Source organism: Methylobacterium tarhaniae (assembly GCF_001043955.1).
GTDB lineage: Bacteria > Pseudomonadota > Alphaproteobacteria > Rhizobiales > Beijerinckiaceae > Methylobacterium > Methylobacterium tarhaniae.
On sequence record NZ_LABZ01000008.1, the window covers coordinates 1 to 43,606 of the forward strand.

Sequence of the window (43,606 nt, forward strand, 5' to 3'; positions counted from 1 at the left end):
CCCACCGCCGCACCGGCGCCGACGTGCCGGTCTGCCTCGATCCGCGGGCCCGGATGATGCGCGGCGCCGGCGAGGCGGTGGGTCCTGCCCTCGCCCTGCCGGCCATGCCGGCGGTGCTGATCAATCCCGGCGTGCCGGTCGAGACGGCGCCGGTTTTCCGCGCCCTCGGGCTCAAGGTCGGCGAGGCGCATCCCCGCGCCGCGGAGGTCCATCCCGAGATGGCCGGCGGCGAGGATCTCGGTGCCCTGATCGCCCGCATCGCCCCGGCCCGCAACGACCTGGAGGCCCCTGCCCTGACGGTCGCGCCGGTGATCGGCGACACCCTGGCGGCCCTGCGCGACCAGCCGGATTGCCGCCTCGCCCGGATGTCGGGCTCCGGCGCCACGGTGTTCGGGCTGTTCGGCCACCGCTCGGCGGCCGTCGCCGCGGCGCGGGCGATCGCGGCGGCGCAGCCGGGCTGGTGGGTGCGGGCGACGCTGCTGCGGTAGGCAGTGCCGCGCGTCCTCGCCCGTGCCGGCTCGATGGGTCAGGACGGGCGGAGACCTGCGAGCCCGGCAGGTTCCACACGCGCCGAACTTTCCGCGACCCCGTCCCGAGGTTGCAGGTGGGAGCCCGACTTGAAGGGCTCGACGCGACTGGGCGGAGCGGTCCCCGCTCCTACCGCGCCCGCGCGATGCAGAAATCCACCGCTTCCAGCAGCGCCTGCTTCATCGGCGAGGCCGGGAACAGCGCCAGCGCGTCCTTGGCCATGGCGCCATAATGGCGGGCGCGCTCGATCGTGTCCTCGAGGGCGCGATGGCGGCGCATGATCGCGATGGCCGCGTCGAGGTCGCGGGGATCCTCGATCTCCTGGCGCTCCAGGGTGCGGCGCCAGAACGCACGCTCCTCCTCGCTGCCGCGGCGGAACGACAGCACCACCGGCAGGGTGATCTTGCCCTCGCGGAAGTCGTCGCCGACATTCTTGCCGAGATCGGCGCTGGTGCCGCCGTAATCGAGGGCGTCGTCGACGAGCTGGAAGGCGATGCCGAGATTCATGCCGTAGCTGCGGCAGGCGGCGATCTCGGCCTTCGGGCGCTCGGCGATGACCGGGCCGACCTCACAGGCGGCGGCGAACAACTCGGCCGTCTTCGCCCGGATCACCGCCAGATACTCGTCCTCTGTGGTCTCGGTGCTGCGGGCGGCGGTGAGCTGCATCACCTCGCCCTCGGCGATCACCGAGGCGGCCGACGAGAGAATGTCGAGGGCGCGCAGCGAGCCGACCTCGACCATCATCTTGAAGGCCTGGCCGAGCAGGAAGTCGCCGACGAGGACGCTGGCCTCGTTGCCCCACTTGATCCGCGCCGCCACTTTGCCGCGGCGCATGTCGCTCTCGTCGACCACGTCGTCGTGCAGGAGTGTCGCGGTGTGCATGAACTCGACGCTGGCGGCGAGCTTCACGTCGCCGTCGGCGTGTTCGCCCTTCGCCGAGCCGTAGCCCGACAGGGTGGCGGTCGCGAGGGTCAGGATCGGGCGCAGGCGCTTGCCGCCCGAGGAGATCAGGTGGTTGGCGACCTCCGGGATCATCGTCACGTCGGAGCCGGTCCGCGACAGGATCATCGCGTTGACGCGCTCCATCCCGCCCGCCACGAGCCCCACCAGGGCATCGAGGCTGGCCTCCGGATCGGAAGGTCTATCTTGGAGGGGAAGTACGACGCCCACGCCCGCGCGATCTCCTCAGAGCCGCCCCGAACCGCGGGGCTCCTCGATCTACTCCCGCCCCCTTTGGCATGCGAGCGCCCCCGGCGGCAACACGCAAGCTGCCGCAAGGCCCGGAAGCCGGCGCCCCGGCCCGGCCGTGCGGCGCAACCGGCACGCTTGTGTGGTATGGCAGCCGCGATCCGAGCAGGGACCCGCGTGCCGCACCATGATCGAGCTGATCCGCACCAACGACCTCGTCCTGATCGGCTTCGCGGAATCGCTTCTCACCGGCGCCGAGATCCCGGTTCTGGTGGCCGACAACCACATCAGCATGATGGAGGGGATGATCGGCGCCTTCCCGCGCCGGCTGCTGGTGCCGGAGGACCATGCCCGCCAAGCCCGGCGCATCCTCACCGATGCGGGCCTCGCCCACGAGCTGCGTCACCCATGAGCGGAGCGGGAGAGTCGGCCAAGAGCGAAGCGGGAGAGGCGGCCATGAGCGAAGCGGGAGAGGCGGTCAACAGCGAAGCGGGCGAGGCGCGCCCGGTGGCCGAATCCTGGCTCGGCGGGCGCCTCACCTTGCGCCAGCCGCCCCGGGGCGCCCACCGGGCCGGGACCGACGCGGTGCTGCTCGCGGCCGCGGCCGGCGCGCGGGCCGGCGAGACGATTTGCGACCTCGGCGCCGGCACCGGGGCGGTCGGGCTCGCCGTCGCCCGCGCCTGCCCGGAGGTTCGGGTGATGCTGGTCGAGCGCGACCCGGAGGCCGCGGCGCTCGCCCGCCTCAACGCGGAGGAGAACGGGCTCGCCGACCGCGTCCGTGTGATCGAGGCCGACGTGACGGGGCCGGGCCGCGCGCGCCGCGCCGCCGGGCTCCTGCCCGATTCGGTCGACCTGCTCCTGACCAACCCGCCCTTCTTCGAGGCCGGCCGCCACCGCGCCTCGCCGGTGGCGGTGCGCGCCGCGGCGCACGGGTTCCCGGAACCCGGCGGGTTGGAGGCCTGGCTGCGCACCTGCGCCGACCTCCTGCGCCCCGGCGGCCGGCTGGTGCTGATCCACCGGGCCGATGCGCTGCCCGCCTGCCTCGACGCCCTGGCCGGCCGGTTCGGCGGGCTCACGGTCACGGCGGTCCAGGCGCGGGCGGAGACCGCGGCGATCCGGGTGCTGGTGGCGGGCGTGCGCGGCAGCCGCGCGCCGTTCACCCTGGCGCCGGCCCTGGTGCTGCACGGGCCGGACGGGCGGTTCACGCAGCGCGTGGAGGCGATGCATCGGGGTGGGACGGTCTAACCGGGTCAGCGCAGCGACACCGCCCCGCCCGGATGCCGCCAGATCTTCCCGTCGAGTTCCAGCTCCATCAACAGGCCCTGGACCACCCGGGCCGACATCCCGGCCTGCCGCGCCAGGGCGTCGACCGGCACCGGCGACGGACCGAGGAGTTCGAGCAGGACGGCCTGGTCGTCCCGCAGCGCCGGCCGCGCCGGGGCCTCGGAGGCGGGGTCGTGGTCGAGGGGGCTCTGCGCCGGCTCGGCGGCCATGGCGGTGATCGGCTCGGCGGAGAAGTCGATCTCGTCCCAGTAGAGGGTGGGCTCGGGCCGGTCCGCCGCGTCCTCGGCTCCCGTCTCCGGCGCAGGACCGCCGATCAGCGGGGTCAGCACCGCCATCACGTGCTCGGGGGCGGCGCAGAGCGTGGCGCCGTCGCGGATCAGGTCGTTGGTGCCCTCCGCCCGCGGATCGAGGGGCGAGCCGGGCACGGCGAAGACCTCGCGGCCCTGCTCCAGGGCGAAGCGGGCGGTGATGAGCGAGCCGGAGCGGCGGGCCGCCTCGACCACGATCGTGCCGAGGGACAACCCCGAGATGATGCGGTTGCGGCGCGGGAAGTCGCGGCCGCGCGGCTCCCAGCCCATCGGCATCTCGGCGACGACCGCGCCGCCCGAATCGAGGATCCGCGTGACCAGCTCCTCGTGCTCGGACGGGTAGATCCGGTCGTGCCCGCCGGCCAGGACCGCGACGGTGCCGCTCGACAAGGCCGCCTTGTGGGCGCGGGCATCGACGCCGCGGGCCAGCCCCGAGACGACCACCAGCCCCTCATGGCCGAGCGCGTGCGACAGGCGCTCGGTGAAGGTGAGGCCGGCCGCGGACGCGTTGCGCGAGCCGACGATGGCGACGGCGGGCCGCTTCAGGCAGGCGGCGTCGCCGCGGATCGCCAGGAGCGGCGGCGCATCGGCGGTGGCCTGGAGCGGCAGGGGGTAGTCGGGCTCGCCCATCGCCACGAACCGGATTCCGAGGCGGGCGGCGGCCGCGATCTCGCGCTCGGCCTCGGCCTTGGTGGTGACCCGGATCGGCTTGGCCCGGGCCTTGGCCAGGCCCGGCAGGGCTTTCAGCGCCGCGCCGGCCCCGCCGAAGCGGTTCACCAATCCCCGGAAGGTGCGCGGCCCGATACCCTCCGAGCGGATCAGCCGGAGCCAGTCGAGGCGTTGCGCGTCGCTTAACTGCAAGACCCTCTCTCCCTCAAAGGTCCGTCGAACCTTGGGTGAGGGTCGTTGTTAGACCTTCAGCCCTTCTGCCCGATGCGCCCCTCCGTCCCCGCGGCGAGGCGGCGAATGTTGGGCGCGTGCTTCCACCATAGCAGCAGGGCGAGCACGCAGAACAGCACGGCGAGGCGCCCCTGCCCGAACGCCCACAGGGCGGCCGGAGTGGCGGCGGAGGCCGCCAATGCCGAGGCCGAGGAGTAGCGGAGCAAGGCGGCGAGGCCGAGCCAGACCACGGCGAAGACCAGCACCCCGAGGGGAAACAGCCCGAGCAGCACGCCGATGAAGGTGGCGACGCCCTTGCCGCCCTTGAAGCCGAGCCAGACCGGGAAGAGATGGCCGAGGAAGGCGCCGAGGCCGGCGGCGAGCGCCGCCTCCGGGCCACCGAAGCGGGAGGCGATCAGCACCGCGGCGGTGCCCTTGAGCGCGTCGCCGAGCAGCGTCGCCGCCGCGAGGCCCTTCCGGCCGGTGCGCAGCACGTTGGTGGCGCCGATATTCCCCGAGCCGATCGCCCGCACGTCGCCGAGGCCGGCCAAGCGCGTGAGGATCAGCCCGAAGGGGATCGCGCCGAAGAGATAGCCGATGCCGAGCCAGAGGGCGATCTGCGTCCAGTCCGGCGCCATCAGCGCGTCTCCTCGTGGCGGTGGACGATGCGGCCGGCGACCATGGTGAGGGAGGCCTGCCCCTGCAGCCGCGCCTCGTCGAAGGGCGAGTTCTTCGAGCGCGACTTGAGCTGCCGCTTGTCGAGCACGTAGGGCGCGTCCGGGTCGATCAGGACGAGGTCGGCGGGCGCGCCGGGGGCGAGACGCCCGGTCTCGCGGCCGAGCACCCGCGAGGGGGCGGCCGACAGGGCGGCGAGCAGCCGCGGCAGCGCGATGTCGCCGGCGTGCACAAGGCGGAGCGCGGCGGCGAGCAGCGTTTCGATGCCCAGCGCCCCGTCGGCGGCCTCGGCGAAGGGCAGGCGCTTGGTCTCGACGTCCTGCGGGTTGTGGTCGGACACGATCACGTCGATCACGCCCTCGTTGAGCGCGGCCACCACCGCCTGCCGGTCGGCTTCGGTCCGCAAGGGCGGCGAGAGCTTGCAGAAGGTGCGGTAGTGGCCGATGTCGTTCTCGTTCAGCACCAGGTTGTTGACCGAGACGCCGCAGGTGACCGGCAGGCCCGCCTCCTTCGCCCGCCGCACGATCTCGACCGAGTCGGCGCAGGAGATCATCGCCGCGTGGTAGCGCCCGCCGGTCAGGCGCACGAGGCGGATGTCGCGCTCGAGCAGGATCGTCTCGGCCTCGCGCGGAATGCCGTGCAGGCCGAGCCGCGAGGCCATCTCGCCCTCGTTCATCACCCCGTCGCCGACCAGCGTCGGCTCCTCGACGTGCTGCATCAGGAGCACGCCGAAATCGCGGGCATAGGTCAGCGCCCGACGCATCACCTGGGCGTTGGTGACCGCCTTGAGCCCGTCGGTGAAGGCGACGGCGCCGGCTTCCGTGAGCAGGCCGAACTCGGTCATCACCTGGCCGGCGAGGCCCTTGGTGATGGCGGCGGCCGGCAGCACGTGGGTGCTGGCGGTGTCGCGGGCGCGGCGCAGCACGAAGTCGACGATCGCCGGCTCGTCGATCGGCGGGTTGGTGTCGGGCATGCAGACCAGGGTGGTCACGCCGCCGGCGGCGGCGGCGGCGCTGGCGCTCGCCAGGGTCTCGCGGTGCTCGGCGCCCGGCTCGCCCACGAAGGCGCGGAGATCCACGAGGCCGGCGGTGAGCACCTGCCCGCCGCACTCGATCACCTCGGCGCCTTCGGGCACGGATGCGGGGGTGCCCCAGTGGATGTCGGCGATCGATCCGTCGCGGACGAGGACCGCGCCCGGGCCTTCGCGGCCGCTGGCGGGGTCGATCAGGTGGGCGTTGGTGAGGAGGAGTGTGGTCATGGATTAGGCCGCTTGGGGTTCGGCGGAAGCATGGCGGAGCGTTGCTCGACTGCGACGAGCACGGCGTCGAGCGCGCGCTGAGGGTTGCCGAGGAAGGCTTCGTTCGTGAACCGCATGATCTCAAAGGCTTGGGCGCGAAGCCAGGCATCCCGGGCCGCGTCGCGCTTGCGGCGCTCGGTTGTCTCGTGCGGCTCGCCGTCGAGTTCGACGATCAACCTGGCCGCAGGGCAGAGAAAATCGACGATGAAGGGAGTGATGGGAACCTGCCGCTTGAACTTGTGACCGGAGAGACGGCCGGCGCGGACCTGGCTCCAGAATAAAGCTTCCGCGCGTGTGGAGAGGGAGCGCTGGTCCTTTGCAAAGTCTCTGAGTCGTTCGGAGACCGGATTTCGCTTCTCTTGCTCCATCCACCCCTCCTCAAGCTCGCCGTCCCTGAACCCTCCCCCCTCTGCGGGGGAGGGTGCCCCGCGCATGCGGGGCGGGAGAGGGGAACCACGTTTCCGGATGACGCGGAACCGTTCTGAAGGGCGCCAGGTCTTGAAGCGTCGCGCTGCCCCTCTCCCGGCTCACTCCGTTCGCCACCCTCCCCCGCAGAGGGGGGAGGGTTGGACCGTGGCGCCCTTCTCGAAAGTTACCCCCTTGATGCGTCACGCGTTCGGCAGGTGCGTCGCCAGCGCCTCCAGCACCGCCATCCGCACCGCGACCCCCATCTCGACCTGTTCCCGGATCAGCGACTGCGCGCCATCCGCGACCTCGGACGAGATCTCGACGCCGCGGTTCATCGGGCCCGGATGCATCACCAGCGCATCGGGCTTGGCGTGGCGCAGCTTGTCGCCGTCGAGGCCGAAATACCGAAAGTACTCCTTCACCGAGGGCACGAAGGAGCCGTTCATCCGCTCGCGCTGGAGCCGCAGCATCATCACGATGTCGGCGTCCTTGAGCCCCGCCCGCATGTCGGTGAAGACCTCGACGCCGAAGCGCGCGAGCCCCGGCGGCAGCAGCGTCGAGGGGCCGATCACCCGCACCCGGGCGCCGAGCGCCATGAGCAGGATGATGTTCGAGCGCGCCACCCGCGAATGCAGGACGTCGCCGCAGATCGCGACCTGGAGCCCCTCGATCCGGCCCTTGTTGCGCCGGATGGTCAGGGCATCGAGGAGCGCCTGGGTCGGGTGCTCGTGGGCGCCGTCGCCGGCATTGACCACCGAGCAATCGACCTTGCGGGCCAAAAGATGCACCGCGCCGGCCTGGTGGTGGCGCACCACGATGATGTCGGGGCGCATCGCGTTCAACGTCGCGGCGGTGTCGATGAGGGTCTCGCCCTTCTTCACCGACGAGGAGGCGACCGACATGTTCATCACGTCGGCGCCGAGGCGCTTGCCGGCCAGCTCGAACGAGGACTGGGTCCGCGTCGAGGGCTCGAAGAACAGGTTGATCTGGGTGCGTCCGCGCAACGTCGTGCGCTTCTTCTCGACCTGGCGGCTGATCTCGACGGCCTCGTCGGCACGGTCGAGGAGCGCCACGATGTCGAGGGGCGAGAGGCCCTCGATGCCGAGGAGGTGGCGGTGCGGGAAGCCGGGGGGTGCCTGGGTGCTCATCCTGAGCACAGGGCTATAGGATCCGCGGAAGCGGGCCGCAAGGACGGCTTGAGGAACGCGCGGGGATCATCGGCGGTATTTGACAACCGCCGCGTCATCACCCACTTGTCCGCTTCGCCGCACGAAAATCCGCGCCGGCCGCCCCGCACAAGTTGAAGCCCGATCTGCCGCGGTGTGCTCTTCGAAGAGGCAGCCCGTCCATGAAAGTCGTCGTCGTCGAGTCGCCCGCCAAAGCCAAGACGATCAATAAATACCTCGGCAGCGACTACGAGGTGCTGGCCTCGTTCGGGCATATCCGGGATCTTCCGGCGAAAGACGGCTCGGTCGATCCCGAGCAGGACTTCCATATGCTGTGGGAGCTGGAGGATCGTGGGGCGAAGCGCGTCGCCGAGATCGCGAAAGCCGTGAAGGGCGCCGATACCCTGATCCTGGCGACCGACCCGGACCGCGAGGGCGAGGCGATTTCCTGGCACGTGCTGGAGGCGCTGCAAGCGAAGAAGGTGCTCAAGGACGTCGCGGTCGAGCGCGTCACCTTCAACGCCATCACCAAGGATGCGGTCGAGACCGCGATGGCCCAGCCGCGGGCGATCGACCAGGCCCTCGTCGATGCCTACCTGGCGCGCCGCGCGCTCGATTATCTCGTCGGCTTCAACCTCTCGCCGGTCCTGTGGCGCAAGCTGCCGGGCGCCCGTTCGGCAGGCCGGGTGCAGTCGGTGGCGCTCCGCCTCGTCTGCGACCGCGAGCGCGAGATCGAGACCTTCAAGCCGCGGGAATACTGGTCGATCGTCGCCACGCTCAAGACCGAGAGCGGGGCGGTGTTCGAAGCCCGGCTCGTCGGCGCCGACGGCAAGCGGATCCAGCGCCTCGACGTCGGCAATGCCGAGGAGGCCGAGGCCTTCCGGCGCGACCTGGAACTCGCCACCTTCACGGTCGCCTCGGTCGAGGCCAAGCCCGCCAAGCGCCACCCGCAGCCGCCCTTCACCACCTCGACGCTCCAGCAGGAAGCCTCGCGCAAGCTCGGCCTCGCGCCGGCCCAGACCATGCGGGTGGCGCAACGCCTCTACGAGGGCGTCGAGATCGGCGGCGAGACCGTCGGCCTCATCACCTACATGCGGACCGACGGTGTCGACATGGCGCCGGAGGCGGTGGCACAGGCGCGCGAGGTGATCGGCGCCGAGTACGGCGACGCCTACGTGCCGGGGGCGCCGCGCAAGTACAGTGTCAAGGCCAAGAACGCGCAGGAGGCCCACGAGGCGGTGCGCCCGACCGATCTCGGCCGGCTGCCGAAGGAGGTCGCCCGCACCCTCGATCCCGAGCAGGCCAAGCTCTACGAACTGATCTGGATCCGCACGGTGGCGAGCCAGATGGAATCGGCGGAGCTGGAGCGCACCACCGTCGAGATCGCCGCCCAGGTCGGCCCTCGCCGCATCGATTTGCGCGCCACCGGCCAGGTGGTGAAGTTCGACGGCTTCCTCACCCTCTACCAGGAGGGCAAGGACGACGAGGAGGACGAGGAATCTCGCCGCCTGCCGCCGATGCGCAAGGACGACGCGCTGACCCGCGAGCGCATCGCCGCGACCCAGCACTTCACCGAGCCGCCGCCGCGCTACTCCGAGGCGAGCCTGGTCAAGCGGATGGAGGAGCTGGGGATCGGCCGGCCCTCGACCTACGCCGCCGTGCTCCAGGTCCTGCGCGACCGCGAATACGTCAAGATCGACAAGAAGCGCCTGGTGCCGGAGGACAAGGGCCGGATCGTCACCGGCTTCCTCGAGAGCTTCTTCCGCCGCTACGTCGAGTACGACTTCACCGCCGATCTCGAGACGCAGCTCGACCGGGTCTCGAACGCCGAGATCGACTGGCGGGCGGTTTTGCGCGATTTCTGGCGCGACTTCTCGGCGGCGATCGCCGGGACCAAGGAGCTGCGCACCGCGGAGGTGCTGGAGGCGCTGAACGGCTTACTCGCCGAGCACATCTTCCCGGCCAAGGCCGACGGCTCGAACCCGCGCGCCTGCCCGAACTGCGCCAGCGGCCAGCTCTCGCTCAAGCTCGGCAAGTTCGGCGCCTTCGTCGGCTGCTCGAACTATCCGGAGTGCAAGTATACCCGCCAGCTCAACGCGACCGGCCTCGATGGCGACGGCGAGGGAGCCGGCGAGGGCGGCCAGCCCGGCGTGCGGGTCCTCGGCGACGATCCCGAGACCGGCCTGCCCGTGACCCTGCGCGACGGCCGCTTCGGCCCCTTCGTGCAGCTCGGCGAGGCCTCGGCCGAGAAGGGGGCGGAGAAGCCCAAGCGCTCCTCGCTGCCCAAGGGCTTGTCGCCGTCGGCGGTCGATCTGGAGAAGGCGCTCAAGCTCCTCTCGCTGCCGCGCGAGGTGGCGCGCCATCCCGAGACCGGCGAGCCGATCCTGGCCAATATCGGCCGCTACGGGCCTTACGTGCAGCACGGCAAGACCTACGCCAATCTCGGCAAGGACGACGACGTGCTGGAGGTCGGCGCCAACCGCGCCATCGACCTGATCGTCCAGAAGGAGCAGGGCGGCGGGCGTCCGGCGCAGGATCCGGGCCGCGTGATCGGCACCGCGCCGGATACCGGCAAGCCGGTCACCGTCAAGGCCGGCCGCTACGGACCCTACGTCACCGACGGCGAGATCAACGCCACCCTGCCGAAGGGGGCCGACGCCGAGGCGGTGACCCTCGACGAGGCGTTGCGCCTGATCGCGGCCCGCCGCGAGGCCGGGGGCGGCACGAAGAAGAAGGCGGGCGCGCGGAAAGCCGCGGGCAAGACCACGAAGGCCACGAAGACCGCGGCGAAGGACAAGGCTGAGGTCACGGCATCCGGCGAGGATGGCGCGGACGCGAAGCCGAAGCCGGCCGCGCGCAAGACGGCGGCGAAGAGTGCGGCGGTGAAACCGGCCGCCAAGAAGGCACCGGCGAAGAAGCCGGCGGCCAAGGCGGCCAAGAGCGCGGCCGGCGAATAGGGCGCACCGGCCCAACCCTCCCCCCTCTGCGGGGGAGGGTGCCCCACGGAGTGGGGCGGGAGAGGGGAACCACGCTTCCGGATCAAGCGGACCCGTTCTGACGGGCGCCCTCTGGATCAGCGTCGCGCTGCCCCTCTCCCGGCCCCTGCTGACGCAGGGGCCACCCTCCCCCGTCCCAAGTCGGGCTTGCCCGACTTGGGCACAGGGATGCGGAACTCGGGCAAGCCCGAGTTCCGTGGGGGGAGGGTTCGGGTGCGCCGCCCCTATCCTTCCGGGAAATCCTCCCCGTCCTCGCGCAGCCCGTCGAGCACGTCGAGGCAGCCTTGCAGGATGTAGGCCGCCGCGAGCTTGTCGACGAGTTCGCCGCGCCGCGCCCGGGAGGCATCGGCCTCCAGCAGGGTTCGCGTGACGGCGGCCGTCGACAGGCGCTCGTCCCAGAACAGCACCGGCAGGGGCAGGATCGGCTTGAGGTTACGGACGAAGGCCCGGGTCGATTGCACCCGCGGGCCCTCGCTGCCGTCCATGTTGAGGGGAAGCCCGACCACCAGCCCGCCGACCCCGTGCTTCGTCGCGATGGCCGCCAGGGCCGCGGCGTCGGCCGTGAACTTGACCCGCTTGATCGTCTCCAGCGGCGAGGCGATCCGGCGCTGCACGTCCGAGAGGGCGAGCCCGATGGTCTTGGTGCCGAGGTCGAGCCCGAGCAGGCGGGCGCCGCCGCGCGATTCGGCCGCGAAGGCCGCGATCGTCTCCCGGTTCACGGCCGGCCTCCGCGCGTTAGGTAGGCGTTGCCGGCCCCGCCCCGCCGCAGCGTCCGGGCGGCCGGCCGCCGCGTCCCGTTCCTAAAAATCCTTCGCCCGGAGATTGTCCGATGCGCATCACCTGGTTCGGCCATTCCGCCTTCCGCCTCGATTTCGGCTCTTCCCACGTGTTGATCGATCCGTTCTTCAGCGGCAACCCAGCCTTCGCGGGCGACCGCAAGGCGGCGACCGAGGGCGCGACCCACATCCTGGTCACCCATGGCCATGGCGACCATGTCGGCGACACGGTCGAGATCGCCGCCGAGACCGGCGCCAAGGTCGTCACCAACTACGACCTGTGCATGTGGCTGTCCTCGAAGGGCGTGACGCAATTCGAGCCGATGAATACCGGCGGCACGGTCGACGCCGGCGGTTTCAGGGTCAGCCTGGTGCGGGCCGACCATTCCGCCGGCATGAGCGAGGCCGGGGTGACGGTGCCGCTCGGGCAGCCGAACGGCGTCATCGTGCGGGCCGAGGGCGAGCCCACGATCTACCACATGGGCGATACCGACATCTTCGGCGACATGGCGCTGATCCAGGAGATCTACCGCCCCGACGTGCTCATGGTGCCGATCGGCGACCGCTTCACCATGGGCGCCGAGACCGCTTCGCTCGCCGTGAAGCGCTTCTTCCAGCCCAAGGCCGTGATCCCCTGCCACTACGGCTCCTTCCCGATCGTCGACCAGAGCGCCGACCGCTTCGTCGCCGCCCTCGACGGCAGCGGCGTGCAGGTGATCGTGCCGCACAAGGGCACCGCCGTCACGGTGCAGTAGAGCCGCGCCGCGTCCGCCCTCCCCGGGGGCGGGCGCGAGGAGCCGGGGCCGGGCGGCAACATTAAGGTTAACAAGAGGTTGACATGGCGGGGCCGGGCCGGCGGGATTAACGAGACGTTAACCTGCCGTCTTCCCGCTGCGAGGTCGCCGTGGCCGCCGTCATCCTTCCCTTCGCGCTCGCCACCGGACGGCAGCAACGCGCGCCCCTCCTGGGGCCGGCCCCGCGGCTGCAGGGCTGGATGACCCTCGACCTCGACGGGGCCTTGAGCCCGCTGCGGGGCCCGCTGCCCGCCGCCATCGGGAGCTTCGCGCCGGGCGGAACCGCCGGGCCTCGCCGCCGCGTGCCGGCGGAGGCGATCCTCGCGATCGGCCGCCGGGCCCGCCGGACCGCGAACCGTCCGGCCGCGCGGGACACGTTCCCTGTCCGAGCCCTCCCCCCGACGCCCGCACGCGCAACGATGCCGCGCAAGCACAGGCTGATGCTGCTGACCGCCGTCGCGGTGCTCTATTCCGGCGGGATGGAGGCGCGGCGGAACTGGAAGCCGCGGGCGGTGCTGATCGAGGCGCCACAGAGCCGGGCCCACGCCATCGCGGCGTTGCCGCTGCGGATCCCGGCGGCCTGAGCGCCCCGCCCGTTGCGGCAGCGCGAAAGCCGGTGCTATAGCGCCCGGCGGCCGTGAACCGGTCGCCGGGCGCTATGGCCCGGTCCCTCGCTTGTCCGAACGGAGTGCCCATGTCGGTCGACGCCAAGACGGTCCGGCGCATCGCGCACCTGGCGCGGATCGCAGTCACCGACGACGAGGTGGCGCCGCTCCAGGACGAGCTCAACGCCATCCTGTCCTTCGTCGAGCAGCTCGACGCGGTCGACGTGTCGGGCGTCGAGCCGATGACCTCGGTGACCCCGATGGCGATGAAGAGCCGCGAGGACGTGATCACCGATGGCGGCCATGCCCGCGAGATCGTGTTCAACGCGCCGCTGACCGAGGACAACTATTTCCTGGTGCCGAAGGTCGTCGAGTAACCTCGACCCACTTCGAGAGCGCACCCATGGCGGCCGACAGGCCGCGACAGGACGGACGATCGTGAGCACCAAGCCGGCAGACCTGACCGACCTCACCCTGGCGCAGGCCCGCGACGGCCTGCGGGCCAAGGACTTCTCCGCCCGGGAACTGACGCAGGCCCACATCGCGGCGATCGAGAAGGCCCGCGTGCTCAACGCCTACCTGCTCGAGACGCCCGACCGGGCGCTGGCCATGGCCGACGTCGCCGACCAGAAGCTCGCCGCCGGCGAGGCCCGGCCGCTCGAGGGCCTGCCGCTCGGCATCAAGGACCTGTTCTGCACCCACGGGGTGACCACCACGGCGGGCTCGAAGATCCTCGAAGGCTTCCAGCCGCATTACGAATCCACCGTCACCCACAATCTGTGGCGCGACGGCGCGGTGATGCTCGGCAAGCTCAACCTCGACGAGTTCGCCATGGGCTCGTCGAACGAGACCAGCGCCTTCGGCCCGGTGATCTCGCCCTGGCGTCGCAAGGATTCCGACACCAAGCTGGTGCCCGGCGGCTCGTCGGGCGGCTCGGCCGCCGCGGTCGCGGCCCGCCTGTGCCTGGGCGCCACCGCCACCGATACCGGCGGCTCGATCCGCCAGCCGGCGGCCTTCACCGGCACGGTCGGCATCAAGCCGACTTACGGCCGCTGCTCGCGCTGGGGCACCGTCGCCTTCGCGTCGTCCCTCGACCAGGCCGGCCCGATCGCCCGCACGGTGCGCGACACCGCGATCCTGCTGACCTCGATGTCCGGCCACGACGACAAGGACACGACCTCGGTCAATCTGCCTGTCCCCGATTTCGAGGCCGCGGTGAATCGCGGCGTCAAGGGCCTGACCATCGGCATCCCGAAGGAGTACCGGGTCGACGGCATGCCGACCGAGATCGAGCGCCTGTGGCAGCAGGGCGCCGACTGGCTGCGCGACGCCGGCGCCAAGGTGGTCGAGGTGTCGCTGCCGCACACCCAATACGCGCTGCCGGCCTACTACATCGTGGCCCCGGCCGAGGCCTCCTCGAACCTCGCCCGCTACGACGGCGTCCGCTACGGCCTGCGCGTGCCGGGGCGTGACATCGTCGGGATGTACGAGGGGACCCGCGCCGCCGGCTTCGGCCGTGAGGTCAAGCGCCGGATCATGATCGGCACCTACGTGCTCTCGGCCGGCTATTACGACGCCTATTACGTCCGGGCGCAGAAGATCCGCACCCTGATCAAGCGCGACTTCGAGCAGGTCTACGCCTCGGGCGTCGACGCGATCCTGACCCCCACCACCCCGTCCGCCGCCTTCGGCTTCGGCGAGAAGGCGAAGGCCGATCCGGTCGAGATGTACCTCCTCGACGTGTTCACCGTGACGGTGAACATGGCGGGTCTCCCGGGCCTCGCGGTGCCGGCGGGTCTCGACGCGCAAGGTCTGCCGCTCGGCCTCCAGCTCATCGGCCGCCCCTTCGACGAGGAGACGCTGTTCGCCGCGGGCCAGGTGATCGAGGAGGCGGCGGGCCGCATCGCCCTGCCGCAGGCGTGGTGGGCGTGAACCACCCGACCGTCCCCTATTACCCGCCCGAAGTCTGGATCATGGCGGCATTCGACCCCGTCCTGATCGGGCTCGCGCTCTATCTCGGCTGGAAGGCGGATCAGTTCGGCAAGGTGGTGCTCGTCGCGATGATCGCGCTGGTCGCCTCGGTGCTGGTGTCGTGGGTGCTGACCGGGATCGGCGTGCCGTGGCCGGCGCCGATCGGGCGCGAACTCCCGACCTTCTTCCCCGTGCGCACGGCGGCGGCGGTGATCTACGCGATCATCGGCTACACCGCCCGGCGGACGATCGCGCCGCGCGCTTGACGGCTTCGCGCCGCCCTTCCTACTAGGCATGAAACCGTCCCCTCTCCCGCGGGAGAGGGGAGCTCGTGCGAGAGACAGAAGACCCTCATGAACGCTCCCGTGAACCCCAAGAAGCTGATCAAGGGCGCGCTGGGCGACTGGGAGGTGGTGATCGGCATGGAGATCCATGCCCAGGTCACCAGCCGCTCGAAGCTGTTTTCCGGCGCGCCGACGGCCTTCGGGGCCGAGCCGAACGACAACGTCTCGCTGGTCGACGCCGCGATGCCCGGCATGCTGCCGGTGATCAACCGCGAATGCGTCGCCCAGGCGGTGCGCACGGGCCTCGGGCTCAAGGCGCAGATCAACCACCGCTCGGTGTTCGACCGGAAGAACTACTTCTACCCGGACCTGCCCCAGGGCTACCAGATCAGCCAGTACAAGAGCCCGATCGTCGGCGAGGGCGAGGTGCTGGTCGACCTGCCCGACGGCGAGAGCATCCGGGTCGGAATCGAGCGCCTGCATCTGGAGCAGGATGCCGGCAAGTCCCTGCACGACCAGCACCCGACGATGAGCTTCGTCGACCTCAACCGGTCGGGCGTGGCGCTGATGGAGATCGTCTCGAAGCCGGACCTGCGCTCGTCGGAGGAGGCCAAGGCCTACGTGACGAAGCTGCGCACCATCCTGCGCTATCTCGGCACCTGCGACGGCGACATGGAGAAGGGCAATCTCCGCGCCGACGTGAACGTGTCCGTCCGCAAGCCCGGCGACCCCTTCGGCACCCGCTGCGAGATCAAGAACGTCAACTCGATCCGCTTCATCGGCCAGGCGATCGAGGTCGAGGCGCGGCGCCAGATCGCCATCATCGAGGATGGCGGCACGATCGACCAGGAAACCCGCCTGTTCGACCCGAACAAGGGCGAGACCCGCTCGATGCGCTCGAAGGAAGAGGCGCACGATTACCGCTACTTCCCCGACCCGGACCTGCTGCCGCTCGAATTCGACCAGGCCTTCGTCGATGGTCTGGCCGCCGGCCTGCCCGAGCTGCCCGATGCCAAGAAGGCCCGCTTCATCGAGTCCTACGGCCTGTCGCCCTATGACGCGACGGTGCTGGTGGCCGAGCGCGCCTCCGCCGACTATTTCGAGGCGGTCGCCAAGGGCCGCGACGGCAAGATCGCCGCGAACTGGGTCATCAACGAGCTGTTCGGCCGCCTGAACAAGGAAGGTAAGTCGATCGAGGACAGCCCGGTCTCGGCCGGCCAGCTCGGCGCGATCGTCGATCTCATCGGCGACGGCACCATCTCGGGCAAGATCGCCAAGGACGTGTTCGAGATCGTCTGGAGCGAGGGCGGCGAGCCGCGCCAGATCGTCGAGAGCCGGGGCCTGCGCCAGGTGACCGATACCGGCGCCATCGAGGCGGCGATCGACCAGATCATCGCCGCCAACCCGGACAAGGTCGAGCAGGCCAAGGCCAAGCCGACCCTGCTCGGCTGGTTCGTCGGCCAGACCATGAAGGCCACCGGCGGCAAGGCCAACCCGGCGGCGGTGAACGCCCTGCTCAAGGCGAAGCTCGGCATCGAGTAGCGAAGCCCCGACGGCGCCCGCGTGAGCCCTCCCCCCTCTGCGGGGGAGGGTTCAGCTGCGTCGTGCCTCTTCCCGCGGCGGATCGCCGTCGGCGCTCCCGCTCCCTTGCCGGCCCATGCCCCGGCTCCATACCCTCGCGAGCGGCCTCCCGGCGGGACGGCCCGCCCCTCCCGCGAGGCCGCATGCCCGACCTGTTCAGCCCCTTCACCCTGAAGGACGTCACGCTCCGCAACCGGATCGCGATGTCGCCGATGACCATGCATCGCTCGGTCGACGGGGCGATGGGCGACTACCACGTCATGCTCTACGGCTCGCGGGCGGCGGGCGGGTTCGGGCTGGTCTTCCCCGAGCAGATCGCCATCACCCCGGAGGGGCGCACCACAAGCGCCTGCGCGGGCATCTGGGACGATCGCCACGTCGAGGGCCTCGCCCGGGTCACCCGCATCATCCGGGAGATGGGCGGCGTGCCGGCGATCCAGCTCGGCCATACCGGGCGGAAGGGCAGCGAGCAGAAACCCTGGGAGGGCAAGCGGCAATTGCCGCCGGACCACCCCGACGGCTGGCAGCTCAAGGCCCCCTCCCCGATCTCCTATGGTGGCCGCTACACCTACCCGGTCGAGGAACTGACGGTCGAGGAGATCGCCGGCATCCACCGCGCCTACGCCCAGGCCGCGCGCCGGGCGCTCGACGCCGGGTTCGAGTGGCTGGAGATGCACTTCGCCCACGGCTATCTCGGCGCCAGCTTCTTCTCGCCGCTCGCCAACCAGCGCACCGACCGCTACGGCGGCAGCCTCGACAACCGGCTGCGCTTCCACCTCGAGGCGCTGGACGCCGTGCGGGCGGTGTGGCCCGAGCGCCTGCCGCTGACCATGCGGCTCGGCTCCGACGACCTCCACCCGGACGGGGTGCAGTTCGACGAGGCGGTGGTGGCCGTCGGCCGGATGAAGGCTCACGGCCTCGACCTCGCCGATCTCTCGATCGGGTTCAACACCGACGAGATGACCGATCCGCCCTTCGCCCGGATGTCGTTCATGGTCGAGCGCGGCGCGCGGGTGCGGCGCGAGGTCGGGATCCCGGTCGGGGTGAGCTGGAATCTCGGCCTGCCGGCGATCGCCGACCAGGTGATCCGCGACGAACTGATCGACCTCGTCTTCCTCGGCCGGCCGGCCCTGTCGAACCCGCATTGGCCGGTCTGGGCGGCCCGGGAGCTGTCGCATCCCGACCCGTTCGCGCTGGTGCCGGAGGATTGGGGTTGGTGGCTGCGCAACTTTCGCGCCCACGAGGCCTGCATCGGCTGGCCCGCCCCGGCGGAGCGTCCCGGTGCCGCCTGAGCGAACCCGGATCGGGACCGCACCGAGAGATGCGGGTCTTGCCCGCTCCCTCGGGCCAGGCTCGGATTCGTGAGCGCCGGCAGCGCCTTGATCGATCGATTTGTGCCCGTTCCAGCCGAGGTTTCGAGAATTTTTCCAGTCTTTCCGGGGGTCATCGCAAATATTTTTGCGACAGGCTTGCGTTCTCGCATTGCTTCATTTAATGATGGTGGATCGATTGTTGGCCTGATTACCGAGCCTCTCCGCCGCGCTTCCGTCGGCGCATGCTCTGCCACTCGCTCCAAATCCGTCGATTGATTCGAGCCTTGGCGCTGCCGACAGCGCGCCGAGCTCCACCCTACGCTTGCAGATCATGGATACGACAATGACTATCGGCACCGTGAAGTGGTTCAACGTCCAGAAGGGTTTCGGCTTCATCCAACCGGATGACGGCGGCAAGGACGTGTTCGTGCACATCTCCGCCGTCGAGCGGTCGGGCATGCAGACTCTCTCGGAAGGACAGAAGATCTCCTACGAGATGGAGACCGACCGGCGCAGCGGCAAGCAATCCGCCGGCAACCTGCGCGCCGCGTAACGGCCCAGCGATCGGCATGCGGATGGTTTCATCCGCATGCCCTGCCCTGCGCCACGGCGCAGGCCCGACCTCCAACGGATCATCCTGAGTGAATTTCACCTTCAGTTCGCATCCCGCTGCCCCTGGCGCGGCGATCGAGCCCGCCACGTTTCAGGTGCAGCAGATCTGGCAGCAAGTCGACGATGAGAGCCGCGAGGTCAGCCACCTGATCGACCGGACCTACCGCTACCACTCGGTCCGGGAGCTGCACTGGCATCTCGCCGACCGGTTCTCCCGCCCGATCCGCTCCCTCGCCCTGAGCCGGGTCTGAGCCATGGGCAAGTTCAAGGAAGCGCCGCTCGGCGATCGGCTGGGCTCCGCCCGTGCCGCGCGGCAAGCCACGCTTGCGCGGTTCCAGGCGCGGACCACCGAGGACGATCCGGCCCTCGTCGCCCGGCGCGCCGCGCGGCAGGCGATCGCCGCGGCGCGGACCACCCGTCTCGCCGAGCGCGAGGCCGAGCGGGCCGAACAGGACGCCGCGCGGCTCGCGCGGGAGGCCGAAGCGAGGGCCGAGGAAGGCCGCCTGCGCGAGATCGCGGCAGCCGAGGAGACGGAGCGCGTCGCCGAGGCCGCGCGGGCCGCCGAGATGCGGCAGGCCGAGCAGAAAGCCGCGCGCGATGCCCGCTATGCCGCCCGCAAGGCGCGCCAGCGGGGCTGATCGGCCCGCCCACTCACCATCGAAGGATTGGCGCGATGACCTACAAGTTCAAGCTGAATCAGCGCGTGCGGATGGTCCGGTCCGGATCGTCCGACCATCATGTCAGCGACATGGATGCCTTCGAGGTCGTGCGCCTGATGCCGGAAGATCGCAGCGGGGAGGCCGCGTATCGCATCCGGTCGCGGACGGGCGAGCGCGCGGTCCGGGAGAGCGAGATCGTCGCCCTCCCGTAGGCCCGGGCCGTAAGTCCCGGGCAACCTGCGGCAGCGGACAGGGAGCCCGCCGCCGCTGGATCAGGTGATGGGCCGGCTCAGTTGCAGCCTTCCTTATGGACGGTCTTGGAATTACCCATGCCGTCCTCCTTGTGGACGGTCTTCGAGCCGCAATCGACGCTCCCGGTGGTGATGTCGCGATGCTCGACGACTCCCTCGCGATGCTCGACCGCGATGCCGGGCGCCCGGTCGCGATGGATCACGGTGGTCTCCTCGGCCATCGCCGAGGCCGAGAAGCCGGCCAGGATGATCGCAGCGGCGGTGGCGGTGAATACTGTCCGCATGGATGCTCTCCTTAGTTCATCTAGCGCTAACAACTCCCGTGTGGCAGGCGGGTTCCGGCTTTTTCGGGTCGGGCGGCCCGCCGAATAGCCTGCAAGAAAAGCCGTCGACACGCGAGGATATGAGCAGGCGGCGCCCCATTCATGCGCGGCGCGGGGATAGACTGCCAACGCTGCAGACGGTCATGTCTTGCATCTGTGTCTTGCCAGCAACAGACTGGAAACATTGCCGGCTCACCGGCATCAAGGCCCCTCGCCCACGCGTTCGAGGGGAAGGAAACTCACGTCCGGACCCCGCGCGGGCGCACCCGATGGAGCAGGCATGATCGTGGCCGGACGTCTGCTCCCTCTCCTGCCGGCCCTGTGGCTCGCATCCTCGATCCTGCCGGCGGCGGCCCAGGCCGACCATGACGGGCAGCTCTGGATCAACGCCACGGCCTTCGGGAGCGTCGGCTCCTTCGCCTATTTCGCCGAGGTGCAGCCGCGCTTCGGCGACGGCATCTCGCGGCTCGACCAGCTCATCGTGCGGCCGGCGATCGGCTGGAAGATCTCCGACTCCGTCACCGTCTACCAGGGCTATGCCCGGGTCGAGAACACGCCGCTCGGGCAACGCGCCTTCTCGGAGGATCGCAGCTTCCAGCAGGTCGGGTGGGAGATCGGCACCTTCGAGCGCGTGAAGCTCTCCTCCCGCACCCGGTTCGAGCAGCGCTTCCAGACCAACGGCCGCGACACGGGCTTTCGCCTGCGCCAGATGCTGCGCGCCGCAATGCCGCTGACCGAGGAGAAACGTGGCGTCGCGGCCGTGGCCTGGACCGAGGCCTTCGTGGCGCTCAACGACACCGATTGGGGGGCGCGGGCCGGCTTCGACCGGATCCGCACCTTCGTCGGGCTCGAATTGCCGCTGCAGGGCCCGTCGACCCTGGAGGTCGGCTACATGAACCAGACGGTCCATGCGCCGGCCTCCCGGGTGACGATGGATCACATCATCTCGGTGAACGTTTCCCTGCGTCAGTGATCAGAGATAGCTCAGTATCGGGTGCTTGGCCCGCCGCTTCAGCCCGACCATCCAGCGGCAGGCCAGGTAGAGCGGAGGGCCGAGCACCAGCGCGACCAGCCAGAGCTGCGCCGGCGAGCCGAGCTCGACCTTGCCGGAGGGGCCGGTCAGGCCGGCCGCGAAGGCCAGATCGTAGAGCCCGCGCAGCAGCCAGAGATGGACGAGGTAGAAGAACAGCGGCGCGCCGCCGAAGACCCGCAGCCAGGCGAGGCGGGCGGCCGGCAGCGCCTCGAACAGGGCGAGGAGCCAGAGCCCGAGGCCCAGCGTCAGCAGCAGGAAATCGGCCGAGGGCGGGTACTTGGTGACGTTCAGGAACGACAGGATCGTCGTCCCGAGGGTCGAACCGGCCTGCCAGGGCACCGGGTCGCCGTAGCCGTTGAGGCCCCGCAGCACCGTGAAGCCCGCCAGGGCCGCCGCCGCGAGGGCGAGGAGCCGGCGGCGTCTCGCCTCGGGAGCGATCGCGAACCAGGGCCCGAGGACGTAGCCCGCCGCCGCGACGCCGATCCAGGGCAGCACCGGGTAGGAGGTGCGGGCCACGCCCCAGGGCAGGGCGAGGAGGCCGCGCTGGTGCAGGATCGACCACAGGGTGTAGCCGGCCTGGTCGGGCGCGAGCACGATCCCGTCGAGGAGGTTGTGCCCCAGCATGACCAGAGCCGCGACCGCCGCCAGGGCGGGACGCGGCAGCCACAGAAGCCCGGCCAGCGCCATCATGCCGAGCCCGATCGCCCAGATCACCTGAAGGTAGAGGACAGGCGGCAGGATGTGTCCGGTCCAGGCAAGGTTCACCAGGGTGAGCTCGAGCCCGATCAGGAACAGGCCGCGGGTGAGGAGGAAGCGCGACGCCGCGCCCGTGCCGTGCTTGCCCGCATAGAGGCTGGCCGACAGCCCGGTGAGCAGGATGAAGACCGGCGCGCAGAGATGCGAGGTCAGCCGCGTCATCGCCAGGCCGGTCTCGGTGACGCCGAGGTCCATCGGGTCGCGGAGATGGGCGTGGAGGTAGAAGACGTCCCGCACGTGATCGACCAGCATCAGCAGCATGACGAAGCCGCGCAAGGCGTCGATCGCGCCGATGCGGCCGGCCGGCGCGGAGGTGGGGTCGAGCGTCACGAGGTGGTCTCGCAAGGTACCGTCTCGGTGGCGAGGCGGGAGAGGAGACGGCGCACGTCCGGCGGCGTCCAGACCCGGCCGCCGCGGGGCTTTTGCACTCCGCGCCGGGTCAGGGAGGCGGCGATGCCCTCAGGAGTCCCGCCGGCCTCGGCGGTGATGGCAGCCAGCATCGGCGTGAGGTCGCGGCGGTAGCGCCGGGCCCGGGCGGTGGCGGCGTCCCGCCCGGCATCGCCCCTGCGGTGAGCGGCCTGCATCAGAAACGCACCGACAGGGTGCCGGTGAACCGGCGCGGCGCTCCCGGATAGACCCGCAGCGCGCTCAGCGAGCTCTCGTAAGTGGTGGCGTCGAACACGTTCTCGACGTTCAGGCCGAACCTGAAATTCTCCCAGCGATAATAGGCGAGCGCATCGACGGCGATGTAGCCCGGCAGCCGGAAGCCGGTGCCGGCGGCGTCGCCCGCCCGCTCGCCGACGGCACGCACGCCGCCGCCGATGCCGAAGCCATTCCAGAACCCCTCCTGCGCCTCGTGCACGGCGAGCAGGCTGCCCGAGTGGCGCGGCACGTTGATCAGCGGGGCGCCGACCGGCAACACGTTGTCCTTGGTGACGACCGCATCGGCGAAGACGTAGCCGGCCAGGATCTTGACCTCCGGCGAGAGCTGGCCGGCGGCGGTGAACTCGAAGCCCTGGCTGCGCACCGCCCCGGCGGCGAGCGAGAAGCCGGTATTGACGGGATCGGGAGTCAGCACGTTCTGCCGCTCGACCCGGAAGGCGGCGCCGGTGAGGGCCAGGGCACCGCCGAAGAGATCGAGCTTGGTGCCGACCTCGTAGCCGAGGCCGGTCTCCGGCGCGAAGGGGCCGCTCGCCGCCACCGCGAAGGCGTCGGGCCCGGTATTGGGCCGGAAGCTCCTGCCGACATTGGCGTAGAGCGAGAGTTCCGGCAGCGGCTGGTAGACCAGCCCGGCCCGGGGCGAGGCCGCGAAATAGGTCTGGTCGGTCTGGATGCCGGTGGTGCGCTCCCGGAACGCCTGCTCGAAGAAGTCGAACCGCACGCCGACCAGCGCCTTCCATTCCGGGCTCAGCGCGATCTGGTCCTGGGCGTAGAGCGCAGTGTTGGTGAGCTGCTCGAAGCCGTTGGTCTGGAAGGCGTAAGGCGGCAGCGGCCGGCCATAGACCGGGGCGTAGATGTCGAGGGAATAGGGGGTCTGGCGGAAGCGCGAGCGGACCTGCTGGTAGCGGGCATCGGTGCTCTCGCGCTCGAAGCCGAGGAGCAGGGTGTGGCCGATTCCGGCGGTGTCGAAGCGCCCGACCAGCTCGGCCTGGCCGATCGCCACGTCCCAGCGGTAGTTGCGGAAGTTGCGGTCGCGCAGGGCCGTGCGGTTGTCGGCAGCGAGACCGCGCACCTCGACCGCCTCGCCGACGAATGCGCCGGTGTTGAAATAGGTGGCGAGCCGCATCTGCCAGTCGGCGTTGAAGCGGTGATCGACCCGCACCTGCATCGTGTCGCTGGATTGCTCGATGCTCTGGCCCGGCTCGCCGAGGAAGCGCGAGATCGGTAGGAAGCCGAGCTGCTTGTTGATGGCGATGACGCCGCGGTCGAACACGGCGCGGTTGCGGAGGAACTCGGTCTCGACCGTGACCTTGGTGTCGGGGGTGACCTGCCAGCTCACCACCGGGGCGACGAGGAGCCGGTCGCCGTCGACGAAGTCCCGAAAACTGTTCTGGCGCCCGGCGGCGAGGTTGAAGCGGTAGAGGAGCGTGCCGTCCTCGTTGAGCGCGCCGCCGGAATCGATCGTGCCGCGGACCTGCTCGAACGAGCCCCATTGCCCGCCCATCTCGACGAAGCGCTCACGCGTCGGCTGCTTGGTGATGATGTTGACGAGGCCGCCCGGGTCGCTGCGCCCGAACAGGCCGCCGCCAGGGCCTTTCAGCACCTCGATCCGCTCGACGTTCTGGGTATCCTGCTGGGGCGGGAACCCGCGGGCGAGGGGAAAGCCGTTCTTGTAGATCTCCGCCGTCGCCACCCCGCGCACGGCGTAGCCGAGGGGCGAGAGGCCGCCGAAATTGTTCTGCTGCACGATGCCCGGCGTATAGGCCAGGACCCGCTCGACTCGCGTCGCGGCGAGATCGGTGACGACCTCGCGCGGGGCGACGGTGACGATCTGCGGCACGTCGCGCTGGGGCGTATCCGTCTTCGTGCTGCTCACCGCCCGGTCGCCGCGAAAGCCCGGGGTCGGGCCGATCAGGCCGATCGTGCCGGCGGCCCCGGAGAGCGCCGGGAGCACCGGCGCCGCGGGCCGGGGCCCCTCCACCACCACCTCGTCGAGGGCGATGGTCTCCTGCCCCCGCGCCGCATTGCTGGCAAGGCCGACCGCGACGGCGGTCGCCAGGGCGGCGCAGCGGCGGGAGCCGACCGGGGCGGGCACGGGACGGTGGAGCGGCGAACGGCGTTTCACGAAGCATACTCGATTGTTGCTGCGCAGTGCCGCCTCGGGCGAGCGGCAGGCCGCGCCCGCGCTTCGATTGCACCGCAGACGGCCCAGGCGCTCCCCAGGGCCGCACCGCCCACGGGACGTGACCGCACCTCGCGGCGCGGGCCAAGGCAGGTCTCCTGGCTCGCGGATCATCGCTCCCGCCTGGCCTTCCCGGTGCGAGGGCACCAGTGGCCTAAGGCGGCGGGAACTCTCCGCTCACAGTTGCGGGGGCAGCCTCGGCCTCGCCCCGGATGTCTCCGCACCCGACGGGCTCACCGAATTCCCTCTTCGCCCGCGGGCTCGCGCCCGGGGAACCTTGACGGCTTCATCCATGGCAGGCCGTCCGCCGGGGAGCAACACTCGGAAACGCAATGTAATAATGTTGCCGACCCTGTGTCCACAGGAACACAGGTCCGGTCCGGCTCTACTGGCCGCCCAGGAAGGCCGCCGTTGCCGGATGGAGCCAGCCCGCCGGGACCGCGTCCTTCAGATCGCGCGGGTCGCTCGGCCGCTCGTGCGGCAGGCGGCGGGCGAGGGCCGGTTTCGCCCGGTCGATCGCCGCGACGAGGCGGGCGACGGAGGTCGGGTCGAGGCCCGGCCGGCCGAGGATGAAGCTCCACGATCCCACCGTCTCGATCGCCGCGTCCTGGTGCGGGAAGGTGCCGGGCGGCACGGTCATGCGCCGCAGGGACGGGCTCGCCGCCAGGATCGCGACGATCGCCGCCGGCGACGGACCCATGAACCGGGCTCCGCCCGGCGCCTCGGCCATGGTCCGGAAGCCCGGCCAGCCTGTGCCGCCGCCGAACAGGGCCGCGGCCCGGCCGTCACGCAGCATGGCGGGGCCGTCGCCGGCCTGGTCGAGGAGGACCGGCCGGATGTCGTGCTCGGGATCGATCCCCGATCCGCGCAGCACGGTCCGGCCCATGGCGGTGAGGCCGGAACTCCGCGTGCCGAGGGCCACCGGCCGCCCGCGCAGATCGTCGATGCGGCGGACCGGGCTGTCCGCCGGGACCACGAACAGGCCGGGCGCGGCGTAGACCGGCGCGACCACGGTCACGGCCGGCTTCGCCCCTTCCCCGGTGAGCGCCTCGTAGGCGTACTCGCCCTGGACGAGGCCGAGATCGACCCGGCCGTCGCGCAGGAGCACCAGGTTCTCGGTCGAGCCCTTGCTGGCGCGCAGCTCCAGGATAAGGTCGGGGTCGACCTCCCGGACCGCCGCCGCCAGCGCCTCGCCATAGGCCGGGAACCCGCCGCCGGGCGTCGCGGTGGCGAGAACGAGGCGCAGGGGTTCGGCGGCGTGGGAGGCGGAGGCCGGGGCGAGGAGGCCGAGGCAGGCGGCAGCGAGCAGCCAGAACGTCATGCCACGTCTCGCCCTTCGGTTGTTTACCGGCATCCCGGTCGCGGGCGGGAGGATGGAGGAGCGGCGCCTAATTCGCCGGCACCGGCGACGCCTTCGACACCGGCGCCACGTCCGGCTGGAGCAGCGAGACGGTGATCGCCCGGGTGACGTGCTCGGCCATGCAGCGATAGCCGAGATCGGCCAGGCGGAAGCCGGCGCCGGACTGGGCCGTGTCGCCGCCCTTGAGGGCGCTGATCGCCCGGCCCGCGAGGTAGCGCATCGCCTCGTAGCGCTGGACCAGCGGCACCTGCTCGTGCTCGGCGACTTTCTGGATCGCCTGCACGAACTGGCGGTAGTAATCGTCCTTGGCGAGGCTCGCGGTGTATTGCGGATCGACCAGCACCACGTCGATGCCGTGCGACTTGATCCAGGCCACGGTCTCGGCCAGCGACTGCGAGAAGTCCTCGATGTCGACGCGGGCGAGGGCGTCGTTGCCGCCGACCTGCCAGACCACGAGGTCGGGCTCGATCTCCGCCACCTGGTTGCGCAGGCGCTCCGCCGCCCCGAAGGCGATCTCGCCGGAGACGCCGCGGCTTTCCACCGTGACCTCGATGTCGGGGAGCGAGCGGGTGAGGGCGTCCTCGAGGCGCACCGGGTAGGTCGCGGCGGTGCCCAGGCCTCCGGAATTGGAGCCGATCGTCAGGACCTGGACGGCCCGGTGCTCGCGCAGGGCCTTCTTCACCGCCTTGAGCTTAGCGAGGGTGTAGAGCTTGGAGCCCGGCACCCGGCATTCGGGGGAGAGGCTGGGATCGGGCGCGTCCGGGCCCGGCGCGGTGGCCTGGAGCGCCGGAATCTCGGCAAGGGCCGGTTGGGATGGGGCCGGTTGGGATGGGGCCGGTTGGGATGGGGCCGGCTGGGAGGGCGCCGTCTGGGATTGCGCAGGCTGGACCTGCGCAGGTTGGGATTGCGCGGGCGGGGGTGTCGTCGATTGGGCCTGCACGGACAGGGCGAGGCCGGAGACCAAGGCGAGGCTCACGCCGCCGAGGAGGGACGGGGAGAGCGAGAGCGCCATTCGACGAACCATGCCGTGAAGGAGAGAGAGGCTAAGCCGCATCCTACGACAAAGACGTCGGTCGCGAAACCTCCCCCCGTCCAGAAACGAATCAGTTGTGCACCGAGGCTGGCGACCGAGCCGACCGAGAACACTGCGAGCGAGTTGCGCCCGAGCCCGGCGAGCTGGCGGGTGAGCCAGCGCGCCCGGGGCTGGATCAGGCCGAAAACCGCCTGGAAGGCGAGCATGACGCCGAGGAAGTGAACCAGCCGGGCGGGCGAGAGGTAGGACTTGTCGAAGATGAACAGCAGGCGCGGCTCGGGCACCGCCAGGGGGTCGGGCCGCAGGTTGAACCAGGATAGGACCGCGCCGACGATCACGATGACGATGCCGAGCGGCATCAGCCGGCGGCGCCAGGCCAGGAACCGCTCGGAGCTGCGCCGCCATTCATGCGCGGCGAAGCCGAGCACCAGCAGCAGCTGCCAGCAGAGCGGGTTGAAGAACCAGTGCCCCTCCACCGGCCAGCTCGGGATGTTGATCTCGAAGACCAGGCTGACCGCGTAGAGCAGGGCCGAGAGCCCGACCGCCAGGCCGAGATGCACCCGCGACAGGAGCACGAAGGCGGGGGCGAGGCCGAGCAGCACCACGTAGAGCGGCAGGATGTTGAAGAAGCCGAGCTGGTGCAGCAGCGTCACCCAGCCGACGGTGGCCTGGATCGGGTCGCTGAAGATCGGCCCGGCATTGTGCCATTCCACCAGGAGCGGGTTGTCGAGGTAGAGGGCGGCGCCCGCCAGCATCGCCAGCGCCATGGCGGTGATGACGAGTTGCGCCCGGTAGACCTCGACCATGCGCGAGAGCAGCCGCAGGACCGTGCGGCCGGCCGGCTCCGGTACCCCGTCGCGCCCGCGTGTGGCGATGCCGATCGACCACCCGGCCAGGAACACGAACAGCTCGGCCGCGTCCGAGATCCCGTACTGGGAATAGGTATAGTTCTGGAAGACGTTGCCCGGGATATGGTTGATGAAGATCGTGATCAGGGCGATGCCGCGCCAGAAATCGACCGCATTCGGTTCACGCATGATGGTCGTGGTCCCTTTTGCAGGTCTGCGGGGGCCCCCGGACCGATGGGGGCACGCGTCGCGCCGATGAAGTTAGCGCATGGCCCGGCCGCCGCGCACCTGCGCGCGCCGGCCGTCCCGGATCGTGAGGGCGTCCTGCCCTACTTCACGACCCGATCGAGGCGGTTGTTGACGAAGAAGTATAGCTCCTTCGCGCCGGGCTCGGTGTAGAGCACTTGCACCTCGCGCTGGCCCCGCCCGCTCTCGCCGACGAGCACGTCGGTCGGCGGCTTGCCCTTGAGCCGCACCAGCTCGCACTCGCCGATGCCAGGGGCGATCTCGGTCGCGGTCGCCGGGACCGCGCCGGTGCACGTGCCGTCCTGGGCCAGGACCGGCCCCCAGGTCGGGGTGGGCGGCGGGGCCGGCTTCGGCGGGCTTGCGAGGTTCACCGGCGGGGCGGCGCGGTCGGTGCTGCTGCACCCGGCCAGCGCCAAGCCCATCAGACCGATCCCCGTCGTGGCGATCCCGATCACCGTCCGCCGCATCGTGCCCCGCCCGTCATCGTCCTTCGCCGCCGCTCTGCCGCGCGGCCAGGGCCGTCTCGTAGAGGCGGAGCACGTCGGCGCGCAAGGCCGCCCGCGAACCTTTGCGGAAATAGAACATGTGGCCGCCGGGATAGACCGACAGGGAGAGGCGCCTGTCGGGCCCGTAGCCCGGCATCTGGTCGAGGATCAGCTTCGAGGCGAAGTAGGGCGTGACGAGGTCGGTGTAGCCATGGGCGACGAGCACCCGCAGGTTGCCGTCGAGGGCGAGCGCCTGGCGCAGTTCGCCCACCACCTCCGGCGGGGAGCGGCCGCCGCCCCAGTTCCAGCTGCCGTTGACCGCGTTGCTGAGAAGCTCGTAGCGCAGGTTCGGCACCCGCCAGTTCAGGGTGCGGGCGGTGAGGTCGACGATGGCGCTGGTGAGCGGCGCCTGCATGGCGGAGAGGATCGGGTCGTCGAAGCGGCCTTGCGCCGCGCTCGGGTCGGGGTCCCAGCCGGTGACGCCGGTGTCGTAGGCGCTCGCCACCCGCCCCGAGTCGCGGTCGGCCTCGCGCTGGTAGCTGGAGCCGGAGACCCGGCCGGCCTGGCGGCGCACCAGGGCGGGATCGAGGCCGGTCAGGGACGCGACGCGCTCGGTCAGCCGGTCGGTGGCGGCCTTGTCGGCGGGGCCGCGCAGGAGGTCCGTGAGGTAGGGGCCGGTGGCGTAGGCCTCGGCCTCCTGCATGCGGGCGGGATCGGGGGTCTCCCCGCGGCGCTCCAGGCCGGCGGCGGCCAGCGAGGGCAGCCGGGTCACGGCGCCCAGCGGGTTGTGCCGCGGCGGCTGGAGGTAGCCGAAATCGAGCACCGGCGAGAGCAGCACCAGTCCGGACAGACCGACGCCGACGTCGTCCTGGAGCTTGCGGGCGATCAGCGGCCCGCGAAAGCCGCCATAGCTCTCGCCGAGGAAGAATTTCGGGGAGGTGAGCCGGTCGTTGGTGCGCAGCCAGCGGGCGATGGCCGCCGACAGCACGGCGGCGTCGCTCTCGACGCCGTAATAGCGTTTCCCGTCATCGCCGGCGGCGCGGCTGTAGCCGGTGCCCACGGGATCGATGAAGACGAGGTCGGTGAAGTCGAGCCAGGTCTCTTCGTTCGGGACCGCCACCGGCGCCAGCGAGGGGCTGATGCTCGCGCCGTCGAGGGGGAGCCGCCAGGGCCCGACCGCCGCGAGGTTGAGATAGGCCGAGGCCGCGCCCGGACCGCCATTGACCGCGAAGGTGACGGGCCGGGTCCGGGCCTCCCGATCCGGCAGGATGAAGGCCGTGAACGCGATCTCGGCCTGGAGCTTGCCGGACTCGTCGACCAGCGGCAGGCTGCCGGCGATCGCCGTGAAGCTCAGGGTTCGGCCGTCGGCGAGGGTGAGGCTGTGCTGCGTCGTCGCGTCCGGCGGCAGGCGCCGCCCCTCGGGCTGGCGGGCCTCCTGCCGGGCCTCCTGCCGGGCGGGCTGCGCGACGAGCGGGGCGGGCGCCAGCAGCAGGGCCGCCGCGACGGCGAGGATCCGGGTCGTGATACGGCTCATGACGTCTCCTCGCGGGCCCGGGGCCCTGTTCTTCCTATGATCGCCGCTCCACCCCTTCGAAGGATCGTGCGCGGGCATTCTCCTCTCCCCGACAGATCCCGGGCTTGCCCGGGATCTGCAAGCGACGGACGAGGTCGGGCTTGCCCGACTTCGTTGCGGGGGGAGGCTTTCGTCCCCCTCGCCGGGGACGAAACGAGCGCGAAGCGCGAGGGTGAGGGAGTCTCGACGAACGAGGCTCTTCCGGAAACACCCCCTCACCCTCGCTCCGGCCTTCGCCTCCGCTTGCTTCATCGACGACAAGGTCGATGAAGCCCTCTCCCCGCCCGCGGGGAGAGGGGAATTCCCGCGCCCTTTCTTTCCCCGGACAGCTCTGCCCGCATGGAAGGGCGGATATGTGCTTCGTCGAGACAGCATAAAGGGCGCAGATTCCGCATCACGCCTTCTTCTGCCAGCGGCCGCGCTCGTCCTGCTGCCAGTAGGCGACGCTGTGGCCGGCCTCCTTGGCGCCGCGCCACTGCTCGCGGGCGTGGAGCAGGGCGTCCTGGTCGGTGCCGTCGAACAGGATGCAGATGCGCTGGTAGCTGCCTGCGTCGTCGGGCAGGGCGGCGCCCTCGACCAGGAAGCGGATCGAGGCGCCGTTCGGGTTGGCGTCGCGCAGGGTCAGCACCACCGGCTGGGTGCCGCAATCGGGGTCGCGGTCGGTGCCGTGGGGCAGGAAGCTCTCGTCGGAGAAGACCCAGAGATGGTCGTCGAGGGCCTGAAGCCGCTCCTCGCTCGTCGCCTGCACGGCGACGCGCCATTGCCGCTCCAGGGATTTCTCCAGGAGGCTCGGCAGCACCGCCTCCAGGGGCTGGCGCTGCATGTGGTAGAACAGGATCTCGGTCACGGTGGTCACAGATAGGGCATCCCGGGCCGGACGGCACCGGCACGGGATGCGGTGTCCGGCCTCAGGCCTTCGCTGCGTCTTGCGCCTGGCCGAGCAGCTTCACCAGGTCGCAGCCGGCATAGAGGTCGTGGGCGACGCCGGCCGCCCGCAGGGCGGCTTCGAGGTCGCCCGGCCTGCCGGCGAGGTAGATCGTGGTGGCGCCGGCTGCCCGCAGGGCCTCGGCGGCCGGCACCGCCTCGTCGGCATAAACCGCGTCCGACGAGCACAGGCAGGCGAGCGGCGTGCCGGACGCCCGGAAGGCCTCGGCGAGGGCGGCGTGATCCGGAAATCCTTCATTCGCCACCGCCTCGATGCCGCCGGCCTCGAAGGCATTGCGGGCGAAGGTGGCGCGGGTGTTGAAGGCGCTCAACGGCCCGAGATTGGCGAGGAAGACCCGCGGGCGCCGGCCGGTCCGTTCGAGGATGGCGTCGGAGGCGTCGCGCAGGGCCTCGTAGGGCTCGGCGAGCCGCCGGGACGGCAGGGCGCCCTCCGGCGCCGGCTCGGCCGCCGGGGCGGGGGCCAGCACCGCGACCGGCGCCTCGTGCAGGTCCGGGAACTCGCTGGTGCCGGTGATCGGCTGGCGGCGGGTGGCGAGGTCGGCGTCGCGGGTCTTGCGCAAGGAGGCGAGGCGGCCCGCAAGCGCCCCGGAGCGCAGGCTCCCGGCGATCCCGCCGTCCCGCTCGATCGCCTGGAAGAGCGACCAGGCCTCGGCGCAGAGCGCGTCGGTCAGGGCCTCGAACCCGCCGGCGCCGGCGGCCGGGTCGGCGACGCGCCAGAGGTTGGCCTCGTCGAGGAGGACGTGCTGGGTGTTGCGGGCGCAGCGGCGCGCGAAGGCGTCCGGCAGCCCGAGGGCGGCGGTGAAGGGCAGCACCGTGATCGCGTCGGCCCCGCCGAGGCCGGCCGAGAAGGCGGCGGTGGTCGCCCGCAGCATGTTGACCCAGGGGTCGCGCCGCGTGGTGCTGCGCCAGGCGGTCTCTGCATGCAGGCGGATCGGCGCGGGCGTCAGCCCGCACGCCTCCTCGACCCGCGCCCAGAGGCGGCGCAGGGCCCGGGTCTTGGCCACCGTCAGGAACTCGTCGGCATCCGCCACCAGCAGGAAGGCCAGGGCGGCGCGGGCGCGCTCCAGATCGTGCCCGCCGGCCTCGAGCACCCGCAGGGTCGCCAGCGCCCCGGAGAGCACGGCGGCCAGTTCCAGCGCCTCGCTGGCGCCGGCCTCGTGGAACGGCCGGGCATCGGCCAGGAAGGCGCGACCGGCAAAGCCCTGGGCGTCAAGGTCGCGCAGCAGGTCGGCGAGGCCGGGCCAGGACGGCGCCGTCCCGGTGGCGGCCTGCACGGCGACCGGGTCGAGGCCGAGATCGATGTCGAGGGCGGAGAGGTCGTCACCCCGGGCCTTCGCTAGGGCGAGGAGGGCCTTGGCCGCCTCGGGCGCCGCCGCGCCGGCATCGAGCCGCAGGCCGATCAGCGGCAGCATCACGCCGTCGAGGGCCGCCGCGAGCGCCTGCGGGCCGGGGAGGCCGAAGCCGCGGGCGGACGGCGCGCCGGCCACCACCAGGGTCAGGGCGTCGGCGCCGCCGTCGAGGTCGGTCAGCGCCAGGGCGTTGGCCTCGGCGGGATCGGGGTGATCGACCCGCTGGCTCACCCGCCAGCGCCCGGGCGCCGCGCGGCCGGGCTGGGGCGCGGCCTCCGCCGGTGGATAGAGCGGCTGGATCGTGATGCCGTCGGGCGTGCGGCGCACCAGCCGCTTCTCGAAATCGGCCCCCTTGAGCACCCCGTCGACCAGGGCACGCCACTGCGCCTCCGTGGCGGCCGGAAATGCGGCGGCGAGCGTCGTCTCGTCCATGGCGGGTCCTCTGGCGCGGGTCTCTCCCTGATCCACGACATAGCCGCGCGACCCGCCCACGGTCGAGTGCCGTTAAGGGGGGCCTTCGCCCCCTCTCGTCACCCGAAGACGATCAGCCCGGCAAAGCCCGCCGCCCCGACCAGGATGCGCCACCAGGCGAACAGCGCGAAGCCGTGGCGGGAGACGTAGTCGAGGAGCTTGCGGACCACGAACAGGGCCGACAGGAACGCGACCACGAAGCCGATGGCGATCAGCCCGACATCGTCCTTCGACAGGTTCTTGTAGTTGTCGAGCAGGTCCTTGGCGAAGGCGCCCGCCATGGTCGGCATGGCGAGGTAGAACGAGAACTCGGTGGCGGCACGCTTGCCCGAGCCCATCAGCATCGCTCCCACGATGGTGGCGCCGGAGCGCGACACGCCGGGGATCATCGCCAGGCACTGGAACAGGCCGATCTTCAGCGCCATCGGCAGCGAGTACTGGTGCACGTCGTCGTATTTCTGCTCGATCTCGGTCTCGTCGATGACGAGGAGCACGAGGCCGCCGGCGACCAGGGTCGAGCAGATGATCCAGGGATTGAACAGGTAGAACTTGATGTGCTTCGAGAACAGGCCGCCGACGATGGCGGCGGGCAGGAACGCGATCAGGATCGCCAGGATGAAGCGGCGCGCATTCGGGTCGCTGGGCGCACGCCGCAGCAGGTCGAGGATCTGGCGGAAATAGACGCTCACGATGGCCAGGATGGCGCCGAGCTGGATCAGCACCTCGAAGGTGTTGTTGGGCGATTCGAAGCCGATGAAGTGGCCGACGAGGAGCTGGTGCCCGGTCGAGGAGACCGGGATGAACTCGGTGGCGCCCTCGACGAGGGCGAGCAGGACGGCCTTGCCGATGCTGGCGACGTCCATCACCGCGCTCCCCGGTGTGGGGCCGTGTCGCGCGCGGGCCCGCCCGCCCTCCATGTCGCCGTGGTCATGTCGCCTGCTCTCGTGGTCGCGCCGCGGGCGGTCGGGCGACCGCGTCCGGCGGAGGATGGGGAATCGGAACCCGACTTGAAGCGCCGGCCCGCTTGCTTGCGCGCCGGTACGGCGCCACCTCTGTGGCAAGTCTGTGGTGAGCGGCGTGCCGGAGGTTTACGCCTCTCGGCGGACCCTCGCATCGGTAGGGTTGAGGCTCGGTTACCAGCACCCGTCACCCGTGTTAAGGATGCCGAAAGATCTCTATGAACCGGTGACCGGACGTTAATCACGACCGGGTCAATCCGGAGACCTTCGACCCACCGCGAGCCGACCTTCAAGGCCAGCCAACAGACGAAGCGCGAAACGGCCCCGCATGGCGACGCTCCACCACTCCTCGTTCTGCCCGCATTCCCGCTTCGTGCGCCTGGTCATGGCCGAGATGGGCATGGAGCCCCAGCTCGTCGAAGAACGCCCCTGGGAGCGCCGGGAGGACTTCCTGATGATGAACCCCGCCGGCACCACCCCGGTGCTGGTGGAGGAGAGCGGGCTCGCCGTGCCGGGGGGCGGCGTGATCGCCGAGTACCTCGACGAGACGCGGGGCCTGGGGTCGAGCGGGAGCCGGCTCCTGCCGGAAGCCCCCGCCGCCCGGGTCGAGGTGCGCCGCCTGCTCGACTGGTTCCTGCAGAAGTTCGACCAGGAGGTGACCGGCTACCTCGTCACCGAGAAGATCCACAAGCGCTTCATGACCTCGCAGCATGGCGGCGGCCCGCCGGACATGAACGCGATCCGGGCGGCGCGCAGCAACGTGCGCTACCACCTGAAATACATCGGCTACCTGATCTCGCGGCGGAACTGGCTGGCGGGCAGCCAATTGACCTATGCGGACCTGGCGGCGGCGGCGCACCTGTCCTGCGTCGACTATCTCGGCGACGTGCCGTGGGACGAGGACGAGATGGCGCGGAACTGGTACGCGCGGGTGAAGTCGCGCCCCTCCTTCCGCAGCCTTCTCGCCGACCGGGTGGCCGGGATGGCGCCGGCCGACCATTACGCGGATCTGGACTTCTGACCCCTCACCCCCTTCGTCACTTCCTGGAGACCCGCGCCCGGACGCTGGGCTTCGACGCGCTGGCGGTGACGCGGCCCGACGCGGTGCCGGACCTCCCCGGGCGCCTGGCGTCCTGGCTCGCCGCCGGCCATCACGGCGGCATGGGCTGGATGGAGGAGCGCTCGGGGGAGCGGGCCGATCCGGCGCGTCTGTGGCCGGAGGTGCGCAGCATCGTGATGCTCGGCGTCAATGCCGGGCCGGACGGCGACCCGCTGGCGGCGCTCGCGGAGCCCTCGCGCGGGTCGATCGCCGTCTATGCGCGGCGGCGCGACTACCACGACGTGATCAAGGGCAAGCTGAAGGAGCTCGGCGGCGCCTTCGCGGCCAAGGCCGGAGCCGAGATCAAGGTCTTCGTCGACACCGCGCCCGTGATGGAGAAGCCGCTCGCCGCCGCCGCCGGCCTCGGCTGGCAGGGCAAGCACAGCGTGCTGCTGTCGCGGGATTTCGGCAACTGGCTCCTGCTCGGCGCCCTCTACACCACGGCCGAGCTGCCGGCGGACGAGCCCGAGGGTGATCATTGCGGCCGCTGCCGCCGCTGCCTCGATGCCTGCCCGACGGACGCCTTCGCGGGCCCCTACCGGTTGGATGCCAGGCGCTGCCTCGCCTACCTGACGATCGAGCATGCGGGACCGATCCCGGCCGAGTTCCGGGTGCCGATGGGCAACCGGGTCTTCGGCTGCGACGATTGCCTGGCGGTGTGCCCGTGGAACAAGTTCGCGGCGGCGACCCGCGAGGCGCGGCTGATGGCGCGCGAGGAGCTGGCCGCGCCGCCCCTCGCGGAACTGGCCCGGCTCGACGACGCGGCCTTCCGGACCCGCTTTGCCGGCACGCCGATCAAGCGGACCGGACGCGACCGCTTCCTGCGCAACGTTCTGATCGCCATCGGCAATTCGGGGGATGCGAGCCTCGCCGGGGAGGCGGGGCGCCTGCTGGAGGATCCCTCGCCGCTGGTGCGCGGCATGGCGGTGTGGGCGCTCGCCCGCCTCGGGCGCCTGCCCCCTGCCCCACCGGCGGAGGAGCAGGATGCCGACGTGCTGGCCGAGTGGGCCCTCGCGAAAAATCAGGGTGTCCAGAGGGCGGGCCCTCTGGCGGGTGCAGGGCCGCGCCCTGCATAAGACCGCACATCCTTTCAGGTAAGGCTCAGCCCATGAACCTGTTCGTCTTCGGGCTCGGCTACACGGCCGGCCACTTCGTGGCGCGCGAGCGCGTCCGCTTCGCCCGCATCACGGCGACCCGCCGGAATCCTGGCACCCTCGACGGCGTGAGCTTGCGGGTCTTCTCGCCCGAGGCGACGGATCCGCGGATCGCCGACGACCTCGCCCGGGCCGACGCGATCCTGGTCTCGATCCCGCCGGATTCCGGCGCCGACCCGGCATTGGCAGCCTTCGAAGACGTGATCGCCGCCGGCCCGGCGCGGTGGATCGGCTATCTCTCGACCATCGGGGTCTATGGCGACCAGGGCGGCGCCTGGATCGACGAGGCGACCCCGCCGGCCCCCAGCCACCAGCGCACCCGCGACCGGGTGGCGGCCGAGGAGTCGTGGCTTGCCCTCGGCGCGCGGACCGGCAAGGCGGTGCAGGTCTTCCGGCTGTCCGGCATCTACGGGCCGGGGCGCAACGCCTTCGAGAAGCTGCGCCAGGGCAAGGCGCAGCGCATCGTCAAGCCGGGCCAGGTCTTCAACCGCATCCACGTCGACGACATCGCGACGACGCTCGCCGCCTCCCTCGACCGGCCGCGGCCGGGGGCGATCTACAACGTCACCGACGACGAGCCGGCCCCGCCGCAGGACGTGACGGCCTTCGCGGCCGACCTCGCCGGGCTGCCGCTGCCGCCGGCGGTCGATTTCGACACCGCCACCTTGAGCCCGATGGCACGCAGCTTCTACGGCGAGAACAAGCGGGTGCGGAACCGGCTGATCCGGGAGGAGCTGGGAGTGGACTTGGCCCATCCGACCTATCGGGAGGGGTTGCGGGGGTTGGTGTAGGCGGACAACCTTCGACATCCCATGGGGGACACGATGTCGGTTTCCCCGGCTCCCCTGGTCATCGCGGTCGGCGGCTCGGGCCGGCACGCCCGCGTCGCGCTGGAGGCCGCCGATCTCGCCGGGCTGCCGGTCCGCGGCGTCCTGTGGGATGCGCTGCCTGACGGCGAACCGTTCTTCGGATCGCATCGCGTCCTCGGCGGGCTCGATCGCCTTCGCGACCGGAGCTTCCTGCAAGGCTGCCGAATTCATCTCGGGACCGGCGATCGGGCCGTGCGGCGGTCGATGGCGGAAACGGTTCGGGCGAACGGGGGGCAGCTCGGCACGATCATCCACCCCGCCGGCCTCATATCCCCGAGTGCCGTGATCGGCGCGGGGGCGTTCGTCGCGGCCGGCGCGATCGTCGGCGTCGGTGCCGTCCTGGCGGAGGCCTGCCTCGTCAACACGGGCGCGAGCATCGACCACGATGGCCGGCTCGATGCCGGGGTCTGCGTCGGCCCGGGAGCACGCCTCGCCGGCACCGTCCTGTGCGAAGCGGACGTCTTCGTCGGGCTCAACGCCTGCATCTTGCAGGGGCTGCGGATCGGCCGGGGCGCGGTGGTCGGGGCCGGCGCCGTCGTCACGCGGGACGTGCCGGCAGGTCAGACCGTCGTGGGTTGTCCGGCGCGGCCGTTCATGCGCTGATCGGCGCGCCGAGTTCCCTCACGCCGCGTGCCGCCCCGCCTCCGCGCCGAAATGCCCGATATAGCGCTTGGCGATCGCCTCGACGGGCAGCACCACGAACACGTCGGTCGTTCCGAACTGGTGGTCGACCACCGCGCCGTCCCCGAAGGTGGCGCCGACCCGCAGATAGCCCTTGATCAGCGGCGGCAGGGCCTGGAGAGCGGATTTCGGGTCGATCGCCTCGCGGCTGAGGCGGTCCATGGCGACGTGGCGGCCCGGCAGCGCCCGGGCGCGCCAGCCGTCGGGGGCGCGGGCGAAGTGGTGCAGGAAGCTCAGGGGCAGGGCCAGGCGGTCCGGGTCGGTGCCCTCCAGGCTGGCGCAGCCGAGCATCGCGTCGATGCGGTGGTGCAGGACGTAGGTCCAGATGCCGTGCCAGAGCAGCTCGACGGTGCGCTTGGTGCGGTAGGGCTTGAGCACGCAGGAGCGGCCGAGCTCCAGCACCCGCTTGCCGGCATTGGCCTCCAGCACCGGGCCGAGATCGTACTCGCCGGCGGTGTAGAAGCCGAAGTTGCGGTCGGCCTGCTCCTGGCGCAGCAGCCGGTAGGTGCCGACGACCCGGGGCTTCGGCTTGCGGAAGGGCTTCGTTTCCTGTGCGGCGTGGTCGATCACCAGGAGGTGGTCGCACACCGCGTCGTACTCGTCGGCGTCGCGACGCTTGAGAAGGGCCATGCCGGTCGGGATCGCCGCCATCTCCTCGTAGAAGACGCGGTAGCGCAGGCGCTGGGCCCGCTTGACCTCCTTCGGCGTCGTCGCGAGGCGCACCTCGAGGGAGCCGATGCGGCCGAGAACCGGGTCGAGGCCGGGGGTCTCGAAATGCCTGAGGCGCGGGAAGAGCCGCGAGGGCTGAGCCAGTCCCTTGAGGTGGATACCGCCTTCCGCGGCCCGACCCAGGAGGCGGGTCAGGGGAATGCCGGGCGGAGCATCGCGGCCGTCGCCGGCCGGGCCACGGGAGAGGAACGGAACCATGATCGAGGCATCCCGTGCGGCGCCGACCGATCCGACGCCTTCGGGACGGCCGCTGCGACCGCCCCGCGTGGCGACAAGACACCACGAAGCCGGCACGGGAATATGACAAGGGTTTACGAGGCGCAACAAAGCCTTGGCCTGGAAGCGGGCGCGGCCGGTCCCCGACGCCGCGGGACGGGCGCTGTCCCGCCCCGTCGCGGGGCCCGGCCTCCCGGCCCGGACGCCAGGGCTGACCTTGCGGCAGATCCGGCCGCGCGCTACGCCGTCCGTCCCGGGACCATGCCCGAAAGGACCCGGATCCGCCGCGCTGGCGTCCCGCGCCTGCGGCCTTGCGGGAACCCGGCCCGGGCACCAGGCCGGCACGCTGTCCTGGCCGTTCGACTGGGGACGGAGCGAGGCCGCGCTGGCGGCGATCCAGGCCGGCCGGGCCGCGCCGATCGAGCCCGTCCTGCCCGACCTCGAGGTCGACGGGCGGCGCCTGCCGTTCAGGCCGAGCGATCCCGGCACCAGCGCGCCCCCGTAGGAAAAGGTGGCCGCGGCACCCTGATGCCGCGGCCGAATGGCTCAGACGAACTGGCTCAGACCCGGGATCGAGCCGACGATCGGGCCCATCACGTCCTCGCCGGCCTTCTCGCGGCCATAGGCGAACAGCTCGCGGCCCAGCGGCTGCATCTGGCCCATCGGCACGCCGGCGGACATCAGCTTCTGGCCGAGCGCCATCACGCCGCCGCCCATCATGCCGCCGAGCATCCCCATCAGGCCGCCGCCGCCCTCGCCGGGGCCGCCGTCGCCGGCCTGGGCGAGCGCCGCATCGGCGCCCGGCATCGCCGCGATGAGGCGGTTGACCTCCTCGGCCGGGCCCTCCTTCTGCAGGAAGGCCAGGATGAGCCCGATCGCCTTCTGGGCCGTGGTCGCGTCCAGTCCCGTGGCCTGCGTCACCCGGGCAACAAGCTCTTCCATCGTGGTCTCCCGCACCTCTCGCGTGCGACCGGCCGGCCGGCACGCCGCCGGGCGGTCTTCGGCGAAGGTCGCCGCGAAATCAAGGCGCGGCGGCAAAACCGGGGAGCAACGGCGTTGACAGACGGCGCGCACACCCGTAACGGTGCCATCTGGCGCGCGGGCTGCACGGTCCGCGCGCCGTCGCGTTCGCGGCGGTCCGCACGGGCTCCCGAACGTCAACTGTCAAAAAGACGACCCCGGCGAGGCGCCGGAGGCCGGATGGAACACGGACGAGAACGATGTTCGCAGTGATCAAGACCGGCGGCAAGCAGTACCGCGTCGCCGCCAACGACGTCATCACGATCGAGAAGCTCGAGGGCGAGGCCGGCACCGCGGTCACCTTCGGCGAGGTGCTGCTGTTCACCGACGGCTCCGGCGCGACCCAGGTCGGCGCCCCGCTGGTCTCGGGCGTCAGCGTCGCCGGCGAGATCGTCAAGCAGGCCCGCGGCCCGAAGGTCATCGCCTTCAAGAAGCGCCGCCGCCAGAACTCGCGCCGCAAGCGCGGTCACCGCCAGGACCTCACCGTGGTCCGCGTCACGGGCATCAGCGCCGCTTAAAGCTGGCCGCGAGCCCTTTTCCCAGAATCCAGGAGTTAGCCCCATGGCTCACAAGAAGGCAGGCGGTTCGTCCCGCAACGGTCGCGATTCGGCTGGTCGTCGTCTCGGCGTGAAGAAGTTCGGCAGCGAGGCCGTCGTCGCCGGCAACATCATCGTGCGTCAGCGCGGCACCAAGTGGCATCCCGGCGTGAACGTCGGCATGGGCACCGACCACACCCTCTTCGCCCTCACCGCCGGCAAGGTGCAATTCATTACCAAACGAGGCCGCGCCTTCGTAACGGTCGTCGCCAACGACGCCGCCCCGGCCCTGGAGGCCGCAGAATAACCCGACGGAGCCAGTGACGAGGGAGCTCCGCCGGTGTCCCCACACCGACCCGGCGACTCCTGCTCAACTGGGCCCTGAAACGGCCAAGCTCCGAGCGAGATCACGAGGGGAAGGTGGGGCGCCACCTTCCCTTTCGTCGTTCTCGTAACCGCGCCCGAGCGGGAGGCTCTGGGTTCGGATCGGAGTCAGGCGATGTATCCCGACCTCACCCGCGACGATGTCTTCCGGCTCGAGACCCGGAGGCTGTGGCTGCGCTGGGCCCGCCAGGCCGATGCGCAAGCCCTCGTCCGCTTCGCCGGTGAGAAAGCCGTAGCCGGGATGACCGCCCGAATCCCGCATCCGCTCGACCCGCCGGCCGTGGACAAGTTCATCCTCGAGTCGCGGCAGGCCAATGCGGATGGGCGGGCGCTGGTCATGGCGATCACGCCGCGGCGGCACCCGACCCAGGCGATCGGCGTCGTGAGCATCGAGCCCGATCCGGACGGCGGCGCCCCGCATCTCGGCTACTGGCTCGGCACGCCGCACTGGGGCCAGGGCCTCGCCACCGAGGCGGCGCGGGCGATGATCGACGCCTTCTTCGCCTATACGGAGGGGAGCGAGCTGGCCTCCTCCGCCCGGGTGGTGAACCCGGCCTCGCGGCGGGTGCTGGAGAAGTGCGGCTTCGCCTCGGTCGGCTCCGGCCTCCAGGCCTTCCCGGCCCGGGGCGGCGTCTTCCCGGTCGACCGCTTCCGGCTCGACCGGCGCGCCTGGGACAGCCTGAAGACCTGGCACGCCGCGGGCCTCGTCTTCGAGCGTCATGACCGGCCGGAATGCCGGGTCGGCGCCTGATCTGCTAGACTTATCGCGGCCGGGGCCCCTCCCCGGCCGTCCTCGACCCATTGTTGGAGTGATCCCGTGAAGTTCCTCGACGAGGCCAAGGTCTACGTCCGCTCGGGAGACGGCGGCGCCGGCTGCGTCTCGTTCCGGCGGGAAAAGTTCATCGAGTTCGGCGGGCCCGACGGCGGCGACGGCGGCCGCGGCGGCGACGTCTGGGTCGAGTGCGTCGAGGGGCTCAACACCCTGATCGACTACCGCTACCAGCAGCATTTCAAGGCCCGCAAGGGCGAGCACGGCTCGGGCCGCAACCGCGCCGGCGGCAAGGGCGAGGACGTGATCCTCAAGGTGCCGGCCGGCACCGAGATCCTGTCCGAGGACCGCGAGACCCTGATCGCCGACATGACCACGGTCGGCCAGCGGGTGCGGCTCGCCAAGGGCGGCAATGGCGGCTTCGGCAACGCCTACTTCACCACCTCGACCAACCGCGCCCCGAAACACGCCAATCCGGGCCTGGAGGGCCAGGAGCACTGGCTCTGGCTGCGCCTCAAGCTCATCGCCGATGCGGGTCTCGTCGGGTTGCCGAACGCCGGCAAGTCGACCTTCCTCGCCGCCGTGACCGCGGCAAAGCCCAAGATCGCCGATTACCCCTTCACGACGCTCCATCCGGGCCTCGGCGTGGTGCGGGTCGATACCCGCGAATTCGTGCTCGCCGACATTCCGGGGCTGATCGAGGGCGCCCACGAGGGCGTGGGCTTGGGCGACAAGTTCCTGGCCCATGTCGAGCGCTGCCGGGTGCTGCTCCATCTCGTCGAGGGCACCAGCGAGGATGCCGGCGCCGCCTACCGGCTGGTGCGCACCGAGCTCGAGGCCTACGGCCACGGCCTGGAGGAGAAGCCCGAGGTGGTCGCCCTCTCGAAGGCCGACACCCTCGACCCCGAGACCCTGGCGCTCCAGCTCGAACGCCTGGAGGAGGCGTGCGGCCAGAAACCCCTCGTCCTGTCCTCGGCGACCCGCCAGGGCGTGACGGAGGCCCTGCGGGCGCTCATGGCCCGCATGGATGCGGCGGCGGCGGAGGCGCCGGTGGAGCGGGCGGCTTGGCAGCCTTGAGGAACGCGTGGGGGAGGCCCTAGATTCGACGCCATCAGGAGTCGCCCCCATGACCGAGCCTCTGATCATCGACAGCGATGAGACCTTGCTGCTCGCCCGGCGCCTCGCGGAGCGTCTCGGGACGACGCCGGGCGATGCCGTGGCGCAGGCGTTGCGGGCCTATGACGAGATGCCGGCGACCCGTGTCGTAACGCCCCCACGACAGCCGCTTGGCGATCGGGAAGCGTTCATCGCGGATATCCTGGCGCGCGGCGCAGCTGTGCGGGCCAAGCTGCCGCCTGGGACGAGCTCCGATCACAGCGATCTTTACGACGAGGCCGGCCTGCCGCGATGATTGCGGTCGATACCTCGGCGCTGCTCGCCATCGCGCTTGGAGAGCCGGAAGCTCAGATCTTCCTCGCCGTGCTGACACGGGAAGACTGCATCCTGGGCACACCGACAGCCCTGGAGGCCCATATCGCCGTCGAACGCCGCGGCGAACCCGATGCGACGGACATCCTCCGCAAACTGATGACGCTGTCGAATCTCACACTTTTGCCGTTTACGGCAGCTCATAGCTTCATCGCGCAACGGGCATTCGATCGGTATGGGAAGGGACGTGGGCACCCTGCATCTCTCAACTTCGGCGACTGCCTGTCCTACGCGGTCGCGAAACGCGATGATCTTCCTCTGCTGTTCAAAGGCAACGATTTCACCAAAACGGACCTCGTGCCTGCCGTGAGCCTGCAGTCGTAACACCCGCTCTCGATCAGGTTCGCCACATCACGAAGTCGTCTCCGAGCCTCGTCGCCTCGAGGATCACCGGGGTGTCGGTTTCGGGAAGCCATGGAGCGACCGATGGAGAAGCCGCAAATCATCAGGAGTACTGAAGGCTTGCCGCGCCTCCTGAGCGACGCCGCGTCGCGCGCGGCCGTGGATGCCGCACTCACCCCCACTCAGCAGGCGAATTACAAAGCCTTGCGTGCTCTCGTGCAGGACGTGGCTCGGCACAGGCTGCCGGGCGCAACCTCGGAGCATTCGGACTTCTACGACGAGAACGGCCTGCCGGTCTGATCGCCCGCGACATGCCCGCGGTCATCGCGATCACGCGGCCACCAGCCCCTTTCGGCGCTTCTGTTGCGGCTGTGGACATCCGATGCGGTTGAACAAGGGGGACTGCATGGCTTAACCCCGTGGCAAGGACCCAGGACCCGTTGCTCCCTCACCAAAGGGAACGTCGTCCACACGGACCTCACGCCCGCCGCACCCTGATCCCCGGTTCCATGTCCACGCTC

Annotated in this window: 48 protein-coding genes, 1 pseudogene and 1 riboswitch; of the genes and pseudogenes, 28 read left to right on the plus strand and 21 right to left on the minus strand. The window is 71.0% G+C overall.

Features of this window, described 5'->3' with window-relative positions; translation table 11 throughout:
• Positions 1–488 (plus strand): annotated as a pseudogene (locus VQ03_RS01145) (4-(cytidine 5'-diphospho)-2-C-methyl-D-erythritol kinase); the annotation flags it as partial.
• Positions 489–657: 169 nt separating this feature from the next.
• On the opposite strand, the gene VQ03_RS01150 reads toward VQ03_RS01145, so the two are convergent.
• The gene (locus VQ03_RS01150; RefSeq protein ID WP_048449018.1) at positions 658–1,698 is read right to left on the minus strand and encodes a polyprenyl synthetase family protein; all 1,041 of its coding nucleotides are present in this window, start codon (positions 1,696–1,698) and stop codon (positions 658–660) included.
• A gap of 205 nt (positions 1,699–1,903) precedes the next feature.
• Here VQ03_RS01150 and VQ03_RS01155 point away from each other — a divergent pair, with 205 nt between their 5' ends.
• Complete coding sequence (locus VQ03_RS01155; protein WP_048449019.1) at positions 1,904–2,128, plus strand: putative signal transducing protein; 225 nt, start codon at positions 1,904–1,906, stop codon at positions 2,126–2,128.
• Between the two features lie 44 nt (positions 2,129–2,172).
• Positions 2,173–2,961 (plus strand): tRNA1(Val) (adenine(37)-N6)-methyltransferase, encoded by a 789-nt coding sequence (locus VQ03_RS01160; protein WP_048449020.1) that lies wholly within the window; start codon positions 2,173–2,175, stop codon positions 2,959–2,961.
• Positions 2,962–2,966: 5 nt separating this feature from the next.
• On the opposite strand, the gene dprA is transcribed toward VQ03_RS01160, so the two are convergent.
• The 5 genes from dprA to VQ03_RS01185 all read right to left on the minus strand — a co-directional run bounded on the left by dprA (position 2,967) and on the right by VQ03_RS01185 (position 7,715).
• Entirely contained in the window at positions 2,967–4,169 is a 1,203-nt protein-coding gene (dprA, locus tag VQ03_RS01165) for a DNA-processing protein DprA (protein ID WP_048449021.1), read from the minus strand.
• Between the two features lie 56 nt (positions 4,170–4,225).
• Complete coding sequence (plsY, locus tag VQ03_RS01170) at positions 4,226–4,825, minus strand: glycerol-3-phosphate 1-O-acyltransferase PlsY (RefSeq protein ID WP_048449022.1); 600 nt, start codon at positions 4,823–4,825, stop codon at positions 4,226–4,228.
• The gene (locus VQ03_RS01175) at positions 4,825–6,120 is read right to left on the minus strand and encodes a dihydroorotase (RefSeq protein WP_048449023.1); all 1,296 of its coding nucleotides are present in this window, start codon (positions 6,118–6,120) and stop codon (positions 4,825–4,827) included. Before VQ03_RS01175 ends, plsY begins: the two co-directional genes overlap by 1 nt.
• Positions 6,117–6,527 carry an endonuclease domain-containing protein gene (locus tag VQ03_RS01180; protein WP_048449059.1) on the minus strand — a complete coding sequence of 137 codons (411 nt, stop codon included), beginning with the start codon at positions 6,525–6,527 and terminating at the stop codon, positions 6,117–6,119. The genes VQ03_RS01175 and VQ03_RS01180 overlap by 4 nt, the downstream gene beginning before the upstream one ends.
• A 240-nt stretch (positions 6,528–6,767) precedes the next feature.
• Complete coding sequence (locus VQ03_RS01185; RefSeq protein WP_048449024.1) at positions 6,768–7,715, minus strand: aspartate carbamoyltransferase catalytic subunit; 948 nt, start codon at positions 7,713–7,715, stop codon at positions 6,768–6,770.
• A gap of 200 nt (positions 7,716–7,915) precedes the next feature.
• Here VQ03_RS01185 and topA point away from each other — a divergent pair, with 200 nt between their 5' ends.
• Positions 7,916–10,690, plus strand: coding sequence for a type I DNA topoisomerase (gene topA / locus VQ03_RS01190; protein ID WP_048449025.1), 2,775 nt, complete (start codon positions 7,916–7,918; stop codon positions 10,688–10,690).
• 263 nt (positions 10,691–10,953) lie between these two features.
• Here the strand turns inward: topA and ruvX are convergent, their stop codons facing one another.
• Positions 10,954–11,448 (minus strand): Holliday junction resolvase RuvX, encoded by a 495-nt coding sequence (gene ruvX / locus VQ03_RS01195; RefSeq protein WP_048449026.1) that lies wholly within the window; start codon positions 11,446–11,448, stop codon positions 10,954–10,956.
• A 110-nt stretch (positions 11,449–11,558) separates the two neighbouring features.
• Between ruvX and VQ03_RS01200 the strand changes: the two genes are divergently transcribed.
• The 11 genes from VQ03_RS01200 (at position 11,559) to VQ03_RS01250 (ending at position 19,536) form a co-directional block, all read left to right on the plus strand.
• Positions 11,559–12,260: a metal-dependent hydrolase gene (locus VQ03_RS01200; RefSeq protein ID WP_048449027.1), complete on the plus strand. Its 702-nt coding sequence runs from the start codon at positions 11,559–11,561 to the stop codon at positions 12,258–12,260.
• Positions 12,261–12,409: 149 nt separating this feature from the next.
• The gene (locus tag VQ03_RS01205) at positions 12,410–12,883 is read left to right on the plus strand and encodes a hypothetical protein (RefSeq protein WP_053078351.1); all 474 of its coding nucleotides are present in this window, start codon (positions 12,410–12,412) and stop codon (positions 12,881–12,883) included.
• 110 nt (positions 12,884–12,993) lie between these two features.
• Positions 12,994–13,281 carry an Asp-tRNA(Asn)/Glu-tRNA(Gln) amidotransferase subunit GatC gene (gene gatC / locus VQ03_RS01210; protein ID WP_048449028.1) on the plus strand — a complete coding sequence of 96 codons (288 nt, stop codon included), beginning with the start codon at positions 12,994–12,996 and terminating at the stop codon, positions 13,279–13,281.
• A gap of 61 nt (positions 13,282–13,342) precedes the next feature.
• On the plus strand, positions 13,343–14,836 hold the full coding sequence (gatA, locus tag VQ03_RS01215) for an Asp-tRNA(Asn)/Glu-tRNA(Gln) amidotransferase subunit GatA (protein ID WP_048449029.1): 1,494 nt from the start codon (positions 13,343–13,345) through the stop codon (positions 14,834–14,836).
• 41 nt (positions 14,837–14,877) lie between these two features.
• On the plus strand, positions 14,878–15,141 hold the full coding sequence (locus tag VQ03_RS01220; RefSeq protein ID WP_048449061.1) for a hypothetical protein: 264 nt from the start codon (positions 14,878–14,880) through the stop codon (positions 15,139–15,141).
• Between the two features lie 87 nt (positions 15,142–15,228).
• Positions 15,229–16,701, plus strand: a complete 1,473-nt coding sequence (gene gatB, locus VQ03_RS01225; protein WP_048449030.1) for an Asp-tRNA(Asn)/Glu-tRNA(Gln) amidotransferase subunit GatB — start codon at positions 15,229–15,231, stop codon at positions 16,699–16,701.
• Positions 16,702–16,883: 182 nt separating this feature from the next.
• Positions 16,884–18,032: an oxidoreductase gene (locus VQ03_RS01230; protein ID WP_048449031.1), complete on the plus strand. Its 1,149-nt coding sequence runs from the start codon at positions 16,884–16,886 to the stop codon at positions 18,030–18,032.
• 364 nt (positions 18,033–18,396) lie between these two features.
• Positions 18,397–18,606, plus strand: coding sequence for a cold-shock protein (locus VQ03_RS01235; RefSeq protein WP_048449032.1), 210 nt, complete (start codon positions 18,397–18,399; stop codon positions 18,604–18,606).
• 88 nt (positions 18,607–18,694) lie between these two features.
• Positions 18,695–18,916 (plus strand): hypothetical protein, encoded by a 222-nt coding sequence (locus VQ03_RS01240; protein WP_048449033.1) that lies wholly within the window; start codon positions 18,695–18,697, stop codon positions 18,914–18,916.
• A gap of 3 nt (positions 18,917–18,919) precedes the next feature.
• Positions 18,920–19,303 (plus strand): DUF6481 family protein, encoded by a 384-nt coding sequence (locus tag VQ03_RS01245; RefSeq protein WP_048449034.1) that lies wholly within the window; start codon positions 18,920–18,922, stop codon positions 19,301–19,303.
• Between the two features lie 35 nt (positions 19,304–19,338).
• On the plus strand, positions 19,339–19,536 hold the full coding sequence (locus VQ03_RS01250; RefSeq protein WP_048449035.1) for a hypothetical protein: 198 nt from the start codon (positions 19,339–19,341) through the stop codon (positions 19,534–19,536).
• A 77-nt stretch (positions 19,537–19,613) separates the two neighbouring features.
• On the opposite strand, the gene VQ03_RS01255 is transcribed toward VQ03_RS01250, so the two are convergent.
• On the minus strand, positions 19,614–19,859 hold the full coding sequence (locus VQ03_RS01255) for a hypothetical protein (protein WP_048449036.1): 246 nt from the start codon (positions 19,857–19,859) through the stop codon (positions 19,614–19,616).
• Positions 19,860–20,178: 319 nt separating this feature from the next.
• Between VQ03_RS01255 and VQ03_RS01260 the strand changes: the two genes are divergently transcribed.
• The gene (locus tag VQ03_RS01260) at positions 20,179–20,871 is read left to right on the plus strand and encodes a DUF2490 domain-containing protein (RefSeq protein WP_048449037.1); all 693 of its coding nucleotides are present in this window, start codon (positions 20,179–20,181) and stop codon (positions 20,869–20,871) included.
• Here VQ03_RS01260 and VQ03_RS01265 read toward each other — a convergent pair whose 3' ends face one another.
• From VQ03_RS01265 to VQ03_RS01315, 11 genes are all read right to left on the minus strand, one after another.
• Entirely contained in the window at positions 20,872–22,017 is a 1,146-nt protein-coding gene (locus tag VQ03_RS01265; RefSeq protein ID WP_048449038.1) for an acetyltransferase domain-containing protein, read from the minus strand.
• On the minus strand, positions 22,014–22,271 hold the full coding sequence (locus tag VQ03_RS01270; RefSeq protein WP_048449039.1) for a hypothetical protein: 258 nt from the start codon (positions 22,269–22,271) through the stop codon (positions 22,014–22,016). Before VQ03_RS01270 ends, VQ03_RS01265 begins: the two co-directional genes overlap by 4 nt.
• On the minus strand, positions 22,271–24,406 hold the full coding sequence (locus VQ03_RS01275) for a TonB-dependent siderophore receptor (RefSeq protein ID WP_048449062.1): 2,136 nt from the start codon (positions 24,404–24,406) through the stop codon (positions 22,271–22,273). The genes VQ03_RS01270 and VQ03_RS01275 overlap by 1 nt, the downstream gene beginning before the upstream one ends.
• Before the next feature lie 194 nt (positions 24,407–24,600).
• Positions 24,601–24,824: riboswitch (cobalamin riboswitch) on the minus strand.
• A 90-nt stretch (positions 24,825–24,914) separates the two neighbouring features.
• Entirely contained in the window at positions 24,915–25,850 is a 936-nt protein-coding gene (locus VQ03_RS01280) for a TAXI family TRAP transporter solute-binding subunit (protein WP_048449040.1), read from the minus strand.
• A gap of 67 nt (positions 25,851–25,917) precedes the next feature.
• Positions 25,918–26,901 carry a GDSL-type esterase/lipase family protein gene (locus tag VQ03_RS01285; protein ID WP_083467704.1) on the minus strand — a complete coding sequence of 328 codons (984 nt, stop codon included), beginning with the start codon at positions 26,899–26,901 and terminating at the stop codon, positions 25,918–25,920.
• On the minus strand, positions 26,862–27,959 hold the full coding sequence (locus tag VQ03_RS01290) for an OpgC family protein (protein WP_048449041.1): 1,098 nt from the start codon (positions 27,957–27,959) through the stop codon (positions 26,862–26,864). Before VQ03_RS01290 ends, VQ03_RS01285 begins: the two co-directional genes overlap by 40 nt.
• 140 nt (positions 27,960–28,099) lie before the next feature.
• On the minus strand, positions 28,100–28,483 hold the full coding sequence (locus VQ03_RS01295; protein ID WP_048449042.1) for a hypothetical protein: 384 nt from the start codon (positions 28,481–28,483) through the stop codon (positions 28,100–28,102).
• A gap of 13 nt (positions 28,484–28,496) precedes the next feature.
• Positions 28,497–30,035 (minus strand): S10 family peptidase, encoded by a 1,539-nt coding sequence (locus VQ03_RS01300; RefSeq protein ID WP_048449043.1) that lies wholly within the window; start codon positions 30,033–30,035, stop codon positions 28,497–28,499.
• A gap of 433 nt (positions 30,036–30,468) precedes the next feature.
• Complete coding sequence (locus tag VQ03_RS01305; RefSeq protein ID WP_048449064.1) at positions 30,469–30,921, minus strand: DNA polymerase III subunit chi; 453 nt, start codon at positions 30,919–30,921, stop codon at positions 30,469–30,471.
• A 61-nt stretch (positions 30,922–30,982) separates the two neighbouring features.
• On the minus strand, positions 30,983–32,800 hold the full coding sequence (locus tag VQ03_RS01310; protein ID WP_048449044.1) for a methylmalonyl-CoA mutase family protein: 1,818 nt from the start codon (positions 32,798–32,800) through the stop codon (positions 30,983–30,985).
• 98 nt (positions 32,801–32,898) lie between these two features.
• Positions 32,899–33,702 (minus strand): undecaprenyl-diphosphate phosphatase, encoded by an 804-nt coding sequence (locus VQ03_RS01315; RefSeq protein ID WP_048449045.1) that lies wholly within the window; start codon positions 33,700–33,702, stop codon positions 32,899–32,901.
• A gap of 424 nt (positions 33,703–34,126) precedes the next feature.
• On the opposite strand from VQ03_RS01315, the gene VQ03_RS01320 reads away from it, so the two are divergent.
• Genes VQ03_RS01320 through VQ03_RS01335 form a run of 4 tightly spaced genes read left to right on the plus strand, consistent with a single transcriptional unit; the run spans position 34,127 to position 37,523 of the window.
• Positions 34,127–34,819, plus strand: coding sequence for a glutathione S-transferase family protein (locus VQ03_RS01320; protein ID WP_048449046.1), 693 nt, complete (start codon positions 34,127–34,129; stop codon positions 34,817–34,819).
• A 23-nt stretch (positions 34,820–34,842) separates the two neighbouring features.
• Positions 34,843–35,973, plus strand: a complete 1,131-nt coding sequence (gene queG, locus VQ03_RS01325; protein WP_280948422.1) for a tRNA epoxyqueuosine(34) reductase QueG — start codon at positions 34,843–34,845, stop codon at positions 35,971–35,973.
• A gap of 32 nt (positions 35,974–36,005) precedes the next feature.
• Positions 36,006–36,842: an SDR family oxidoreductase gene (locus tag VQ03_RS01330; protein WP_048449048.1), complete on the plus strand. Its 837-nt coding sequence runs from the start codon at positions 36,006–36,008 to the stop codon at positions 36,840–36,842.
• A gap of 33 nt (positions 36,843–36,875) precedes the next feature.
• Positions 36,876–37,523 carry a NeuD/PglB/VioB family sugar acetyltransferase gene (locus VQ03_RS01335; RefSeq protein WP_048449065.1) on the plus strand — a complete coding sequence of 216 codons (648 nt, stop codon included), beginning with the start codon at positions 36,876–36,878 and terminating at the stop codon, positions 37,521–37,523.
• Positions 37,524–37,541: 18 nt separating this feature from the next.
• Here VQ03_RS01335 and olsB read toward each other — a convergent pair whose 3' ends face one another.
• On the minus strand, positions 37,542–38,528 hold the full coding sequence (gene olsB, locus VQ03_RS01340) for a l-ornithine N(alpha)-acyltransferase (RefSeq protein ID WP_048449049.1): 987 nt from the start codon (positions 38,526–38,528) through the stop codon (positions 37,542–37,544).
• Between the two features lie 133 nt (positions 38,529–38,661).
• On the opposite strand from olsB, the gene VQ03_RS01345 reads away from it, so the two are divergent.
• A complete protein-coding gene (locus tag VQ03_RS01345) occupies positions 38,662–39,051 on the plus strand; it encodes a hypothetical protein (protein ID WP_048449050.1) in 390 nt (129 codons plus the stop codon).
• Between the two features lie 41 nt (positions 39,052–39,092).
• Here VQ03_RS01345 and VQ03_RS01350 read toward each other — a convergent pair whose 3' ends face one another.
• Positions 39,093–39,488, minus strand: a complete 396-nt coding sequence (locus tag VQ03_RS01350) for a DUF2267 domain-containing protein (RefSeq protein WP_048449051.1) — start codon at positions 39,486–39,488, stop codon at positions 39,093–39,095.
• Between the two features lie 278 nt (positions 39,489–39,766).
• Between VQ03_RS01350 and rplU the strand changes: the two genes are divergently transcribed.
• The 7 genes from rplU to VQ03_RS01385 all read left to right on the plus strand — a co-directional run bounded on the left by rplU (position 39,767) and on the right by VQ03_RS01385 (position 43,385).
• The gene (gene rplU, locus VQ03_RS01355; RefSeq protein ID WP_048449052.1) at positions 39,767–40,084 is read left to right on the plus strand and encodes a 50S ribosomal protein L21; all 318 of its coding nucleotides are present in this window, start codon (positions 39,767–39,769) and stop codon (positions 40,082–40,084) included.
• Between the two features lie 43 nt (positions 40,085–40,127).
• A complete protein-coding gene (gene rpmA / locus VQ03_RS01360; RefSeq protein WP_048449053.1) occupies positions 40,128–40,409 on the plus strand; it encodes a 50S ribosomal protein L27 in 282 nt (93 codons plus the stop codon).
• Positions 40,410–40,601: 192 nt separating this feature from the next.
• Complete coding sequence (locus tag VQ03_RS01365) at positions 40,602–41,237, plus strand: GNAT family N-acetyltransferase (RefSeq protein ID WP_048449054.1); 636 nt, start codon at positions 40,602–40,604, stop codon at positions 41,235–41,237.
• A 66-nt stretch (positions 41,238–41,303) separates the two neighbouring features.
• On the plus strand, positions 41,304–42,332 hold the full coding sequence (obgE, locus tag VQ03_RS01370) for a GTPase ObgE (RefSeq protein WP_048449055.1): 1,029 nt from the start codon (positions 41,304–41,306) through the stop codon (positions 42,330–42,332).
• Between the two features lie 49 nt (positions 42,333–42,381).
• On the plus strand, positions 42,382–42,666 hold the full coding sequence (locus VQ03_RS01375; RefSeq protein WP_048449056.1) for a type II toxin-antitoxin system VapB family antitoxin: 285 nt from the start codon (positions 42,382–42,384) through the stop codon (positions 42,664–42,666).
• Positions 42,663–43,067, plus strand: coding sequence for a type II toxin-antitoxin system VapC family toxin (locus tag VQ03_RS01380; protein WP_048449057.1), 405 nt, complete (start codon positions 42,663–42,665; stop codon positions 43,065–43,067). Before VQ03_RS01375 ends, VQ03_RS01380 begins: the two co-directional genes overlap by 4 nt.
• A 102-nt stretch (positions 43,068–43,169) precedes the next feature.
• Complete coding sequence (locus tag VQ03_RS01385) at positions 43,170–43,385, plus strand: hypothetical protein (protein WP_157063910.1); 216 nt, start codon at positions 43,170–43,172, stop codon at positions 43,383–43,385.
• Positions 43,386–43,606 lie beyond the last annotated feature (221 nt).

Coding starts and splice junctions, on each gene's coding strand:
- VQ03_RS01200 (WP_048449027.1), top strand. CDS start 11,559: ATGCGCATCACCTGGTTCGGCCATTCCGCCTTCCGCCTCGATTTCGGC.
- VQ03_RS01365 (WP_048449054.1), top strand. CDS start 40,602: ATGTATCCCGACCTCACCCGCGACGATGTCTTCCGGCTCGAGACCCGG.
- VQ03_RS01280 (WP_048449040.1), bottom strand. CDS start 25,850: ATGACGTTCTGGCTGCTCGCTGCCGCCTGCCTCGGCCTCCTCGCCCCG.
- VQ03_RS01350 (WP_048449051.1), bottom strand. CDS start 39,488: ATGGAAGAGCTTGTTGCCCGGGTGACGCAGGCCACGGGACTGGACGCG.
- rplU (WP_048449052.1), top strand. CDS start 39,767: ATGTTCGCAGTGATCAAGACCGGCGGCAAGCAGTACCGCGTCGCCGCC.
- VQ03_RS01185 (WP_048449024.1), bottom strand. CDS start 7,715: ATGAGCACCCAGGCACCCCCCGGCTTCCCGCACCGCCACCTCCTCGGC.
- VQ03_RS01335 (WP_048449065.1), top strand. CDS start 36,876: ATGTCGGTTTCCCCGGCTCCCCTGGTCATCGCGGTCGGCGGCTCGGGC.
- rpmA (WP_048449053.1), top strand. CDS start 40,128: ATGGCTCACAAGAAGGCAGGCGGTTCGTCCCGCAACGGTCGCGATTCG.
- VQ03_RS01320 (WP_048449046.1), top strand. CDS start 34,127: ATGGCGACGCTCCACCACTCCTCGTTCTGCCCGCATTCCCGCTTCGTG.
- VQ03_RS01180 (WP_048449059.1), bottom strand. CDS start 6,527: ATGGAGCAAGAGAAGCGAAATCCGGTCTCCGAACGACTCAGAGACTTT.
- VQ03_RS01385 (WP_157063910.1), top strand. CDS start 43,170: ATGGAGAAGCCGCAAATCATCAGGAGTACTGAAGGCTTGCCGCGCCTC.
- VQ03_RS01235 (WP_048449032.1), top strand. CDS start 18,397: ATGACTATCGGCACCGTGAAGTGGTTCAACGTCCAGAAGGGTTTCGGC.
- gatB (WP_048449030.1), top strand. CDS start 15,229: ATGAACGCTCCCGTGAACCCCAAGAAGCTGATCAAGGGCGCGCTGGGC.
- VQ03_RS01375 (WP_048449056.1), top strand. CDS start 42,382: ATGACCGAGCCTCTGATCATCGACAGCGATGAGACCTTGCTGCTCGCC.
- VQ03_RS01245 (WP_048449034.1), top strand. CDS start 18,920: ATGGGCAAGTTCAAGGAAGCGCCGCTCGGCGATCGGCTGGGCTCCGCC.
- VQ03_RS01290 (WP_048449041.1), bottom strand. CDS start 27,959: ATGCGTGAACCGAATGCGGTCGATTTCTGGCGCGGCATCGCCCTGATC.
- VQ03_RS01230 (WP_048449031.1), top strand. CDS start 16,884: ATGCCCGACCTGTTCAGCCCCTTCACCCTGAAGGACGTCACGCTCCGC.
- olsB (WP_048449049.1), bottom strand. CDS start 38,528: ATGGTTCCGTTCCTCTCCCGTGGCCCGGCCGGCGACGGCCGCGATGCT.
- VQ03_RS01160 (WP_048449020.1), top strand. CDS start 2,173: ATGAGCGAAGCGGGAGAGGCGGTCAACAGCGAAGCGGGCGAGGCGCGC.
- VQ03_RS01315 (WP_048449045.1), bottom strand. CDS start 33,702: ATGGACGTCGCCAGCATCGGCAAGGCCGTCCTGCTCGCCCTCGTCGAG.
- VQ03_RS01270 (WP_048449039.1), bottom strand. CDS start 22,271: ATGCAGGCCGCTCACCGCAGGGGCGATGCCGGGCGGGACGCCGCCACC.
- VQ03_RS01380 (WP_048449057.1), top strand. CDS start 42,663: ATGATTGCGGTCGATACCTCGGCGCTGCTCGCCATCGCGCTTGGAGAG.
- gatC (WP_048449028.1), top strand. CDS start 12,994: ATGTCGGTCGACGCCAAGACGGTCCGGCGCATCGCGCACCTGGCGCGG.
- VQ03_RS01220 (WP_048449061.1), top strand. CDS start 14,878: ATGGCGGCATTCGACCCCGTCCTGATCGGGCTCGCGCTCTATCTCGGC.
- VQ03_RS01310 (WP_048449044.1), bottom strand. CDS start 32,800: ATGGACGAGACGACGCTCGCCGCCGCATTTCCGGCCGCCACGGAGGCG.
- VQ03_RS01300 (WP_048449043.1), bottom strand. CDS start 30,035: ATGAGCCGTATCACGACCCGGATCCTCGCCGTCGCGGCGGCCCTGCTG.
- VQ03_RS01295 (WP_048449042.1), bottom strand. CDS start 28,483: ATGCGGCGGACGGTGATCGGGATCGCCACGACGGGGATCGGTCTGATG.
- VQ03_RS01255 (WP_048449036.1), bottom strand. CDS start 19,859: ATGCGGACAGTATTCACCGCCACCGCCGCTGCGATCATCCTGGCCGGC.
- VQ03_RS01250 (WP_048449035.1), top strand. CDS start 19,339: ATGACCTACAAGTTCAAGCTGAATCAGCGCGTGCGGATGGTCCGGTCC.
- plsY (WP_048449022.1), bottom strand. CDS start 4,825: ATGGCGCCGGACTGGACGCAGATCGCCCTCTGGCTCGGCATCGGCTAT.
- VQ03_RS01175 (WP_048449023.1), bottom strand. CDS start 6,120: ATGACCACACTCCTCCTCACCAACGCCCACCTGATCGACCCCGCCAGC.
- VQ03_RS01260 (WP_048449037.1), top strand. CDS start 20,179: ATGATCGTGGCCGGACGTCTGCTCCCTCTCCTGCCGGCCCTGTGGCTC.
- VQ03_RS01285 (WP_083467704.1), bottom strand. CDS start 26,901: ATGGCGCTCTCGCTCTCCCCGTCCCTCCTCGGCGGCGTGAGCCTCGCC.
- topA (WP_048449025.1), top strand. CDS start 7,916: ATGAAAGTCGTCGTCGTCGAGTCGCCCGCCAAAGCCAAGACGATCAAT.
- VQ03_RS01155 (WP_048449019.1), top strand. CDS start 1,904: ATGATCGAGCTGATCCGCACCAACGACCTCGTCCTGATCGGCTTCGCG.
- VQ03_RS01330 (WP_048449048.1), top strand. CDS start 36,006: ATGAACCTGTTCGTCTTCGGGCTCGGCTACACGGCCGGCCACTTCGTG.